Raw genomic sequence first — 54,056 nt, forward strand, 5'->3', positions numbered from 1 at the left:
GAGACGCCCGAACTGCTCGAGATCGGCAAGGGCCGTATCGTGCGCACGGGGCACAAGGTCGCGATCCTGTCGCTCGGCACGCGGCTGGGCGAGGCGCTGAGGGCAGCCGATGCGCTCGATGCGCGGGGTCTGTCCACCACGGTCGCCGACCTGCGCTTCGTCAAGCCGCTCGACGAGGCGCTGATCCGCCGCTTGCTGACCACGCATGAGGTGGCGGTGACGATCGAGGAGGGATCGATCGGCGGGCTCGGGGCTCATGTGCTGACCCTCGCCAGCGACACCGGGCTGGTCGATGCCGGGCTCAAGATCCGCACCATGCGCCTGCCCGATATCTTCCAGGACCAGGACAAGCCCGAAAAGCAATATGCCGAAGCAGGCCTCGATGCAGACGCCATCGTCGACACCGTCCTCAAGGCACTCCGACACAACTCAGGCGGCGTCGTCGAGGAAGCCAGGCGCGATGTCGTTTAAGCGGGTGCGAGCATCCTTCGCCATGCTGATCGGGTTCGGGGTTGCGGCAGCGGCGCCTGCGCCCAATGGAACGCTCACGATCCGGGTCGACAATGTCCGGAATTCGGCCGGCGTGGTCCATGTCGATATCTGCCCCCAGGCTCAGTTCCTGAAGGACGATTGCCCCTATGCCGGGGACGCGCCTGCCCATGCCGGTGTCACCCTGGTCACTGTCCACGGCCTGCCCGCCGGACGCTATGCGGCGCAGGTATTTCATGACGAAAACCGCAACAAGAAGGTCGATCGCGCGCTTTTCGGCATCCCGAAGGAAGGCGTGGGTTTTTCGAACGATGCCCGGATCAGCCTCGGGCCGCCGAAATGGGCCGACGCGGTATTCGCCTTCGATGGGCAGGAACAGGCGATCGGCCTGAGGATGCGCTATTTCCTGGGGGCTTCCGGGCCGGCAAAGGCGCGCTGAGCGGATGCGGTCGCCCATTCCCACCCTGGTTGCGATCAGTATCCGTCGTCCCTGGCAGACCCTGTTGCTGTCCGTGGTGCTGGCGGGCGTAGCCCTTCTTTTCACGGCCGCGCGGTTCGACATGACGACCGACACGGCGGCGCTGATCTCGCCCGATATCGATTGGCGCAAGCAGGAACGGGCGATGGAAGCCGCCTTTCCCCAACTGCGTGACGTGATGGTGGTGGTGGTCGACGGCCAGACACCCGAGCTGGCCGAGGATGCCGCAGCGAAGCTGACGGTCGCGCTGGGGGAGGACAAGGCGCATTTCAGGCTGGTGCGCCGGCCGGACGGCGGTGACTTCTTCGCGCGCGAAGGGCTGTTGTTCGGGTCGCGCGAGGATGTCCGTCAGGCGACCGCCGCCCTGATCGAGGCGCAGCCGATGCTTGGACCGCTCGCCGCCGATCCGTCGTTGCGCGGGGTGAACGGCGCGCTGTCGACGATGCTCGATGGAGTCGAGGCGAAGGCAGCGACGCTCGACCAGATCGACCGGCCGATGCGCGCGCTGGCCGAGGCGACCGAGCGGTCGCTCGACGGCAAACCCGCCTGGTTCTCGTGGCAGCAATTGTTCGCGACTGGGGCAGGGCCGCTCAGTCTGCCCAAGCGCCGCCTGATCCTGGCCCAGCCGGTGCTCGATCACAGCGCGCTGATGCCGGGCGAGGCGGCGAGCGACGCGGTCCATGCCGCTGCCGCAGCGCTGCAGCTCGATGCCGCGCACGGCGTATCGGTTCGCCTGACCGGCGAAGTGCCGCTCGCTGACGAGGAATTCGCGACCTTGCAGGAGAATATCGGCGCGGTCGGCATGGTGATGCTCGGGGCCATGCTGGTGACCCTGTGGTTCGCGACTCGATCGGTCAGGCTGGTCGCGGCCATTTTCGGTACGATCATCCTCGGGCTGGTCGTCACCCTTGCCGTGGGGCTGGCCGCGGTCGGGCGGCTCAACCTGATCTCGGTCGCCTTCATTCCCCTCTTCGTTGGGCTCGGCGTGGATTTCGGCATCCAGATCTGCGTGCGCTACAATGCCGAACGCGTGACGGGGCTTGCGCCCGCCGCGGCGCTGCAGGGAGCCGCGACCGCGCTCGGCGCGCCGCTATTGCTGGCGGCAGGCGCGGTGTTCCTCGGCTTCGGCGCTTTCCTGCCCACCGCCTATATCGGCATCGCCGAGCTGGGCGTGATCGCTGGCCTCGGCATGGTGATCGCGCTGTTGTTCAGCGTGACCTTGCTGCCCGCCCTGGTCCTGCTGCTGCGCCCCGGCGCGCCGCGCCGCGAGGTCGGCTTCGCGCAATTCGCCCCAGCCGATCGCTTCCTTGAACGGCGTCGCAAGGCAGTGCTCTGGGCGTTCGGCGCGTCGATGGTGGTGAGCATCGCGCTGCTCCCCTGGGTCGTCTTTGACTTCAACCCGCTCCATCTGCGCGATCCCAAGGCGCCTTCGATGCAGGCGCTGACTGATCTGACCCGCGACCCCGACCGCACGCCGAACACGATCGACGTGCTTGCACCCAACGCACAGGCCGCGGCGGGGCTGGTGAAGCGCCTGTCCGCGCTGCCCGAGGTGAAACAGGTGATCTCGGTCGACAGCTTCGTGCCCGAGGACCAACCTGCCAAGCTCGCCTTGATCCAGGACGCATCGGTACTGCTCGACCTGACGCTCAACCCATTCGACATCGCGCCACCGCCCGATGATGCTGCGCTGGTGACCTCGCTGCGCCAGGTATCGGGTCGTTTGAAGGCGATAGGCGGCGCGGGGCAGGGCGTGGCGGATGCGCGACGCCTTGGGGCGGCATTCGAGCGGCTGGCCTCGGCCACGCCGGCCAAGCGCGCCGAGGTGAACGCGATGCTCTCCCGCCCGCTGACGGTGATGCTCGATCAGGTCCGTGCCGCGCTCCAGGCCGAACCGGTCACGCGCGAGAGCCTGCCGGCCGACATGGTCCGCGACTGGATCGCCCCCGATGGCCGCGCGAGGCTTCAGGCCTTCCCCAAGGGCGACGGCAACGACAATCAGGTGATCAAACGTTTCCGGGCCGCGGTGGCGACGGTGACGCCGGCGATCTCGGGCCTGCCGGTCGCGACTCAGGCGGCCGCCTTCACCGTGGCCGGCGCGTTCGTGCAGGCCGGGGTGATCGCCTTCGTGCTGGTCAGCCTGTTGCTGCTCGCGGTGCTGCGCAACCTGCGCGAAGTGATGTTCACTTTGGCGCCGGTGATCCTGTCGATCTTCCTGACGCTCGCCACCTGCGTGCTGATCGGCCAGCCGATCAACTTCGCCAATATCATCGCCTTCCCGCTGCTGTTCGGCGTCGGCGTCGCCTTCCATATCTATTTCGTGATGGCGTGGCGGGGCGGCGCAACCGGGCTGCTCCAATCGAGCCTTGCCCGCGCGGTGCTATTCAGCGCGCTCGCCACGGGAACGGCGTTCGGCAGCCTGTGGCTGTCGCACCATCCGGGTACGGCGAGCATGGGCAAGATCCTGATGATCTCGCTCATCTGGACGCTGATCTGCGCGCTGGTGTTCGAACCGGCCCTGCTTGGCCCGCCAGCTGAGAAAGACGAGGCGGAACCGGTCCTGACCTGAAACCAGAGGCCTGGGATACGCGGGCTGGAAAAGCGATTCGCCAGCGTTAATGGTCGAATATTTTTCTTCCGCTGTTAAGTTGGATTTTGACGGCGAATTCTTCATCCATTTACAATGGCTTACCGCCGGTTTTCCCTGTTACGCATAACAGAGGAAAAATGGCGCGAAATGAGCGCGATTTTCCGCTGTTACCGGTCAAAAGGGCACGAAGAATCGTCCGACATTCAGCCGTCACGAGCGGTCCTTTGCAGTGTCTACGATATCAAAGAGCAGTTTTGAACCGTGCGCGCGCCTTGCGGACTTTTGAATTGAGCCTGACCAGGAGCAAGAGCGGGCGGGGTTCCGCTCAGGGCTGTGCCGGATCAGTGAGAGGATCGGCTTTGTCGGTCGCGGGAGCCGCGGTTTGCCCGGCAGGAACCGCCTCGACGGCCGGCGTGGGTTTTGCAGGATCGCTCAACGGGTCATCCAAGGGGCTTGCCGCGCCCGATGCCGGGTCGCTCAGCGGATCTTCGAGCGGGTTGACGCCCTGTGTCGTCGCGCCACGGCCGTGCAGTTCCTGGATCTCGGCCGCGCGGTTCTGGAGATAGACTGACCGCAGTGTAGCATAGGGGTCGACCGCGCCGTCGAGCAGCGCCTTCATGTCGGCATCCGATTCAGCGCGCTGGTCGAGCGCGCTGATCACGCCCTTGGGCACCTGATATTGCCAGCGGTCGAAGGGATTGCCGATCGCGACCGGCAGTACGAAGCCGTCGCCCTGGCCGCCGATCAGGTCACGGAGCGTGGTCGGGCCGACGAACGGGAGGAAAAGATAGGGCCCTGGCCCCACGCCATAATAGGCCAGCGTGTTGCCGAAGCCGTTGCTTCGGTGCGGCAGCTTGACCCCAGGCGTCCCGGCGACATCCACCAGGCCGCCAATGCCGATGGTCGAATTGGCCGCAAAGCGCACCAACGTCTTGATCGCCCGGCCCGGCTTGAGCTGGAGCAGGTCGTTCAGGAAGACGATCGGCTCGCCCAGATTGCTCAGGACGTTGCGGATGCCCGACCGCACCGGCTTGGGCACGACATGCTTGTAGCCCATCGCGACCGGCCGGATGAATTTCCGGTCGGTGCTCTGGAATGCCGAGAACATGCGTCGGTTGAAATTCTCCAGCGGATCGCCAGGCGTTCGGTCAAAACCCTTGATGGACTCTGGACCTGGCGTCGCCGGCGCTCTGGCCGCATCGATCAGCGGTGCGGGCAAAGGGTCCATCGAATAGTCTGGAGCGGCTGCAGCCGGCTCCGACCGAGGTGCAGGCGCCGCTTGCTGCGGCTCGGGCGCGGCCGAAACCTGCGCGATCGGCGCGGGCCGCGCCGCGGGCTCTTCCGGCGCCGCGCTTAGCAGCGCTACCGTCGGCAGGACGAAGCCGAGACTCAATTCCCGCCCTTGGCAGCCAGTTCGTCGAGATGGCGGATCAGCGCCTTTGCCCCGCCCGTCGCCAGCACTCGGGAAAAATCGGAGCGGCGGGTGGCAAGCTGGCTGATCGAATTGCGGTAATAGACGTCGATGATCTTCCAGCCGCCGCCGCTCGCGCGCAGGCGATAGGCGATCGGGATCGGCGCCTCGCCGGTCTGGGCCAGGCTGGTTTTCACCAGCTTGTCGGTTCCGCGGGTCTCGACCTTGGCGTCGATGGTGAATTTCTCGCCGGAGAAGGAATCGAAATTGGTGGCGTATTGGCCGATCACCATTCGCCGGAAGGCGGCGACCAGAGCGGTCTGATCCGCCGGCGCGATCCCGTTCCAGCCGGCGCCGACCGTCAGCCGGGTCATCAGCGGCACCTCATAAACCCGGTCGACGACCGGGCCGATCGCCGCCGTGCGGCCGCGCACGCCCATCGTTTTGCCGCCTTTCATGATCGAGACCAGGCCATCGCAAAGCGCCTGTACCGGGGCACGCGCCGGATCGTTGGCCTGGGCCAGGGCGGCGGGTGCCGGCACGATCAGCGCGGCGACGATGAGGGAGGGGATGAAAGGCGGGACAGGGGTTCGCATGTTCGGTTCGTTCCATTCTGCCCCGTGGCCCGTCTATCGGCGCCGCGCCGCAAAATCCACCCTCTGGCGTGCATCGCCCCGTCGAAACGGCCAGGTTCCTAACATCCGTGCCGCTTTTACACCTTTTTCTTCGGCTACCGCACCGCTATCTTCCTACCGCAACGGCGAAGGATATCGTCGACCGGGGGCTGGTGTGAAACTAGTACGGGGCTGGACACGGGTTTGATGACCGCCGAAAAAAGTGCTCCATTGCGGGTGATCCTCGCGAAGCCGAGGGGTTTCTGTGCGGGGGTGGTACGAGCTATCGACATTGTCGAACGCGCCCTCGATCTCCACGGGGCGCCGGTCTATGTCCGGCATGAGATCGTCCATAATCGCCATGTCGTGAACAAGCTGCGGAGCAAGGGCGCGATTTTCGTCGAGGATCTGGCGGAGATTCCGGCCGGCGCGCCGACCATTTTCAGCGCGCACGGAGTCGCCCGTTCGGTGCAGGACGAGGCGAAGCTGCGCGAATTGCCGGTGCTCGATGCGACCTGCCCGCTCGTCACCAAGGTCCATGTGCAGGGCCGGCGCTACGCCAAGGCCGGGCGCACGCTCGTGCTGATCGGCCATGCCGGTCACGCCGAGGTCGAGGGCACCATGGGGCAGGTCGATGCGCCGATCCATCTCGTGTCGACCGAGGCCGAGGTCGAGGCGCTGCCGCTCGAGATCGATACGCCGATCGCCTATGTCACCCAGACGACGCTCAGCGTCGACGATACCCGCAGTGTGATCGCGGCGCTCAACGAGCGTTTCAGCGATGTGCAGGGCCCGGACGTTTCGGACATCTGCTACGCCACGCAGAATCGCCAGACTGCCGTGCGCGATCTCGCGCGGGTCAGCGAGCTGCTGATCGTGGTCGGCGCGGAGAACAGCTCCAATTCCAGCCGGTTGCGCGAGATTGGCGTGGAAATGGGCCTGCCGAGTTATCTCGTGGCGGATGGCGATGGTGTGGATCCGGCATGGCTGAGCGGTATCGATGCGGTCGGCATCACCGCCGGCGCGTCGGCACCGGACGAACTTGTCGACGATGTGATCGCTGCCCTGGCTCGGCTCCGCCCGATCGAGGTCTCGCAGCTTGACGGCGTCGAGGAAAATATCGAGTTCAGCCTCCCGCCCGAGCTGAGAAATGTAATGCCGCGCGCCGCCGCGGCCGAATAGGACGATTCCATGAGCCTGCCTCTTTCCCCGCTCGTTCGCATCGGTGCGTACACCGTCAGGCAGCACATCAAGGGCGGCCGCTATCCGCTGGTGCTGATGCTCGAGCCGCTGCTGCGCTGCAATCTCGCCTGCCCGGGGTGCGGCAAGATCGACTATCCCGATGCGATCCTCAATCAGCGGCTGAGCTATGATCAGTGCATGGAGGCGATCGACGAATGCGGCGCGCCGGCGGTGTCGATCGCGGGCGGCGAGCCGCTGCTGCATCGCGACATGCCGAAGATCGTGAAGGGTTATATCGCGAAGAAGAAGTTCGTGATCCTGTGCACCAACGCGCTGCTGCTCAAGAAGAAGATCGACGATTACGCGCCGTCGCCCTTCTTCACCTGGTCGATCCACCTCGACGGCGACAAGGGCATGCATGACCACGCGGTCGATCAGGACGGCACCTATGAGGTGGCGATCGAGGCGATCGAGCTGGCCAAGGCGAAGGGCTTCCGAGTCCAGGTCAATTGCACGGTGTTCGACGGTGCCTCGTCCGAGCGCCTTGCCGCTTTCTTCGACGAGATGGAGAAGCGCGGCGTCGAGATCACGATCTCGCCCGGCTATGCCTATGAGCGCGCGGCGGACCAGGAGCATTTTCTCAACCGCACCCGCACCAAGCAGTTCTTCCGCGACGTGTTCGCGCGGGGCGATGGCGGCAAGAAGTGGACCTTCACCAACTCGCCGCTGTTCCTCGACTTCCTCGCCGGCAACCAGAGCTATGAATGCACCCCCTGGTCGATGCCGCTGCGCACCGTCTTCGGCTGGCAGAAGCCGTGTTACCTGGTCGGCGAAGGCTATGTGAAGAGCTTCAAGGAGCTGATGGAAGGCACCGAGTGGGACGATTACGGCGTCGGCAAGTACGAGAAGTGCGCCGATTGCATGGTCCATTGCGGCTTTGAAGGCACGGCTGCGACGGATTCGATCCGCCATCCGCTCAAGATGTTCGCGATCGGCCGCAAGGGCGTGCGCACGACCGGCCCGATGGCGCCGGATATCGATATCAGCAACCAGCGCCCGGCGCAGAACGTGCACTCATCGCATGTCGAGCGGGAACTCGAGATCATCCGCGCCGCCAACCCCAAGGCCGCCAAACACGTGGTTCAGGCCTCGTAATCCTCAGGGTCGGGAGGCAGGTGTTCGGGCGAGATGCGGTCGAAATGGCCCGCAGCGATCGCCGCGAACGTGCGCTCCAAGCTCTTGAAGGCGCGCCCGGCCTGATCGCCAGTGCGGATCAGGGAGGGTAGCTGGCGGGGTTGGCGGGCCAGCGACCACAGCACGGCGCGGAGCGCCATGCTTCCATCCGGTTTCATCCCGACCAGCGCGGCCGGGGGGAGGGTGGATCCGGCATCGTCCGAGATCACCCGCACCGCCACGAACGGCAGGTTCCTGCGGGCGGCGACCCGTCTGGCGACGTGGGTTTCCATATCGACCGCGATGGCGCCGGTGCGATCGGTGAGGGTCTGTTTTTCCGCGGCCGTCACCACGATGGTGTCGCTGCCGACAACGGCGCCGATCCGGGCATGCGGCAGGATAGCCTGAAGCCGTGCGACCAATCCACGATGACCGTCGATCACCACGTCTCCCGGCTGCAGCGCCGGGTCGAGGGCACCTGCCAGCCCGCTCGACACGACGATCCCGGGAAACATCGCCGTCATGTCGTCGAGCTCTGCGTCGAGCCGCGCAGCATCACCGCCGCCGACTACCACGAAAACATCCCGGCCTGGCCGGTCGATGATGCTCTCCTCGCGCTTCAGCCCGCAGGCGACGACCAGCGTCACATCCCGTACGCGACCTGACGCGTGTTGGAGCGCTTCAGGTTGCGATAGCGCGCCATCGCCCAGAGCGGGAAGTATTTCGGGTAACCGTGATAACGCAGATAGAAGACCCGCGGGAAACCGCCGCCGGTGTACATTTCCTGTCCCCAGAGCCCGTCCGCCTCCTGGTTCGCCGCGAGCCAGGCCACGCCGCGCGCGACGGTCGGCGAATCCACTTCGCCCGCCGCCATCAGCCCCAGCAGCGCCCAGGCGGTTTGCGATGCCGTCGAGGGGGCAGGGGTGTAGCCGGCATAATCGAGTGCATAGCTCTCGCAGTCCTCGCCCCAGCCGCCGTCCGCATTCTGGATCCGGGCGAGCCAGTCGGCGGCTTTCGCGACGATCGGTTCGTCCGGCGCAAAACCCGCCGCGTTGAGCGCGCACAGCACCGACCAGGTACCGTAGACATAGTTTACCCCCCAGCGCCCGAACCAGCTTCCGTCGGGCATCTGTTCCTTCGCCAGGAAATCGAGAGCGGCGCGCATGCGGTCGCTGTCGCGTGCCTCGCCGAGCTGCGCGAGCATCGAGACGCAGCGGGCGCTGACGTCCGAGGTCGGCGGATCGAGCAGGGCGCCATGATCGGCAAAGGGCAGGTTGTTGAGGTAATGATAGCTGTTGTCGGCATCGAACGCGCCCCAGCCGCCGTTGCGGCTTTGCAGGCCGACGGTCCATTCGACGCCGCGATCGATCGCCTCGCTGTCATTGCGTGCCTTGGCGCGGTCCATCGCCATCACCACCACGGCCGTGTCGTCGAGGTCGGGATAATGCGCGTTGTTGTACTGGAAGGCCCAGCCGCCCGGCCGAACGTCCGGCTTCTCGTCCGCCCAGTCGCCCTTCACGTCGAGCACCTGCAACGGCTTCAGCCAGTCGAGCCCGCGGCCGGCGCGTGCCTCGGCATCTTCGCCACCCGCTTCGAGCATCGCATGCGCGGCAAGCGCGGTATCCCAGACCGGCGAGACGCAGGGCTGGCAATAGGCCTCGTCCTCGCGGATCACGAGCAGCTTCTCGACCGACTGCCGCGCGATCGCCCGCGCCGGGTGATCCTCGGCATAGCCCAGGCAATCGAACATCATCACGCTGTTCGCCATCGCCGGATAGATCGCGCCGAGCCCGTCCTCGCCGTTCAGCCGCTCGATCACGAAATCCACGCAAGCCTTGATCGCGCGCGCGCGCAACTTCTTCGGCCACAATCCGTTGCCGGCCTTGAGTACGCGGTCGAGCGCGTTGAAGCCGTGAGTCCACAGCCATTTGGTGTCGGCCGCCTTGGTGCCGGGGCGGACCTTCTCGCCGGTATAAAGTTCGCCGACCCTTACCCCGAGCGCGTTGCGCGCGACGGGCTGGAGCGCGCCGAGCACGAGCAACGGCACCACCACGGTGCGCGCCCAATAAGACATCTTCGACAGATGGATCGGGAACCAGCGCGGCAGCAGGATCAGTTCCGGCGGCATGGTCGGCACGGTCGACCAGGGGCCCGCCGCAAACAAGGCAAGCTGGATGCGGGTGAAGACATTGACCGCCGCCGCGCCGCCCACCGCCAGTATCGCGGCGCGGGCTTTCGCCATGTGCGGCGCGTCGACCGGATCGCCGATCATCTTCAGTGCGTAATAGGCTTTTACCGAGGCGCTGACATCGAACGCACCGCCATGGAACAGTCCCCAGCCATGATGCTCCGCCGACTGGATGCGGCGCAGATAGGTGGCGATCTTCGCTTCGAGCGCGGCATCGACCGGCTCGCCGAGATAGTGGCGCAGCAGGATATATTCTGCCGGGATCGTCGCATCGGCCTCGAGTTCGAACACCCAATGGCCGTCGTCGCGTTGCAATTTCGCAAGCGCGTCGGTCGCGCGATCGACCGCCGCCTCGACCGTGGCGAGCGACGTCGCCGTTTCCCCGATCCCGGAAAAGCTCTGGTGCATGCCTCTTCCTATCGCCCAAGCGCGAGGCGCGCCACGGTTTCCCCGGACCGCAAGGCGCCCTCGATCGTGGCGGGGAGGCCGGTATCCGTCCAGTCGCCGGCAAGGAACAGGTTGCGCCAGCGCGTCGCGGCGGGCGGACGCTTGGCATTCTGCTCGGGTGTGGCGGCGAAGGTCGCGCGCTTCTCCTTGACGATCTGCCAGGCCGGCATCGGCGCATCCAGGCCTAGCGCGGCGCAGATATCGGTCCAAAAGGTGCGCGCGAGGGCCTCGCGGTCCATATCGACCAGCCGGTCGGCGGCGCTGACCGTGACCGAGAGACGATCGGGAAAGGCGAAGAGCCATTCCGCCGTCCCGCCGAACAGCCCAAGCATCGGCGGCGCGCCGGCCGGGGCGGGCAGGGCGAAATGCCCGTTGACGATGGCGCGGAATTCGTCGGGTGCCTGCAGCGCGGGCACCAGCGAGGTAGCGACCCAGGGTGGTACCGCCAGAATCACCGCTTCATCCGTGGCAACAGGTTCCATTCCGGCGCCCCAGTCGAGGCCGATTGCCAGGTCGCCATCGAACGCAATCCCGCGAAGCCGACGTCCAAGCACTACTGCGCTTCCCTGGTTCGCGAGCCAGGCAAGGGCAGGGTCGATAAAAGCCGCGCCAAGGCTGGGTTCCGCCATGCGGGGACGCATCGCACGACCACCTTTGGCGATCGTCTCGCGCAGGACAGCGGCGGCGAGTTTGGTCGAGGATTCGCCAGGCGCCGTGTTGAGCGCCGCGAGCAGCACCGGCTCGAGCAGATGTGACCAGGTCGGGCCGCTTGTGGCGATGCGCTGGTCGATCCGGCCCTCGCGGGTCGACAGCAGCTTCGCGAAAGGCAGATAGTCGCCGATCCGGCTGCCCGGCACGCGCCGGGCCGGCACCGCGACCCACCAGGGGATCGCGCCGTCATTGATCCGCACCGTCCAGCGTTTCGCGCTGGTCAGGTCGTGAAAGGTGAAATCCGCATGGTCCGGCCCGGCCAGCGCCGTCGTCACGCCCACTGCCGATCGAAAACGCTCGACCGCGGGATTGCCCGACAGGACGAGATGATTGCCATTGTCGATCGTCAGGCCGAGCTGCGGATCGTGATAGGAGCGGCAACGCCCGCCAGCCTGCGCCGCTGAATCCGAGATCGACACGGCGACGCCCGCCTTGCGTAACGCCACCGCGGCGGAAAGCCCCGCCAGACCGGCACCGGCAATCGTCGCCCGGGTGAAGCTCAACGCGTCAGCCACAGCCACACCACGGTCCAGAGCAGCGACAGCTTGGACACCTTCACCCGGTGGCGCGGCGGTTTCCAGCCGATCGCCTCGGTGCGCTGCAGCACCTTGGCATAGGCTGCCTCCATCAGGCGCGGCGCAATCAGATGCCCGCGCGGCCGAGTTGCGAGCACCGCGTGCGCGCGCCGGTAATGCTCGTGCGCCGTTGCCGCGAGCGAGCGGCAGGCGGAATCGATCCGGGGATCGGCGACGACGTCGAGAGGGGTAGTGAGGGGAATACCGGCTGCGGAGATCGCCTCAACCGGGAGGTAGACCCGCCCGATCTCCGCATCCTCATCGACGTCGCGCAGGATGTTGGTGAGCTGCAATGCGCGGCCGAGATGATAGGCGAGTTCGATCCCCGGGGCCTCGTCCATGCCGAAGATTCGCACCGACAGCCGCCCCACGGCGGAAGCGACACGATCGCAATAGAGATCGAGCTCGGCCATGGGCGGCCAGCGGATGTCGCGATCGACGTCCATTGCCATGCCGTCGATCACTGCCTCGAAATCGGCGCGGTCGAGGTCGAAGCGTTTCACGGCTTCGGCGACCAGCGCCGCCTGTCCCGGGGGCCCGCCCGCGTAAAGCGAATCGAGATCGGCGCGCCACGCGTCGAGTGCGTGCATCCGGCCCTCGCGATTGCCCTGCTGGTCGTCGGCGATATCGTCGACCAGCCGGCAAAAGCCGTAGATCGCGTACATCGCTTCGCGTTCGGCCTTGGGCAGCACGCGCATGCCCGCGTAGAAAGAACTGCCCGAAACCTGCTGCTGCAGGGCGGCGGGGGTAGCGTCCGGGTTCATGCCGCGCGCCGGAACAGGCTGCCGACCGCAGCGCCGGCGGCGAGGAAGCCGGCCTCCCAGGTCTTGTGATGCACTCGCTCGCTGAGCGGATCGCGCGTCTCCAGGCGCCCGCACAGGCTCACCGCGAGGCGCTGGATGATCGCGACCTCGGCAGCGAGGCGTCTGTCCGCGATCATGGTGGAGAAACCGGCGGACGTGTCGAGCAGCATTCGGGTCTTGCCTGCGAGGGAGGCGATCGCGGCGCGCAAGGCCGGCGTGGCGCGATCTGCCGCGAGGTCCTCGATCCGCGCGCCTGTCTCGGCGAAGGTCTCGGCGGGGATATAGACGCGGTCGAGCGTTCGGTAATCCTTCGCGCAATCCTGGAGATGATTGATCACCTGCAATGCCGCGCAGAGCGCGTCGGACGCAGGCCAGGTGGCACGATCCTCGCCATGCACGTCGAGCACATAGCGTCCGACCGGCATCGCCGACAGCCGGCAATAGCCGATCAGCCCTTCCCAATCCTCATACCGCGTGATGGTCACATCGCGCTCGAACGCATCGAGCAGGTCGTGCGCATGCATGGGATCGAGCCGGTGATCGGCCATGACCGAGCGTAGTGCGAGCGCCTCCGCCGCACCCTCCGCCTTGCCGTCGAGCCCGGCCCGCATTCGCCCGAGCTGCGCGAGCTTTTCTGCCGCCGGCAGCGTCTCGTGATCGGAGATGTCGTCCGCCACGCGGGCAAACCGGTAGAAGGCCATCACCGGGGCGCGGTGTTCCGGTTTGAGCAGGACCGAAGCGACGGGGAAATTCTCGTCGCGATGTCCCTTGCCCGAGGCGAGATCGGCGGCCTCCATCAGCGGCCCCCCGATGCCTGAGCGCGGCCTTTCCACATTCCACCACGTCCCCGCATATGCTGCCATGCCGATAGCAAGGTGCAGCCGGCGTAGAAAGCCGCGATCAGCGGCAGGGCAATGCCCCAGAGCGGAGAGCGGCGATAGAATCGCAGCATCGGCTGGAAGGAGATCGCCATCAGCGCCCAAGCGGTTGCGCCCGCGATTTGCGGCCAGCCGGTGCCGGCCAGCGCGAGGAACGGCGGTGCGCCATAAACCAGTGCAAGGCCGATCAAGGTGCCGGCCAGCAATAGCGGCGAATAGCCGAGCTGGGCATAGGCCGAGCGCGAGATCATCGCGGCGATTACTCCGGCATCGTCATAGGCGCGGATACTGCGCGAACGATGGGTGAGGCCAAGCCAGATCGGCCCCTGTTTCTTGAGTTGCGCGCCGAGCGTGCAATCGTCGATCAGCGCCGTGCGGATCGCGGCGATGCCGCCGGCCGCCGCCAGCGAATCGCGGCGCACCAGCATACAGCCGCCCGCCGCCGCGCCGGGGCCGGTCGGACGGTTCACCCGGCCAAAGGGATAGAGCATCTGGAAGAAGAAGACGAAGGCGGGGATCAGCGCGCGTTCGGCCAGGCTCGTGCAGCGCAGTTCCGCCATCAGCGAGACGAGCGTCAACCCGCCGGCCTCGCTGCGCGCGACCAGCGTGCGGAGCGTGTCGGGTTCGTGCGCGATATCGGCATCGGTCAGCCAGAGATAGCGCGGGGTTGAGCCGGCATGCTCGACGCCCTGCGCAACCGCCCAGAGCTTGCCGGTCCAGCCCACAGCGAGCGGCTGGCCGGTCAGCACTTCCAGCGCCTGCGGCCCCTGAGTCGCGCGGGCATTATCGGCGGTGCCGTCGCTGCTCGAATCATCGACCAGGATGATACGGAAACGGCCGGGATAGCCCTGCGCGCGCAGGCTGCCAATCGCTCGGCTGATCACCTCCGCCTCGTCACGGGCCGGGACAATCGCGACCACCTCAGGCCAATCGGTCGGGTCTTTTGGAACCTGGTGAGTGTCGCGTTCGCGGGCGAGCCAGAAGCCGCCATGCGCGAAGACCAGCCCGCTCCAGATGGCGAGGCTGAGGCCGCCGATGACGAAGGCGATCACCGGATCATCCCCGCATCCCTGAACCACGCGATCGCGTCAGCCACCGCCTCTTCCCAGGGCCGGGCGCGATAGCCGAATTCGGCTTCCGCCTTGGCCGAGGTGAAGAACATATGATGCTTCGCCATCTTCAACCCGTCGACCGTGAGGAACGGCTCCTTGCCGGTGATCCGCGCCAGCGCCTCATTGGCATAGGCCAGCGGGAAGAGTGGCGCGCGCGGCAGGCTGATCGTGGGCGGCCGGCGCTTCATGATCGCCGCGATGGCGGCGAGCATGTCGGCAAGCCGCACGTCCTGCCCGCCAAGGATATAGCGCTCGCCGATCCGGCCCTTCTCCAGCGCCTGCAGGTGGCCGGCGGCGACATCGTCGACATGGACGAGGTTGAGCCCGCTATCGAGATAGGCCGGCATCTTGCCGTTCGCTGCCTCGACGATGATCCGCCCGGTCGGCGTCGGCCGCACATCGCGCGGGCCGATCGGCGTTGAGGGATTGACGATCACCGCGGGCAGGCCGCGCTCCGCGACCATTTGTTCGACCAGCCGTTCGGCGACGACCTTGCTGCGTTTATAGGCGCCGACCGCCTGTTCGGGCGTGGCGGCGCGGGTCTCGTCGGCCGGGCCGGCGGGGTCGGGCTTCAGCGTGGCGACGCTGCTCGTATAGACCAGCCGCTCGACCCCGGCCGCCAGCGCCGCGCCCATCACCGCGCGCGTGCTGGCGAGGTTGTTGCGGACGATCTCTTCCGGATCGGGCGCCCAGATCCGGTAATCGGCAGCGACGTGGAACAGGTGGCGCACGTCGCGCATCGCGTCTGCCATCGCCGCCGGGTCGCGGGCATCGCCTTCGACGAGCGTTCCGGGAAAATCGACGAGATTGGCGCGGGGGCTGGTAGCGCGCACGAGACCACGCACTTGCCGCCCCTGTGCGGCGAGCGCCCGCGCCACTGCCGATCCGACAAAACCCGACACGCCGGTGACCAGCACCGCATCCGAACCCTGGCTCACCCCGCCTCCGCGCGTTTCGATCGCGCTCTACACAGGATGCGCGGGCGGCGATAGGGAGGTAGAATGGCGGGTGTGAATAGTCGGTCGACCTTCTTATTCCCTCTCCCCTTGTGGGAGAGGGAGGGAGGAGCGCAGCGACGGAAGGGTGAGGGGGACACTCGCGAGTGTTCCGAACCTCACTCCCCCTCATCCGGCGCTACGCGCCACCTTCTCCCACAAGGGGAGAAGGGTTTTGGGCCGTCGCCCAAATGCTAGCGTGTGCCGTCATCGGATGGATGTTGCTGGCGCTCGGTGCGATCGGCACTCTCTACATGATCGCCGCAACGATCGTGTTCCGGCGTTTCATGGCCGGACAAACGACACCCACCCCCCGCGCTGATGCCATAACCCTGCTCAAGCCGCTCCACGGCGCCGAGCCGCGCCTGTTCGAAAACCTGGCGAGCTTCCTCGACCAGGATCATGCCGGCCCGATCCAGCTTCTCTGCGGCGTCCAGCGCGCCGACGACCCCGCCATCGCCGTGGTGGAGGCGCTGCGCCTCCGATATTCGCATATCGCCATCGACCTCGTGATCGATCCTGCGAGCCACGGCGCGAATCGCAAGGTCTCGAACCTCGTCAACATGATAGCGAGGGCAGAACACCCGATCCTGGTGCTGAGCGACAGCGACATGGTCGCGACGCCCGATTACCTCTCTCGAGTCCTCGCCGCTCTCGACGCGCCGGATGTCGGGGCCGTGACCTGCCTCTATCTTGGCCGCGGCGATGCGGGTTTCTGGTCGCGGCTCGGCGCGGCGGGGCTCAGTTACCAGTTCCTGCCCGGCGCCGTGTTCGGCGTCGCGCTTGGTATGGCGCGCCCCTGCATGGGATCGACCATCGCGATCCGGCGTGAGACTCTCGACCGGATCGGCGGTTTTATCCGTTTCGCCGATGTGCTGGCCGACGATTATGCGATCGGCGAAGCAGTCCATGCACTTGGGCAGAAGGTGGCGGTACCGCCGATGCTGGTCACCCATGCCTCGGCCGAGCGCAGTTTCGCCGAGCTGTGGCGGCACGAACTGCGCTGGGGCGCGACGGTGCGCGGTGTCGTGCCGGGCGCCTATATCGGGTCGGTGATCGGCATGCCGTTTCCGCTCGCCCTGCTGGGTGCGGCGCTCGTTCCGGCGCACATGGTCGGCCTGGCTATCGCCCTGATGTCGCTCGTCGTCCGCGCCATTGTCGCCCGTGCCGTCGACCGCCGGACCGGTGCACCGGCCATGCCGTTATGGCTCTTGCCGGTGCGCGATTGCCTCAGCTTCGCGATATTCGTCGCAAGCTTCTTCGTCGCATCGGTTGATTGGCGCGGACAACGTCTTAGAATGGCAGATGACGGCCGCGTTTCGGCTGATCCGGAGATTCCCGCATGATGCGTACGCTGTTCCTTCAGGCTCCCTCGTTCGACGGTTACGACGGGGGGGCCGGCGCGCGTTATCAGATGAAGCGCGAGGTGAAGTCCTTCTGGTATCCGACCTGGCTGGCCCAGCCGGCGGCGATGGTCGAGGGCTCGAAGCTGATCGACGCCCCGGCGCACGACCAGAGCTGGGACGATATCAAGCACGAGTTCGACGAGCGCGACCTCGTCATCCTCCACACCTCGACGCCGAGCTTCGGCCAGGACATCCGCACCGCCGCGCTGATCAAGGAGCGTAACCCCAATATCCTGATCGGCTTCGTCGGCGCCAAGGTGGCTGTCGAGCCCGACAAGAGCCTCGCCGCATCGCCGCACATCGATTTCGTCGCGCGAGAAGAATATGATTTCACGATTGCCGAGATCGCCCAGGGCAACCCGCTCGCCACGGTCGACGGCATCACCTGGCGCGCGCCCGACGGCGCGTTCGTGCGCAACAAGGATCGCGCGATCATCGAGGACATGGATGTCCTCCCGATGGTCTCGCCGGTCTACAAGCGCGACCTCACCATCGAGAAATATTTCGGCGGCTATCTCCGCCACCCCTATGTCAGCTTCTATACCGGGCGCGGCTGCAAGAGCCGCTGCACCTTCTGCCTGTGGCCGCAGACGATCAGCGGCCATAATTACCGTTTCCGCTCGGTCCCCAAGGTGATCGAGGAGGTGCAGTATATCCTGACGGAGATCCCCGAGACCAAGGAGATCTTCTTCGACGACGATACGCTCACCGACAATCATGCGCGCGTCGAGGAGCTGGCGATCGCCCTCGGCCAGCTCGGCTTCGGCAAGCCGGGCTTCCCGGTATCGTGGAGCTGCAACGCCAAGGCCAATGTGCCGAAGAAGACGCTCGAGGTGCTGAAGGCCAATGGCTTGCGGCTGTTGCTCGTCGGCTATGAGAGCGGCAACCAGCAGATACTGCACAACATCAAGAAGGGCCTGCGCGTCGATGTCGCGCGGCAGTTCACCAAGGATTGCCACGAACTCGGCATCGTCATCCACGGCACCTTCATCCTCGGCCTGCCCGGCGAAACCGAGGAGACGATCGAGGAGACGATCAACTACGCCAAGGAGATCGATCCGCACACGATACAGGTGTCGCTCGCCGCGCCCTATCCGGGGACCTTCCTGTACAAGCAGGCGACCGAGAATGGCTGGTTCGACGGCACCGACCATCTGCTGACCGACGGCGGCAACCAGATCGCGCAGCTCAGCTATCCGCACCTGCCGGCGAGCGTGATCTTCGACAAGGTCGAGGAATTCTACAAACGCTTCTATTTCCGCCCGTCCAAGATCTGGTCGATCGTGTCGGAGATGCTGCGCGATTGGGACATGATGAAGCGCCGCCTGCGCGAGGGCGTGGAGTTCTTCGACTTTCTGCGCCGGCGGAAGGAAGCAGCCTGACCCGGGAAGGGAAGCGCCTGATCGTCACCGCCGACGATTTCGGCGCGGCGCTTGCGGTCAATGAGGCAGTCCAGGCCGCCCATCACGACGGCATCCTGACCGCTGCCAGCCTGATGGTTTCCGGTGACGCGGCAGCTGATGCCGTCGCGCGGGCCAGGACGATGCCGGGGCTTGGCGTCGGTCTGCACCTCGTCCTGGTCGAAGGCCGCCCGACCCTGCCGCCCGAGCAGGTGCCCGACCTGATCGATGCGACCGGTCGTTTCCGCACCGACATGGTCGGCGCGGGCGTCACCATCTTCGCGAAGTCCGCCGCACGACGTCAGCTGCTGGCCGAGGTCGAGGCGCAGTTCGCCGCCTTCGCCGCAACCGGTTTGCCACTCGACCACGTCAACGCGCACAAGCATTTTCACCTGCACCCGACGATCGCCTCGGCGATTCTGAAGGTCGGGCCGCGCTTCGGCATGAAATCGGTGCGTGCCCCGATCGAACCGCGCGACATTCTGGCGAAGATCGAGCCTGGCACCGGCGGCATGGACGTCGCGCGACTATGGGCGCTGCTCGTCCGGCGACGTATGCGGGCGGCGGGCATGGCCGTGCCTGATCAGGTGTTCGGTCTCGCCTGGTCGGGCGCGATGGACACTCGGCGCATATGCGGGCTGATCGCCCATCTCCCCGAGGGCCTGACCGAGATCTACACGCACCCGGCCACCGACGATCATTATCCGTCTCACGCCCCGGGTTATGCCTATCGCGACGAGCTTGTGGCTCTGACCGACCCCCTTGCGCGCGAGGCGATCTCGCGCGACAGCATCGCGCTGGGGAGCTTCACAGACTTCGCTTGAGATCCGCGCCATGAACATCGCCAACGGCTTCCAACACTTCGCCCAGCCCGAGCCGGTCCCCGCCGGCCCGATCCGCCTCGGCAGCCGCGAACATCGCGCGCTGTTCTGCCAGACCATGCTCGACACGCATGATCCCTATCGGCCCGCGTTGATCGACTGGCCCAAATTGGAGCCGGAGACGCGCGACAAGATCGTCTCCCTGCCGATCTGGGACATCGCCGTCGCGACCGAAGGGCGCGCGGGCATGAACGTGAAGACCTTTGGTGAGGCGATCGGCGATCCGCTGCTCAAAGCGGCGGTCGATATGAACGGCTTCGAGGAGAGCCGGCACAAGATCGTGCTCGCCGACATGGTGCAGGCCTATGGCATCGTCCTCGCGCCCGAGCCGGAATACAAGCGACCGCGCGATCCCGAATTCGCCTTCATGCGCACCGGTTATTCGGAATGCATCGACAGTTTCTTCGGCTTCGGCCTGTTCAAGCTCGCCAAGGATTCGGGCTTCTTCCCCGAGGAACTGGTCGACACGTTCGAGCCGGTGATGCGCGAGGAGGGGCGGCACATCCTGTTCTTCGTCAACTGGGTCGCCTGGTGGCGGCGCAATATGCCGTGGTGGCGCCGGCCGCTGTTCGAGGCCAAGGTGTTGATCGTCTGGATGTTCCTGATCGGCGAACGGATCAGCATGGCCAAGGGCATGGGCGACGATAACACCAAGGCGCAGGAGAACAATTTCACCCTCAATGGCTCGAAGGAGCTTGGGGTCGAGGTGACGTTTCCCGAGCTCGCCCGGATCTGCCTCGCCGAGAATGACCGGCGCCTGGCGGCGTATGACGAGCGGCTGATCCGCCCGCGATTCGTGCCGGCGATGATGCGTCTCGCGCTGCGCCTTGCGGGTGGGCGCAAGGGAGACACCGCCTGAACAATTTCGCACGCGCGGGCATGTTGCTCGCGACTCTGGCAGGGCTGGCCGCCGCGGTCTGGGTCTTCGGCTCGATCGGGTTCGGCAGCGTGCTGGCGGTCGCGGGACGGATCGGGATTGGGGGATTCCTGATCTTCTGCGCCATTTCGATCTCCACCTTCGCGATATTGGGGGCTGCCTGGCTGGCAGCGGCGCCGGGGGAACCGCTCGGCCGGATCGGCCGGTTCGCTTGGGCGCGGGCCGTGCGGGAGGCGGTATCGGACCTGCTGCCCTTTTCTCAGATCGGTGGCATCGTCATCGGTACGCGGACATTGACGACGGCCGGCATCCCGACGTCGCGGGTGTACGCGTCCCTTGTGGTCGATATGACGACCGAAATGGGCGCACAGCTCGTCTTCACCCTGTTCGGCCTGGCGATGATGATCACGCTGTTCGCGGCGGGCGAAAAGGCGGCGGCGCTGCGCCCGCTCATTCTCGGCGGTACGGGCGTCATGGTTGCTGTGATGGTGATGTTCTTCTTCGCCCAACGCCCGGTTCTCGGCCTGGCCGGACGCGTTGCCCAGCATTTCCTGCCCGGATCAGTCATCGCCATGACCGGGATCACCGATGCGTTGCGCGATACCTATACGCAACGCGGACGCGTTGCGCTGGCCTTTGCGCTCAACCTTGCCGGCTGGATCGCCAGCGCAGTCGGCGGCTGGGTCATATTGCGAATGATGGGCTCGGAAATATCGATCTGGTCGGCATTGTCGCTCGAGAGCCTGATCTTCACGCTCCGGAGCGTTGCGTTTGCCGTCCCGGGCGCGATCGGCGTGCAGGAGGCCGCCTATGCTCTGGCCGCTCCCTTGTTCGGCCTGGCGCCGGAAACTGCGCTGGCGCTATCCTTGGCCAAACGCGCGCGAGACCTGGCGATCGGATTGCCGACATTGATCATCTGGCAAATCGGCGAGGCGCGGGCGGTCGTGTTTGGGTCTCGAAAGCAATAACCGGCCTCGCGGTACCGTTGCCCAATGGCGCGGCAATCTTGGCGATTCGAAATGGTGCACCCCGCAGGAGAGAGTTCGAACCTATTCGAGACCCTCGCCGAGTGGGAAGCCGTCCTAAAGGACGTTCCCGAAGAATATCTCACACCTGACCCAGAGCTGCCAGAGCCCTTTGGTCCTTAGCGTGGCCCCGGCCTAACCCCCCGTTCAACCTCTTGTCGAGGCGCATACCTCGCACCGTATCCGGTGCGGGGTTTTGTCGCTTGTCGTCCCTGAATTCCATGTCACACCTGAAACCGAAGCGCCCCGCGCCGTTCTGCATACGGCTGTCGGAGGTCGAGCGCGCGCAGCTCAAGCACGACGCGGGCAACATACCGCTCGGTGCCTACGTCAAATCCGTTTTGTTCGATCAACGCGGGCATGCCCGCGCGGGCCGCCGTGTTGACCGTGACATGCTTGCGCAGCTTCTCGCCCGGAGCGGGCGCTCGCGTGTTGCAGAGAATTTGCAGGCGTTGGCCGATGCCGCCCGTTCGGGATCGCTCGCGATTACCCCGGATACGCAAGCGCAGATCAATGAGGCGGTGAACACCATCCAGTGCTTCTACCAGACGCTGTTGAAACTGATCCGGCCCCGGGGCCGCGAATGATCCTTAAAGGCTCGACGCGGGGCAATGCGCGGGCGCTGGGTCGCCACCTCCTCAACGAGCGGGACAACGATATCGTTGAAGTTCACGAAGTGAGCGGCTTTCTGAACAAGGATGTTCCGAACGCCATGCGCGAACTGGAAACCATAGCGCAAAGCTGCAAATCCAAACTCCCGATCTTCTCCGTTAGCCTCAGCGCCCCGCAGGGCTCGAATGCGGGCATCGCGGCATATGAAGACGCGATCCGTCAGATCGAAGAAGCCAACGGCCTTACCGGGCAACCTCGCATCATCATCTTTCACGAGAAGGAAGCGCGTCGTCATTGCCATGCGGCATGGTCCCGCATCGACCCCGAGACGATGACCGTCAAACCGCTCCCATACTTCAAGACCAAGCTCAACCAGATCGCCAAGGGCATCTATCTCGAACAGGGATGGGAATTGCCACCCGGCTTCATCGACAAGAAGAAGCGTGACCCGCGCACGTTCGACCTCGCCGAATGGCAGCAATGCAAACGCGTTGGGCGCGATCCGCGCGAACTCAAAATGCTGGCGCAGGAAAGCTGGGCCGTGTCCGGCAACGGCAAAGCGTTTGCCCGCGCCCTCGAACAGCGCGGGCTCTATCTCGCCAAGGGCGACAAGCGCGGTCATGTTGCCATGACCATCGAGGGCGAGATTTTCTCGGTTCCCAAGCTCTTGGACAAGCGCACCAAGGAGGTGCGCGAGCGGCTTGGCGATATCGAGAATTTGCGCAGCGTCGAAGCTACGCACGCGCATATAGCCGGGATCGTCCTTCCCAAGCTCAAGGGATTTATCGAACGCGCCGATGCCGACAGGGCCGAGGCGCTTGCGCCACTCGACCAGAAGCGCGGCGCAATGGGCTCTCAGCACAAGACCGAGCGGCAATTGATCGACGCTGGAATCCGCGCCCGCGCGGAGGCCGAGAACGCCCTACGCGCCTCCCGGCTGCGATCCGGTCTTGCTGGACTGTGGGACCGCTTGCGGGGTGAATATCAACGCGTCCGCACTGAGAACGAGCGCGAGGCATGGGAAGCGCTGGAACGCGACCGCAGGCAGCGTGCCGATCTTATGGCTGCGCAAATGCGCGAGCGGGCTGAACTCCAGCGTGAGATTGTCGCCGTGCGGCATGCTCATGCCGCCAAGGTTTTGGAGCTTCACCGCGATCTTGATCGGCAGCGCGAGATTCACGTTCCTGAACCGACAAAGATTCCGGTTCAGCGTGAGGATCATGTTTCCGAACGGGAAAAGGCCCCGGCGCAGAATTTGCGCGATGCCTTCATGAACGCTCAATCCCAGCAGCCGCAGATTGAACGCGCACCTGAGCAGCAGCGCCAGCCTGCGCCGCCTGTTGAACGCAATCGCGATTTCGGATTGGAGCCATAAAAAAGGCGGCCCGCAGGCCGCCTTTCTAAATCCGCACTTGGGTCTTTCAGTATCGCTTGAACCGCGTGCTTATCACTCCGACCCAGAACGTCGTGAAAATGATGAAGGACAAGAGCGCGAGATTTGCGAACGTCGCTGTTAGGACCGCGACAAGGCAAAACCAGAAGACCGATCCGATCCACGTCAGCACCGGACCCATGTCCGCGCTAGTGACCGCCCAATCCACCGACCATGCATAGAGCTTGGGGCTCGATACGAAGCTGATGGCGATTCCCGCCGTTATCGACAGCCATAGCGCCGCGCGGGGGATTGGGGCCGCTCCGCCGCTATTTCCTGATGTGTTTCCGTTGCCGAACATGCTTGACCTCCTGTCATTTGCATGTCCGGGGATAACCCGTTCCGGCGCTGCCACCGGGGGATACGCCTTTGGGATAGGCCCCCCACCGTTTGCATTTTGTTAACCATTTTTTCACGCACGCTCAGGTAGAATTGAGGTGGTTTCGCGACGGCAGAAGCGCGGGAACCATAGAGGGCAAATGGCGCTGGACGCCGAAACTGACAGGCTGAAATCAGCCATCCCCGATATGTATCGACCGCCGCGAAACGCGGGCGGTTTGCTCACCAATTATTTTTCGTCAGCAGTAGATTTGCTTCGCAAATCTACTGCCCTGCAGGGCAGCGAAATCGCCGACCGCGACCGCTTCAACCTTGGCATGGGGTTCTTGAACAAGGGGGATGCTAACCCCGAAGCGAGCCCGAGTTTCATCCTGCCCGGCGCATTGGCCGCCGCCCGCAAACTTCAAATCGCCCGGCACGAGGAAGAGCGTCACCGCGATGTGCGCGTTGCCCTCGAACAGTACCGTGCCGCACTTGCTGAGCGCCTCGCAGCCCTCGACGCCGAATTGGAAGCATTGAACCGGGAAATTGATGACATCGAGACTCGCCGCACCGAGATAGGGGCGTCCCTCGAAGCGCTCGATGAGGTTGAACGCCTCAAGCGATCGGGCAAGGACCCGAGCGATCCCGCCTATGCCTCATTGTTGCGCACCGCTGGTATCACCGCCGAAGAAGCAAAACGCGACGACTTGCTCGACGTGATCCAGCGCCATCGGCGCGACCTCGACCGTGAAGACGGCAAACTTGAAACGCTATGGAACGCGAAGGTGAAGCGCCGCGATCAGGTCGCACTCGAAAGGCTCGATGTGATCGGAGCGCAACAGGATATTGAAAGCGCTGATACGGATGAGGCGCGCATTCTTGCCGAACGCCGCGCCGCAACCGTGTTGGGGGCGCAGCAACTCGGCGAAGCTACGCTCCAGACGGACAGCAACCGCGCGAAGGTTATAGCTGCCGACGCGGTAACCGATGCCGAGGGATCAGACCGTCGCGCAGTCAGTGCCAATCTCAATCACAATTCTGTTGAGGCTAACAAGCGTGTTGTCATGGCAAGCGATACGAAAGAGTTTGCGCCTTAATCCCACATCCTTGCGGCAAATTCGCGCTCTTCAAGCCCCACGGCATCGAGATAGATTGCCGTGGTCGCGATGCTGCTGTGACCGAGCCACTTCTGAATCAGGTTCGGCGGCACCTTCTGCGCAGCCGCACGAATGCCCAGGCCGTGACGCAATCCCTTTGGGCAGGTCATGGGTCCGTGGATTTGCGCCAGCATCATCGCGTGCTTGACCCAGCGCCATGCCGTGGATCGGTGGGTCTTCCAAACACGGCCATCGGCGCGACCCGGAAGCGCCAGCAGCATTTGTATGAGTGCATCCGGCACCGGCATTGTGCGGTAGACGGTCTTGCGCCTTTTGAGCGTTCGAAAGACCAACACACCAGCCTCATTGTCGATGCGGTCGCGGGTAAGTTCGAGCGCTTCGGTCACGCGGCACCCCGTATGCGCCAGCGTGTAGAACAGCGCTTGTACTTCTGGCGCGCACCCATCGGCGACATTGAGGAAGCGCGCGCGTTCGGCGGCGCTCACATATTTGCGTCGCCCTGTGGAATCGCGCACCTGCCATTGGCCGAGTTGGATGAACGACATGAGTAAGGCTCTCCCGACCATGCGACAGTTTCTACAATAGGGTTGCGCCAATATTTTTCGTAGGCGCGGATTTCTGCGCGTTTTACCCAAACGCTAAAGTAGATCAGCGAAAGGGCCGCGAGTATAAGCCTATGATAATACAAGATTACGCTGCGACAAAATTGTAGATACGGTTGCATGGTCCTAGATTCTTCCCGCAGGGGCGGGAGGACTACATGCAATCACCTTTTCGCTTTTCCCAATGCGCCGCACTTGTCGTGGCGGCTGCCCTAGCGGCGCAGCCATCGACCGCACTGGCCCAAACGCGCGCCGCTTCCGCTGCCGACATCAATGTCCCGCTCAGCGATGCGCGAAAGGCTGGGCCGAACTCAGTTCGATTCTCGGCAGCGCAATTCACCAAGACGGCACCCGTTATTGTCATTTTCGGCGTGACGAAGGCGAATTGGTCCAAACTCCGCAGTGCGATCCAGCAGGCGGTGTTTGAAGGCTACGCCGTCGAAGGCATATTCGTTGGCCCGGACGACACGGTGCCTGCCCTCGAAATCTACGCAAAAGGCCATCATGTCACCAACCCGATCAACCCCAACACGATTTCCGGCCCCGAACTTACCCGCGTGATCCGCGATGTCGTGCGGGAATATTATCGGTGAGCGCCGAGCGCATTGACGCAACCGAACAGGCAAATGGCCTCGGCGTTGCGGCGGCAATCGTTTGCGGACTTGTCGGCTATGCCGTGAACGGCGTCCCCGGCGCTCTTGCCGCCGCGATAGCTGCCTACGGCGCGGCGCGCATCCTTGTGTTCCTGCTGCATACGCTCAAGGCGTTTCTCATATCCGGCTTCATCCTGCTGATCGGCGCAGCAGTACTTTCGGCCTATGTCGGGCGCATTGGCAGGGCGACCACACCCGGTCCCCATCCGATCTGGTTCAAGAACGATTGCGCCCGCGAAGTTCGCCTGTTCGTCAAATGGAACGACCCGAAGAACGGGTGGACGACAAACGGGTCGTGGCAAGTGAATCCCGGCCAGCACTTGTTCCTCGAATTGCAGGGCGACGCGCGGATTCTTACCGCATCACCCGAAATCTACTTTTACGCCTACGTCGCGGATAGCGATCTCGATTGGCGCGGGGACTATCCCGAAACATTTAAGGGCCGGACCCTACCCATGCGAAAGGCAGAGGTCACGGTCGATGGGACCACCAGCTACGACTTTGGCGTTAATTGCACCGCGCCGTAGTTCGGATATCTGACTTTCAGCTTTTTGGCCTCACCTCTTTCAGCGCTAACCATCAAGCGGCATCTCTACGGGAGCGTTGATCGAGCCGCGCCGCCAATCAACCCGGCTCGCTTCCGCCCCCGGATCAGGTCCGGGGTTGTGCAACTCCGCCCCGCTGGCGCGCATACGCGCGGGGTTTGATCGGCGGCTCCGACGGCCCGCTCCGAGTCCTCTCCCACGAAGCCGCGAATGGTCGCGGCGGAAAAAGGAGAAGATCATGACCACCACGCAATCGAACAGCAAACCAACCCACCGAATTTACAGCGTCACGGGCTCTGGCGATAGGAGTTACTGGACTCCGATTGGAGCAGCATGGCCGAACAAGGACGGTTTCGGCTTCTCGATTTCCTGCGATGCCGTGCCTCTCGCGGGCCGCATCGTGATGCGGGCGATCAAGCCCCGCGACGACGAGGGACAAGGGCGGCTCGTTTAGAGCCGCCCCAACCGAAACGGCGGCGCTTTCACGTCGCCGTTTCTCCATTACAAATTGTGACGGGCGACCAAATCCATCCGCTCAATGTGAAGTGCCGTCGATATCAGCCGCGCCCGGTCGCGCATCGGCTGAAGTACACGGCCCGGTATGTGAACCGAGCAATTCATCAGATCTCTCACGTTGCTGGCTGATCCATCCTCACCAAACGCCTCGCCGAAATCCGGAAGGTTCGCCAAATCGAAGGCTAGGCCACTACGGCGGTAGAAGGCTTTCCCGCCTGCCCGATCAAATCGCTCAATCGTGTCACAGACCCAATCGGGAATCTGCCGGCGCGGCTTGCCAAGATCGACAACCGCCTTGCCTGTACGCGTGATATAGAATCGGTCGGCGATTTCGCAGTCGCAGGGAAGGTAGATGCACCAACCATTCTCATTGTCGTTGGACGCGAAGGTCGCCTTTAGCTGGCGGAAGAAGCAGCGAGGGCAGTGTTTCGGCAACTTGGACATCTAGTCCTCCATCAAACGAGTTGATGGAGCCCGTCGGCTCCCGACGGGGGCGGAATGCCCTCGCCGACCGGGCCGTCGCCCAGCCCGATTCTGCTGCCCTAACGGCGCGTTGCTGTCGTCAGTGAGACTTTGGTGATTTTGGTGAGTATTTGGTGAGGGAACGTGTAGCCGGGGCAAATTGCCGGGCTGGAACGTCAAGGCGCTCTGGAGCGGCGAGGCCGCGCTCCGCCGACAGACTCGAATGACGCCATTTTCCTGACGCGCGTTTCAATACTGCAACTGCGGGCCTGAGGATTTGCCCCGGCTACAGGGAGCGTCAAACAGCGCCGAATCTTGTTGCACAATTGTCAGTTATGTAATATCATAACATTTGCCTCATAACATAACAAAAAATGGCATATGATCGAAACGTATGAAGTTGAAATCCGGCAAAATCCGGTAACCGGCGTAGTCGAATACGAGCGTTGGAAGTTGCGTGGTGAACTACATCGCGTTGGCGCACCTGCGCTTATTCACCGTGATGCTGATACCGGCGTAGCTTATGTTGAGCAGTGGTTTAATCATAACCGTACACATCGATCCGACGGCCCTGCCTTGACTTATCGTGATCCCAAAACAGGTAATACGACACTTGAAGACTTCTTCGTTAACGGTGAGCAATTAAGTGCGGAGAAGGACTTGCAGGACGCGCCGGGCCACACACCCTCACCCTAGCTATGCAATCCGATTGATGCGAGATTGCTGCGCGAGCAACCACAAGAGGGTTCTTCGTGTCGCAGGCGATGGAAAACGATGCTGGCGAATACCCGCGCGATGCTGACTATATAAAGAAAACCGAGTTTCGCCGCCGTGCCCTTGTTGAAGCCGTTTGGGAGGCGGCGGAGCTAGGCGATGGTAGCGGCCATTCATCGAAGCGACAGGAGTTTTTTAAACTGCTGAAGCGATTTTTTTCTCACTTTCATGTCGAACTGCCACCTGGAAAATCCGACCTCAGTAAGCTGAACCATATCCGAGTTCGCATACCCAAAGGTCAGTTTCAGAAGGGCGTGCTACCCCTTTTGGGATGGCTTTGGACACACGACCAAGAAGGCGGGAATACGCTCTATAAGAAAGTTGGACTGGGTGACGTTTACCGTCGACCTATCCCATTCGCGGATCGGCCAAGCATAAAACATGACAGGTTGATAGTCGACTCATCAGTCTCCAGCCTTTCACCGGATGTTCAGCAGTTGGTATTTGGGCGAGAGCGAGTTAGTCTTGAGAAGGTCAACAAAAATTTTCCTCCATCGTCGGATCTCGCCGAGTCAACAAAGAACGTATTAGAATATTTAGAGTATTCCGTAAATAACAAGAATATTCATTACAACTCATCTCGCGATAGTCGAGAGATTGTGCCACATGAAATATCGAAGGAAATTGACGGGATATGGCAGAATTTAACGAGTGCTCCTTGTTGGAATGTGTGGGGAGACTTTTTCTGTATATTGATATGCGCAGAGTGCCCAATTTCCGAAAATTTCTACACCCAGACTCATGGACGGGACTCTGGTCCGCCGCCTGTTTTTACGATCCCTAGTGAGATTCGGCAATGGATTAAAATATCTAATAGTAAATCGACGTCAGAATTTTCGATTTCGTCAGAGAGGGTTCGTAATCAATTTTTATATAAACTAGGCCAGAGGGCGATAATATATTTGCGTAGGATATCAGTCACGCTGGAGGATAATAGGCAATATTATTCAAATCATTGGGTTGAATATGCCCCAGCGTATCTGCTCAGAATTTTCGCGATATATAAACGTTCTCTGGCGCTAGAAGAGCATGATTTACTAGGAGAAGGCAACTATGCCCTTCGGAACTTGGAGGTGCATCGAGCTAAGGAAATGGAATTATTAGTCAAGCTGCTCTCAGACAGAGAATTTATCGTAAAGCGTCAAATAAGATACAATTCTAACGCCTTTTGCGCCAAAATGATGAAGGATTGGTTGTGGGCTGCTGAGCTATTCTCCCCTATGATATCGACGCGGGAGATACAAGAATTGCACTTGGGGCTGAGAGACCGTTTCGTTTTTTGGAGTAATTATCGGTGGTTTATTGGAGAGTCTGGCTCTCTTGAAGAAGCGTCATTTCTATGGCAGAAGATGTTTGAAACCGATCTCGAAGGAGATGAGAAAAAGTTCTATGCGGCCGTGGATACCATTCTTTTGGAAGATGTGAAACCAGATTTTGGGATACTAAATCAAAAATTTGGCTGCTGTTTCATTCCGGAGATAAGAAAAATTGTTCAATTGACTGATCATTGTACGATATCAATATGGAATTTAAAGGGAGAAATAGAATATCAGATTAATGGGCACCCGGCTGAGATTCTAGGTGGCCTCTGGGCTAACGATGTTCGATCTTTCTTTTCTTGGTCGGCGGACGGTGTCATTAGATGCTGGCGGAGCGAGGAGGATACGCATCGGATTTTTGGCAAGCACACGGGGACGGCCTTGGGCCTGATCTGGGCACCCGAGATTTTGACTCTATTTTCATGGGGGACGGATGGTAAAATCCGTCATTTCAACCCCGATGGAGAACAGTGGGGTGAAGCTGATTGCGATCTTTCTCAAACGGGGCAATTTGAGTACCAGGCAAACGCGGGCGTGCTGGTATCTAGGCAAAAAGATGTCTGTTGGTTTTGGCGCGTAGAAGCGGGCAAAGGGGCCGGCAAGCATGACGCTTGACAGCAAGATGCGCATTGGGCTGATGGCAAGATGTGCCTGAAAAGGCGGACGGCAAGATGTGCCTGAAAAGACGGACGGCAAGATGTGCGCGGGTAATACCCGTGCATCTTGGCAAGGAGCCGCTGCGCTCTCTCCGTTGCATCCTTTCCGCCTGTGGTGCTTCATCGGCATCGAGCCGGACCAGCACCATTCAAACGGGTGGCCGTTTGATCACCATTCAGGGAAGCGGCCCTGCTTCCCCGAAACCCCCAAGGCTAAAAGTGTGCCGTCGCGCGTTAGCTCACTTGCTGAGAGCGGCCCTCCAGCCACAAAGCAGTCGAGTCCAATATGTCGGCAATCCGCTGATGTTCTGCGCGCCGTTCAGTCGTAACGTCCCGCATCGGCTCCCCGCCATTCGCCTCGAAAAATCGGCATCGCCCGTTGTCGATATCTCGCGCCGCCTCCAATTCTCGATCCCGTTCGGCTCTGTGGCGCGCAATAACGTCATCAACGGAAATCATCATATCCTCCGTACATGTTGAGGCTCATCATGCGGCCTCGCGTTGGCTTGCTTCTTCTTTCCACCGCTGAATCTGCGAGTTCAGCGCATCATGGTTCGCCCAAAAGTTCACCGGGATGAACGCATCAACCCTCGACAGAAGTTCGCGCGTGTCGCTCTCAAATATGTGCAGTTCCCCGTTGCCGAGATAGTCGCTGACGAACCGGGTCAGTTCGGCAGCGTGCCTCGCCGCATTTGCTGACCCGTCATCGTTCGCAAGGATTCCGTCGTTCCAGTCGAAACGCAGGCGCTCCTGCTCAAAATCCAGTTCGAAAATGATTTTCACGAGATCGTCGGGCGACGCGTAGACAAGCTGGAGGCGGTTTTCGACTTGGGACGCATGAAACGGCTGCATCTTTTGGAGCGGCGCGTAAGGCTCGCGACGGCGAAGCTCGATGTCAATCAGGGGCAGATCGATCACCTCACCATCGGGCGGCGCAACTCTGTCCACGATGCTTTGCACGCGATCCGCACCAAGCAGGTTCTTGAACCCTTCAAGTTCGAAGAGGTGCTCCTTCCATACCGTGTGCCGCGTCTTAATTCCTATCTCTTCTTCGATAGCCAATTCAGCTAGCCCGATCATAATTGGGAGTTCGGATCGGATGTTGTCGCTTTCCTTAACATCGTCGGGATTTATAATTGCTCCAGTGCCAGCATGGGCAATTGCATGTCTGCGCGCCTTTCGTATGTGGTCAGCCACATTGAGCACCCCAGCGGCATTCAACGCCTTCAGCGCGTCCTGTGCATGAGGGTTGCGCAGTCTCCCAAGATTGGCGGTAATCCAATTGTCGCGCGCGGGATGCGGCGCAGGAATTGCGGCCTCCAACACTCGGTAGAAGGTTAGGAACGCGTAGGCCGGGTGATTTAGGCCACGCGCTTCGCGCATCAGGGCAATGGCTAATCTGCCCCTGTCATCGGTTGGCTCGGGCAGATAGGTGAGATTCAAATCTTGTGTGATCGTCAGGCCAGATGATTTCTGCCTGCCCATCGGCCTCGGCAAGTTTCCGCCCCCAAAGGAATCCACCATGATCCCGGCGCTCTCTGACCACGAAACCGCGCTAAGAAAACGCATCAACCTCGAACGCGCTTCTTCTCGGGACTCGGCGTGGCGCTTCGTCGCAACCGCAGGGTAGCTTTCACGCGTAACGGGCACCAGCCAGAACTCGGTCCCCAAATATGCAACCTTCTGGGCTTCCACGGGCCAGCTAATAGAGGTGTCCAGATTGGCGACGATCCAATCCGCCTGCTCGGCAAGTTCTCCGCGCAGGATGTCTTTCAGTTCCGGTATTTCAGCCATCATCGCCCGCCCATCGGCGCCGCTCCGCCGCTCTCAATCTCACGCCGCCAAGCTAAACCTCGCGGCTCGTTGGCGGCAATCGTTCCCACTTTGTTCGATGTATCACAGGTTTGCATCGGATAGCCATAGGATCGTTCCGCTGCACCAATCGGTGCCGACGCTTTCTCTAAGCCCCCAAACCACGCGCGACGCTGCCGTAGTTGGAAATCACGTCGAGGCGAACTTGTCGCGGCGACCCCTAACTAAGGAGCAGCCAATGACCATTATTGACTTCAAGCCCGGCCTGATCGGCGTTCCGCGCCCTCCCAGCGGGACGAGTGTCGGCGAGATCATCGTCGGCGTCATCGTCGTGATCGTCATTCTGGCGATCATCTTCTGAAATAGCAGCCGTCACAGCGGCACTTCATGGGCGGGCGGCGGGAGCAATCCCGTCGCCCGTTCCGGCATTCAAGGATACTCATATGCATTTCGACGCGGAAGAAATGCGCTTCGGTTCCGCCCGCTGGGCGAACGAGCGCGACTTCGAACGAGCGGGCCTGTTCGGCAGTGACGGACTGCCTATCGGCTTCTTTCTCAATCGGCACATGCGCCGCCGCCTGAAACTGAAATCGGACGGCCACTGGCTTGTGGTCGGTGGTGCGGGCAGCGGGAAGTTCAGGGACGTACTCGGGCCGTTGCTCATGCAACTCAACGGCGAGCGCGTTGTCGTCAACGACCCGCGTGGCGAAATCGCCGCCGTGACGCTCCACAATTTCGCCCGCTGGAAAGCCTTCGCCTACTGCTTCAACCCATGCGGGCTACACCCGCATATCCTGCCGCAGCATCGGCTCAACGTCCTCGACATTCTATGCCTGTCCGACCCGTTGCTCCATACGAATTGCACTTTCATAGCCGAAGCCCTGATCCCGCTGAGCGGGAGCCCGAGCGGTCAGCACTTCGAGATCACCGCCCGCCAATATCTCGTCGCCATTATGAAGGTTCTCGTTGAGGTTACCGGGCGTGCGAGCCTGCCCGATCTATACCGCGTGGCAAATGCGATCAGCGCCGACCCGGAATATCTCGCTGCCATTCTCGATGCGATGACGCGATCACGGTTCGATGACGTGCAGCGCATCGGCGGGGAGATTCCTGAAAAGAAACGTGACGCGCCCCGCGAGTTCAGCGGCATCGTCAGCACCCTTCATTCACACCTCGGATTCATGGCCGATCCGATGTTGCAAACGGCTCTTGAGGTGCCGGATTTCTCGCTCGCCGAGATCGTCAATCCCGCGCGAAGCGTCAGCGTCTTCCTCAACATCCCTATCGAGTATGTTGGGCTCTGGGCTCCGTTGCTCCGCGTGATTTTCATGGTCACGCGCCTCTACAAATCACAGGCCCCGGACTCGCCGAGCGTTACGCTCATCGTCGATGAGGCCGGACAACTAGGCCGATTTGAAGGGCTTATCGGTTGCTTCTCATACGGTCGCGGAATGGGTCTGCGCGTAATCGCCGTCTATCAGGACCTCGCGCAAATCTCGCGCGCGTTTGACCGCGAAGCGATCCAGAGCCTGATGGGAAGCGCCCAATATCGCTTGTTTCTGGGGACGCGCGATCCCGAGACGGCAAGCTTCATCGCGCGCATGTGCGGTAATCAGACCCTTCAATACGACGACAATCTCGCACGCGAGGCGGCGCGGCGTCACCAGTGGGAGGCCGCGCGGAACGTCATGAATGGTGGCGACCCGTTCGCATCAGCGTTCGACTTCTCACACTACGGCGAGGCTGCGCAAAATCGTAGCAAGATGCAACGCCCGCTGATTTCGCAGGACGAGGTACTCGCGCTGCCCGACCGCAACGCCATCGGATTCTTATCCGGCTGCGAGGTGCCGCCCTTGCTCATCGATAAGTTCCCCTACTGGGAGCAGCCGGATTTAAACGGTTACTGGCTTCCCAACCCGTACCATTCGAACGACGGTGACCGCGTGAAACTTGGCGGCTTCTGGGGCAAACGCTGGCACCAGGTCGTAACGGAGAGTGTCCGGGTGCACCTGTCTGAATACCCCCAGACCCAGACAGGCACCGTGCGATATGTCGCCGGTCACCGGCCTTGGTGACGGAAAGGAATGGCTATGTCCAGACACGTTCCCCTTGGCGCGGCACCGCCCGATATCTCTACGCGCGCGGAGTTTTTACAATTGTACGAACAACGCCGCGCGCCGCGCGCAACGCCGGAATATACGCCGGGCGGACCCATCACCCCGGCAGTGAACGCCATCGAAGCGCAACAGCAAGAAGCTCGCTTTCAGCATGTGCGCGCAAATCTCCAGCGCGCGGCTATCGGGTTCGAGACCGGGTTTGACAATGCAAGCAACGGCAATGTCCAGACCGTTGCCCAACAAGCGTCCGCGCAACAATCAGCCGCCGTTGCCAAAGATTGCAGCCAGTTCCGGGGCCGCAACGCCGGGACGTTGCAGCAGGATTTCGACCGTGAGCGTTAGGCATACGACTGTATTCTTAGGATAAAATTCCTTGCTTTCGGGCTTGCCCCTGTGATCTGATTAGCGCTGTTTCGCTCTCACTGCGTAACCAAGGCCCCGCCATTCGCGCGGGGCCTTTTCGTTTTGGGCAAACCCCCAAGATGCGCGGGCGATGGCGGTATTTCCCATCAACCTCTTACTCTGAACCGCCGCGCGAAGGCTCGGCGGAGAAACGTGTTTCCTATGCCCCTCGAATATGCCGACTTCGCCCACCATTATGCCGATAGCGGCCTGACAGAAGCTCAGCAGCGCGAGCATTTCTCTGTCCTCAGCGATGTTCTCGAATTCATCGCACGCTACTTTTGGCACGGGGCCGAAGCGGGCGAAAATCTCTTGGGGATAAGTTGGCTCGGCGATCCTCCGTCATCTGAATATGCCGTAGAATCAGAGAAGACCGTGACATCAATATTTGAAGAGGCTGCCAAGGGGGCGGCAGGAAGCGAATGCCTATGAAATCAGATCGTCAAAACGAGGGCATCATTTACTGCCGCGTCTCCGACCCGAAACAGGTCGAGGAAGGCCACGGCCTTGAGTCGCAGGAAGCTCTTTTGCGCGACTATATGGAGCGCAAAGGCGTCAAAGTCCTAGAGGTGTTCCGTGACGATCTTACCGGGAAAACCGCTAATCGCGATGGGCTCAACGATGCCGTGAGATTTCTGAAAAAGCGCAAGCCCGGCACGCGCGTCTTTGTTGACCACCTCAACCGTATCGCGCGGGGCATGCGTGCGCACCTCGCGATCCGTGATGCGATCTTTGGCGCAGGCGGCAAACTGGAATCTCCGGGACGCGTCTACAAGGATGACCCGGAAGAAGATGTCTTGGAAATGGTCGAGGCGACCATGAACGGCGAATTCCGCAGACAGAACGCCGAGCAGACGCGCAGGCGGATGCAGGGCTGCTTTCTGCGTGGCCAATGGGTCTTTCAAGTCCCGAAAGGCTATCGCTTTCGCCCGAAGCAAAGCAAAAAGGATAGCGCGGTTATTGAACTCGTTGAGCCTGTCGCGACCATCGTCAAGAATGCGCTGGAAGCCTTCGCCTGCGGTCAGTTGGCAACGCAGGCCGAAGTCGCGCGATACCTCCAAGATCAACCGGAGTACCCGCGCGATTCCACGGGGCGCGTTCGCGATGAATACGCCCATCGGATGCTCACCAATCCCTTTTACGCTGGATATATCGACAGGCCGATATGGGACGTGGCCCTGCGCCGCGCCACGCATCCGGCGCTCATCTCGATGGAAACTTACCAAAAGATTCAGAAGCGCCTTAAAGCCGGAGCGCGAGGAACCGTCCGCAAGGAACACAGCGAGGAATTTCCCTTGCGCGGCTTTGTCGTGTGCGGTTGCTGTCAAAAGCCGCTAACCGCCTATTGGGCCAAAGGCCGCGTTTCCCGCCATGCCTATTACCACTGCTTCAACAAGGGGTGCGAAGCTTACTCTCGCACGATCCGCCGCGAGGTTATCGAAGGGCAGTTTGACGATCTGTTGCGGTCGCTCACGCCAACGCCGTCCGCATATTCGCTGGTGTTGGATGGATTGCAGGCGCTGTGGCATCAAATGGCGGAAGGGGCAGAGGAGCGGACGAAATCTCTGAACACCGAAATCAGGCAGATCGAGCAGGATGTTCGCCAACTTCTGGACTACATCGTGAAGACGAAGGTGGAAGCGGTTCGCGAGGCCTACGAGCAGCGAATCCATGAGCACGAACTGCGCAAGGCCGAGCTGCGAGAAAAGCTTGCAAACTGCGGTCGCCCGCTCGGAAGCTTCGAAGATGCATTTAGAACCGCGAAGATTTTCCTCGCAAGTCCTTATAAACTATGGGCTTCTGGCCAATTGAAATTGCGGCAAATGGTACTGCAACTGGTCTTTGCTGACCGCTTGGAATACGTCCGTGAAAGCGGGTTTAGAACCGCCCTAACCACTTCACCTTTCAAGCTTTTTTGCAATCAAGGTGGGGTATTTGGGGGGATGGTGCCGGTTGCAGGAATCGAACCCGCGACCTTCGGTTTACAAAACCGCTGCTCTACCAGCTGAGCTAAACCGGCACGTGGCCGCCCAATGCGTCAGACGACGCCGAAGGTCCAGCCCTCTCGTTCCGCAATGTCAGCGGTCAGGCCTTGCGGATGCCAGAGATCTGCGCGGCCCGCATTGGCGCGCAGCCATGCGGCGGTGAGGATCGCGTCGGTCGCGTGGTCGGTATAGCGCGCGAGCGGGACGTGCGGCTTCGATCCCATGACGGCCAGCGCCGCATCCAGCGTTTCGCCATCGCGGAACTTGCTCAGGCCCTTGCGCTTGCCCGCCGCGCGGGCTGCGATCGAAGTGTAGATTTCGACGATCATAGCGCCCCTGTCCGGCACCGGATCGAACGGCCATATGGGAATTGCCGTGCCGAGATGGTGAAGCAATCGCATGCCTGCGAAGCTTGCCTTCGCCACCTGAGCCGCCCCGATCGCATCATAAAGGGAAGAGGGCTTGTGGCCGCCGCTCGCCTTGTAGTGCGCCTCGCTGCGGCGCAGATGGATGAAGCTTGCCTTCGGTCCGTCGGCCGCCCCGAGATAGAAATGCCGGCCTCGTCGATTTTCCAGGAAGGATGCGGCACCCAGATCCATATCGGGGCTGGCGGTATCGACATAAGCCCAGAAGGGGCGCGAGGTGAGCGGCGTATCCTCGCCCGGCAGATAGGCGCCGCGCTCGAGGATCGGCGGCGAGAAGCTGCAATCGAACCCCGTCAGCAACGGCTCGTCGGCGCGGGCGCGGAGCCATTCGAGGATCTCGGTGCGCGACCAGGCCTTGCCCGGCGGATCGATGATCACCGGCGCTGCGTCGCCAGCCTCGCATACCGCCAGCGCGATGCCGGGATGGGATTGGCCTTTGGCGCCCGACCAGTCGATCGCCGCGAAACGGGTGAAATGGTCAGGGGCGGTCGCCACCGCGCCTCTTCCGTTGAGCTCCGGACGCACGGTCCCACCAGGCGCGCTCGATCAGTGCGCGCAGGCGGTCGGGGTCCGCCGCTATCGATCGCACCAGCACGCAGGGCCAGCCCTCATATTGCGGCGTCTGCCAGAAACAGCCCGGGTCGGTCTCGATCAATACGCCGATCTCTTCACGCGTCGCGCGCAGCACGAAATCGCCCGGCGTCCGCCCCTCCGACACGATCTGTTTCCCGCGTACCTGCGGCGAGGTCGATCCCCGCGCACCGGTCCCCATCGACACACCCGGTAAGGTCAGGGCGAAAGCGACCGCCTCGTCCCAGGTGAAGCTCATGCCCTGGCTTTGCGTGGCTTCGATCGCGGCCGTGCGGCGCTCCAGTCGCGGGACCGCTCGATCATCGCATGGACTCGCTCTGGATCATTGCTGTCGTAACGCACCAGCACCCCGGGCCAGCCCTCATAATGCGGGGTCTGCCAGAAGGTGTCCGGATCGGTCTCCATCAGCATTTCCTTGGTGTCGATGTCGATCGCGAGCACGAAGGAATCCGCCTCCCGGCTGGGATGGAGAAAGGCGCGGCCGTTGGAGACGATCTTGACCGCCGGCTTGCCATAGCTGGTCGACATTTCCGTATCGGGCAGGCCGAGCGCGAATGCCGTGATGCTGTTCCAGTCGAGCCTCATCCGCCGCGCTCCTTCAACTCCTGCCAATAGGCCATCCGTTCCGCGATTCGTTTCTCCACGCCACGATCGGTCGGGATGTAGAAGGTCTGGGGGCTCATCTCCTCGGGCCAGTAGTTCGACCCGGAAAAGCCCTCCGACGTATCGTGATCGTAGGCGTAACCCTTGCCGTACCCGATATCCTTCATCAGCTTGGTCGGGGCGTTGAGGATGTTCTGCGGCGGCATCAGCGAGCCGGTTTCCTTCGCGCTGCGCCAGGCGGCCTTCTGCGCGGTATAGGCTGCGTTCGATTTGGGCGCGACCGCGCAATAGAGACAGGCCTGAGCGATCGCGAGTTCGCCCTCCGGCGATCCGAGGAACTCGTATGCGTCCTTGGCGGCGAGGCACTGCACCAGCGCATTGGGGTCGGCCAGCCCGATATCCTCGCTGGCGAAGCGCGTGATGCGGCGGAGCACGTAGAGCGGCTCCTCGCCCGCGGTCAGCATCCGCGCGAGATAATAAAGCGAGGCTTGCGGATCGGACCCTCGCATCGATTTATGCAGTGCGGAGATGAGGTTGTAATGCCCCTCGCGGTCCTTGTCATAGACCGCGACGCGCCGCTGCAGGAACGCCGACAGCCCGGCCGGATCGAGCGGCTCGGGCAGGTCGACCGAAAAGAGCGTCTCCGCCTGGTTGAGCAGGAAGCGCCCGTCGCCATCGGCACTGGCGATCATCGCGTCGCGCGCCTCCGCGGTGAGGGGCAGGGGGCGCCCCTCGATCTCCTCGCCCCGGTCGAGCAGCTTCTCCAGCGCGGCGCGGTCGAGCCGCTGCAGGATCAGCACCTGCGCGCGGCTGAGCAACGCGGCATTGAGTTCGAAGCTCGGATTCTCGGTCGTCGCGCCGACCAGGGTGACGGTACCGTCCTCCACATAGGGCAGGAAACCGTCCTGTTGCGCGCGGTTGAAACGGTGGATCTCGTCAACGAACAACAGGGTGCGCTTGCCGATCCGCGCATGCTCGCGCGCCTCGGCGAACGCTTTTTTCAGGTCGGCCACGCCGGAAAACACCGCCGAGATCGCCACGAACCGCAGGTCGACCGCATCCGCCAGCAGCCGTGCGATGGTGGTCTTGCCGGTGCCGGGCGGGCCCCACAGGATCATCGACGACAGCCGCCCCGCCGCGACCATCCGCCCGATCGCGCCCTCGGGGCCCGTCAGATGCTCCTGACCGACGACATCCTCGAGCCGCTGCGGGCGCAATCGGTCGGCGAGCGGCGCGTTCTCGGCGAGCGCCTCGCGGGCGGGGGGATCGAAGGTGGCGAAAAGGTCGGCCATGCCTGGAACATAGGGTGGACGGCCGGATGGTGCCACCCCGCCATCCCGCGCCGCGCCCCTCGAAAAATTCCCTCTTGCCAAAATCGATTCAAGATATATCTTAGACGCATCGTGATATACAAAAGGAAAGACGATACATGTTTCATCACCATATGCGTGGTCACCATTTCGGTCCCCGGGGCGGGCGCTTCACGCGCGGTCCCTTCTCCTTCCAATGGGAAGTGTTCGGGCAGGGCGAACGCGGCGGCCGCAGCCGCCGGATGTTCGACGGCAGCGAGCTTCGCCTCGTCCTGCTGAAGCTGCTCGAGGAGCAGCCACGCCACGGCTACGACCTGATCCGCGACATCGAGGAACGCACCGGCGGCGCCTATGCGCCGAGCCCCGGCGTAATCTACCCGACCTTGACCATGCTCGACGACATGGGCCTGATCGAGGAGCAGAAGTCCGAGGGCGCGAAGAAGCTCTACGAGATCACCAATAGCGGCAAGGCCCTGCTCACTGAGCGCGAGGAGGAGGTCGAGGCGCTGTTCGCCCGGCTCGAGTCTCTCGGATCGATGCGCGAGCGTACCAGCGGCGGACCGGTCCGCCGGGCCATGGGCAATCTCAAGGCGGTGCTCCAGCAGAAGCTCGGCGCGAGCGAGGTCGATAGCGACGTGCTGCACCAGGTCGCGGCACTGATCGACGAAGCCGCGCAGAAGATCGAGCGGCTGAAATAAGCGCATGACGCGCCTGCAACTCCTGCGCCGGCGGCTGGGCATCGACCCGGTCGCCGGCATGGATGAACGAACGACGAAAGGACCGCGCTCATGCACAGCGCAACCGCCAGCGTGCCCACGGCAAGCGGCAGCAAATATCTCCAGCAGCTCTGCAAGCACTGGCAGCACAACCTGACCGTGGAATTCACGCCGGAGCACGGTACCGTGGTCTTCCCGAAGGACGCGCGCGGCGCCGACTATCCCGGCGACGGGCTGGCAACCTTTGATGCCCACCCCGACGCGATCGACGTCAGGATCGACGCAACCTCGCCTGAGCAGCTCGAAGGCCTCAAGGGCGCTGTCGCACGCCATCTCGACCGCTTCGCCTTCCGCGAAGCGCCGCTGCCCTTCGACTGGAAGCACGCCAGCTAGAGTCGTTCCGACCAAACCTAACCGTCATGCCGGACTTGTTCCGGCATCCACGGTGCCGCACATCCATCGGCATGGTTTGCGGCGCCGTGGACCCCGGAACAAGTCCGGGGTGACGCGTCGATTTGGTCACACTCGACTATCAAATGGGCGCCCGGCAAATGGGCGCCTGGCCGCCCCGGCCGATGACGATCCGACTATTTCCCCCGCCGCTCCAGCACCGCCAGATAGGTGTCGAGCACCGCCTGGTTGATCGTTTCCCAGCGATAGCCCGCGGCCTTGGCATGTCCCGCCTCGCCGGCCGCGTGGCGGAAGGCGTCATCCTCGCAGAAGCGCTGCAACGCGTCGGCATAGCCCTGGATGTCGGTCGGATCGACGATCAACCCGGTGACGCCGTCATCGATCAGCCCGACCGCGCCCGATGCCCGTGCCGCGACCACCGGCACCTTCGCCGCCATCGCCTCGAGGGTGACGTTGCCGAAGGTCTCGGTCACGCTCGGGTTGAAGAACACGTCCATCGAGGCGACCGCGCGGCCCAGATCATCGCCCGACTGGAATCCGGCGAACACCGCGTCGGGGATCTCCTGCGCGAACCAGTCCCGCGCCGGGCCTTCGCCCACCACCAGCGTCTTGTGCCGCACGCCCCGCGCGTCGAGTGCGTGCATCGCCTCGGCAAACACGTCGAGGCCCTTTTCCTTCACCAGCCGGCCGAGGAAACCGACCGCGATCTCATCGTCCGCGATGCCGAGGCCGCGTCGCCATTCCATGTCGCGGCGGCCGGGATTGAACCGGTCGTGGTTCACCCCGCGCGACCAGCGCGAGATATGCGCCGTTACGCCCCAGTCGCGCAGGATCTCGCCCATCATCTGGCTCGGCGCGAGCACCTCGTCGACGCGCGAATAGAATTTGCGCTGGGCATTGATGATGATCGGCTCGAGGAAGCCGATGCCGTAATAGCGGACATAGGTCTCGAACCGCGTATGATAGGACGCGACCGAGGCGATGTGGTTCTTCTCGGCATAACGCACCGCGGCGTGGCCGAGCCAGTCGGGTGCCGAGACATGGATCAGGTTCGGCGCGAAGGCGTCGACATCAGCCCGCGTCTTCGCCGGCATGCCTCGGGCTAGCTTGTATTCCGCGCGGCCGGCGGGAAGCTTGAGCGAGGGCACGCTGACCAGGTCGCCGGTTGGGGCGAAGGCGGGGCGGCGGCTGGTCGGGGAATAGACGCGCACCGTCGCCCCCTGTTTCAGCAAATGGCCGACGAGAAGATTGAGCGCCTGGTTCGCGCCGTCGCGTGTATAATTATAGTTGCCGCTGAACAGCGCGACGCGGAGGTCTTTCGCTTGCATTGCGGGCGCATATACCTGCCGGAGCGAAACGCCAATCTCTGCGCTGGGCAGGCCAGGTTAAATTCCGTTCATGCAGGGAGGTGAATCGCGGCTTCGGGCCCCCTACGTTCAGGCGCGAAGGAGACCTACATGACCGATCTGTCCGATTTCCCGATCACCAAACGCTGGCCTGCGCAGCATCCCGACCGCATCCAGCTCTATTCGCTGCCGACGCCGAACGGCGTGAAGGTGTCGATCATGCTCGAGGAAACCGGGCTGCCCTATGAGCCGCATCTCGTCGATTTCGCCACCAACGATCAGAAATCGCCCGAATTCGTCTCGCTCAACCCGAACGGCAAGATACCGGCGATGATCGATCCCGACGGGCCGGGCGGCAAACCGCTTGGCCTGTTCGAAAGCGGCGCGATCCTGCTCTATCTCGCCGGCAAGACGGGCAAGTTCATCCCCTCCAATCCCACCGGCCGCTGGGAGGCGACCCAGTGGGTGATGTTCCAGATGGGAGGCGTCGGGCCGATGTTCGGCCAACTCGGCTTCTTCAACAAATTCGCCGGCAAGGCCTGGGAGGACAAGCGCCCGCTCGGTCGCTACGTCGACGAATCGAAGCGCCTGCTCGGTGTGATGGACGGTGCGCTGGCCGGCAAGGACTGGTTCCTCGGCGACGACTATACCATCGCGGACATTTCGATGCTCGGCTGGGTGCGCAATCTGATCGGCTTCTACGAGGCACGCGAGCTGGTCGGCTTCGACGACTTCAAGAATGTCGCCGCCTGGCTCGAGCGCGGCCTTGCGCGGCCAGCGGTACAGCGCGGCCTCACCATCCCCGCAAAACCGGCCTGATCGACGCCCAAGCCTGACCCATCGCGTCACCCCGGACTTGCTTCCGGGGTCCCCCGTCCCGCACATTCATCGGCCTTGAGGCTGGTGGAACGGTGGATGCCGGAACTAGTCCGGCATGACGAGGTGAAGGTGCGGGAAAAGTTTGTTCCCCTCTCGTTCCTCTTCCGCTAAGGCATCGCACATGGCGAAACCTCAGAAACGCTATGTCTGCCAGGCCTGCGGATCGGTCGCGAACCGCTGGGCGGGCCAGTGCGCCGATTGTGCGGAATGGAATACGCTGGTCGAGGAGGTCGGCGGCACCGTCACGCCGTTCCAGGCCAAGCATAACCTCCAGTCGGGCGGCCGCTCGGTGACGATGGTCGGCCTCGACGCCGATATCGCGCTGCCCGAACGCATGGAGAGCGGTATCGCCGAACTCGATCGCGCGCTCGGCGGCGGCTTCGTCGAAGGATCGGCGACCCTGATCGGCGGCGATCCGGGCATCGGCAAATCGACCCTGCTGCTCCAGGCGGCGGCCAAGATGGCGCTGGCCGGGCTGCCCGTCGCCTATGTCTCTGGCGAGGAGGCAGCCGATCAGGTGAGGTTGCGCGCCCGCCGCCTCGGGCTCGGCAACGCGCCGGTGCAGCTCGCTGCGGCGACCTCCACCCGGGATATCCTGACGACGCTGGGGCAGGGCAAGGCACCCGCGCTGCTGGTGATCGATTCGATCCAGACCATGCATTCGGACCTGATCGAGGGCGCCCCCGGCACGGTCAGCCAGGTCCGCGCCTCGGCGCAGGAACTGATCCGCTTTGCCAAGGAACGCGGCACGGCCGTGGTGCTGGTCGGCCATGTCACCAAGGACGGCAGCATCGCCGGCCCGCGCGTGCTCGAACATATGGTCGACACGGTGCTCAGCTTCGAAGGCGAGCGGAGCCACCAATACCGCATCCTCCGTGCGATCAAGAACCGCTTCGGCGGCACTGACGAGATCGGCGTGTTCGCGATGGTGGCGGAAGGGCTGGCCGAGATTTCCAACCCGAGCGCTCTGTTCCTGACGCAGCGCGACGAGGGCGTGACTGGCACGACCGTCTTCCCCGCGCTCGAGGGTACGCGCCCCGTGCTGGTCGAGATCCAGGCGCTGGTCGTCCGCCTCGCCAGCGGCGCCACGCCGCGGCGTGCGGTGGTCGGCTGGGATTCGGGCCGGCTGGCGATGGTGCTCGCCGTTCTGGAGGCGCGGTGCGGCCTCAGCTTCTCGTCCTGCGAAGTCTATCTCAACATTGCCGGCGGCTACCGCGTGCAGGATCCGGCAGCCGATCTGGCGGTGGCCGCGGCGCTCGTCTCCGCGCTGTCCGAGCGCCCGGTGCCGCCGGACGCCGTCGCCTTTGGCGAGATCGCATTGTCGGGTGAGATCAGGCCCGTCGCGCACGGCGCGCTACGGCTCAAGGAATCGGGCAAGCTCGGGTTCGAGCGCGCCCTGGTGCCGGCGGCGATCACCAACGAGAAGACACCGCTCAAGCTGTCGGGATTCCGCACGCTCGGTCAGTTCGTTGACCATATGCTGGGGCGCGGCTAGCGGTCGCGTCAAGCGCTCCCCACCTTCCGTTCGTGTCGAGTAGGGGTCGAGCTTGTCGAGAACCCGTATCGAGACACATGTTCCTCGATACGCCATCTCGGCGGGCTCGATGGCACTCGGAACGAACGGTGGGTAACAAGGCTGAGATATGGGACTGACCGCACTCGACATCCTCGTACTGATCGCGGTCGGCGGGGCCGCCATCCTCGGCCTGATGCGCGGCTTCGTGACCGAGATACTCTCGCTGTTCGCCTGGGTCGCGATCGTCTTCGCGCTCAAGCTGTTCCACAGCCCGCTCACCCAGGCGCTGTCGGGATCGGTCGGCACGGTCACCGGCGCTGCGGTGCTGTCCTTCGCGATCATCGCGGGCATCACCTATTTCGCCGGACGCGCGGTCGCCAACGCGCTGGGATCGCGCACCCGCGATTCGATCATGGGCCCGGTCGATCGCGCGCTCGGCTTCGGCTTCGGGGCGGTGAAGGGCCTGATCCTCGCCAGCCTCGGCTTCCTGCTCGTCGCGCTGATGACCGATACGGTGCGCGGCGGCCCGACTCACCGCCCCGAATGGTTGACCTCGGCCCGGACCTATCCGCTGCTCAACACGACCAGCGCGAGCATCGCCGATTTCGTCGACCGCCGGCGCAAGGGCAAACCCGTGTTCGGCGCCGCGGACAACGCCACCGAAGCCGCGAATGTCAGCGAGGCTCGGCCATGAACGCCCCGCTCTACAATGCCGAAATCCTGCGCCTCGCCGCGACCATCCCGCATCACGATCGGTTGACCGATCCGATGGGCAGCTCGGAAAAGCGTTCGCCCGTCTGCGGCAGCCGCGTGACCGTCGACGTGAATGTCGACGATCAGGGACGGGTGAGCGAGGTCGGCCTCATGGTGCGTGCCTGTGCTCTCGGCCAGGCGTCCTCATCGCTGATGGGCGCCAGCGTGATCGGTAAATCGCCTGAGGAACTTGCCATTGCGCGCGATGCGCTGACGGCATGGCTGGCAGGCGAGGGGCCCTTGCCCGACTGGCCCGGCTTCGAACTGTTCACCCCTGCGCTGCCGCACAGCGCCCGCCATGCCTCGATCCGCCTGGCGTTCGAGGCCGCCGCCGAGGCTGCCGAGATAGCGCGCGCGCGGCTCGACGCATGAGTGAATCCCTGCTCTTCGATGCGGTGATCCTGCTCGGCTTCGGGCTCGTCTTCGTGCTGATCTTCCGGCGGTTCGGGCTCGGCGCGACTCTGGGCTATCTCGTCGCCGGCGCCTTGGTCGGGCCGCAGGCGCTCGGTCTCGTCGGCGGTGCCGAATCGAAGATCGGCGTCGCCGAACTCGGCATCACACTCCTCCTGTTCATCGTCGGGCTCGAGCTCAATCCACAACGGCTCTGGCAGCTGAAGAAGGAGATTTTCGGGCTCGGCCTGATGCAGGTCGTGCTGTGCGGTATGGCGGTATCGCTGGTGGTGTGGCTGATCACGCAATCCTCGCTCGCCGCCGCGCTGGCGCTTGGCCTGCCGCTTGCTCTGTCCTCGACCGCGCAGGTGCTGCCAATGCTGCAATCGGCCGGCCGCTTGCGCACTCCGTTCGGCGAGCGCGCCTTCTCGATCCTGCTGTTCCAGGACCTGTCGATCGTCCCGCTGATCACCATCGTCGCGGTGATGTCACGCAACCCGGCCGACGCCGCGGGGCCGCCGGGCTGGCAGCTCTTCCTCTACACCGTCATCGCAGTCGCCGGGTTGGTGCTGCTCGGGCGCTATGCGCTGCGTCCCTTGTTCCGCATCATCGGCAATATGGGCGAGCGCGAGATGTTCGTATTTGCCGGCCTGTTCACCGTCATCGCCGCAGCGGCGATCATGGAGGCGCTGCACCTGTCGACCGCGCTCGGCGCGTTCGTCGCGGGCGTCATGCTCGCGGACAGCCCGTACCGGCACGAGCTCGAGGCGGACGTCGAGCCGTTCCGTTCGATCCTGCTCGGCCTGTTCTTCCTCGCGGTCGGCATGATGCTCGATCTCCACGCCATCGCCGAACGGCCGTTCTTCGTGGTCGGCATGGCGCTGGCGCTGATCGTCACCAAGCTGGTGATCATCATGGGCATCGGCCTGCTCTTCAAGATGACCTGGCGTGGCGCGCTCGCGCTCGGCCTGCTGCTCAGCCAGGGCGGCGAGTTCGGCTTCGTGCTGTTCGCCCAGGCGCAGAACGCGATGCTGATCGCGCCCGAGGCGGCCAGCCTGTTCGGCGCGGTCGTCACGCTTTCCATGGCGACCACGCCGTTCCTGATGAAGGCGACCCAGCGCATTCGCACCGAGCCGGAGACTGACGGTGGCACGCGCGAAGGGCCGATGTCGGACGGGGCGAACGCGCTGATCGTGGGTTATGGGCGCTTCGGGCAGACAGTCGGCCAGATGCTGATCGCGCAGGGCGTACCGGTCACCCTGATCGACACCGATATCGAGATGATCGACGTGGCCGGCAGTTTCGGTGCGAAGGTCTATTATGGCGATGGCACCAGGCTGGACATGCTGCGCCAGGCGGGCGGCGGCGATGCGGAGCTGATCCTGTTCTGCACCGATGGCGATCAGATAACGTCTGAGATGGTCGAGGCAGTGCACGAGGCCTTCCCCAAAGCGGCGATCTTCGTGCGCGCCTATGACCGGCGCTCGCTGATCAAGCTCAAGGGCGCGCCGGTGCGCGGCGTGGTGCGCGAAGTGCTCGAATCGGCGATCAAGATGGCGCGCATGGCGCTGTCGAGCCTTGGCGTCGAGGATGAGGAGATCGCCCGCACCGAGGACATGTATCGCGCCCGCGACAAGGAGCGGCTCAAGGCTCAGGTCGAGGCAGGCGACGTTCGCGCCGCGGTAGACAAGGTCATCACCCAGCCATTGCGCGGCACGGAAGACGCCGGATGAAGAACCGGTCGCTCGCCGCGCGGATCGGTTTCGCCCTGGCGGGCTGGAAGACCGCATGGGTGCGTGAGCGGAGTTTCCGGACCCAGGCATGGTGCGCGCTGCTCGCCTTTGTCGCCCTGTTCATGCTGCAGCCGCCGCCGATCTGGTGGGCTTTCGTCGTGCTCGTCTGCGCCTTGGTGCTCGCGCTCGAGCTGATCAACAGCGCGCTCGAGGCGCTGATCGACCTGCTCCATCCGGAGGTGCACCCCGAGATCAAGGTCATCAAGGACATGCTGGCCGGCGCCGTGCTGGCGATCAGCTGCGCGGCATTGTTCGGGGCGGTCGCTTTGGGAGCCGCCTTTGTCTGGGCGCAATTGCTCTCGCTGGAGAGTTGAAGGAACCGTCATGAACCCGATCGCCCTCCTTGCCGCGCTGTCCGGCGCACTTGCCGTCGCGGCCGGCGCGTTCGGCGCCCATGGCGCGAGCGGGGCGGCGGCCGACTGGCTCAAGACCGGCGCGCAATATCAACTGCTCCACGCCATCGCCGCGCTCGCGATATTGCGGCTCGACGCCAAGGGCCCGGCAATCCTGTTCCTCGCCGGTGGGGCGCTCTTCGCGGGCACGCTCTACCTGATGGCGCTCGGCCTGCCGCGCTGGCTCGGCGCGATCACCCCGATTGGTGGCGTGCTGTTGATTGCGGGCTGGCTGTGGCTCGCCTGGCTGGGTGCCCGCAGGGCCTAGATCGGCGCACATCGCCGGCATTGCGTGGCATTTCCGGCTCATTCACTATCCCAATGGATAGTGAACTTGCTCAGCCTTTCTTCTCATGTCATCCTGTCGATCGATCGGCACATGTCGACGACCCGAGGAGAGGACACCATGAAGAAAGCCATTTTCCTGGCGGCGGCCGCTTGTGCCGTCTGTTTGACCGTCCCCGCGTCGGCGGGGCCGAACCTGCCGACCAAGCCGATCGAGCAGAAATATTATGCCGATGGCGCCTGGACGGTTGCCCAGAGCTTCACGCCCGCCGGTTGCGACTCAAAGGGCAATGCCTGCGACATCTTCTACCCCGCCAGTCTCGGCGCGAACGGCGTCCGTCATCCGATCATCGTCTGGGCCAACGGATCGGGCACCACGCCGATCCCGGCTACCACCTATGCCTATCTGCTCCGCCATCTCGCCTCATGGGGCTTCGTCGTCATCGCGACGCGCGACGGCACGACAGGCACGGGCCAGACGGTGATCGACAGCGCCAACTATATCAAGGCGCGCGACACCGACAGCGGCAGCATCTTCTACGGCAAGCTCGATACCACCCGGATCGGCGCGATGGGCCATTCGCAGGGCGCCTCGGGCGCGGTCAACGCGATGCTGAAATCGGGCGGCGCGATCCGCACCGCGGTGACCTTCCATCTGCCGCGGCAGTCCTGGTGCAACCCCGCCAGCAATTGCCTGCTGACGAGCGACCTTGCGGCGGCGGCGAGTGGATCGATCCTCTATGTCAGCGGTTCGACCGATGTGCTGATCTCGCCCGACACCCAGCTCATCCCACCGGGCCAGCTCAACTCGCTGACCGCCTATTACAACGCCACGCCCGCGCCGCTGCTCAAGGCCAAGGGGCTCATCAAGGGCACCGCGCACAACGACGTGCAGGGCAATCCGACCTGCGCCGGCGCCGCCTTTCCGTGCAGCAACGGCGTCCATGGCTATCTCGGTTATGCGACCGCCTGGATGATGTGGCAGCTGATGGGCGCGGCCGACGGCCGCCAGGCCTTTGTCGCTTCGGGCGGCGAGATCTTCACCGAGACGACCAACTGGCAGGGCGTGGCGAGCAACATCCCCTGATCCCGCACTTTCGCTTTGACGGGGTTGCCGATACGCTGCGGCAACCCCCGAAAGGACCAAGTGACGGCATCATCATCGACCAAAGCGCCGGACGGGCCCTCGATCCGCCAGCAACGGCTACAGAATACCGGCAAGGCGATCCTGGCCAGCGCGGTCGACCACTTCTCGCGGCGCGGTTTCGAAGGCGCATCGCTACGCGACATCGCGCAGGATGCCGGCGTCCGGCACGGCATGATCCGCCATATCTACCAGACCAAGGAAGAGCTGTGGCGCCAGGCGATCGCCTTCCTGTTCGATCGCATGGAACGCGAGATGCCGGCCTCCTTGTCGGTGTCAGAGCCCAAAGGCGGCGTGGCCGGCTTCAAGGCCTTTATCCGCTGGTATGTCGGCTATTGCGCCCGGCACCCGGAACATGCCCGGCTGATGGTGCAGCTCTCGATCCTCGAAGGCCCCGAACTGGAATGGACGGCCGAACGCTATATCGGCCAGGGCTATCGCTGGTACCAGCCGGTCATCGAGCGGCTGCGCGAGAGCGGCAAGCTGCCCGATGTCGATCCGCTGTCGCTATCGCTGATGCTCACCGCCGCCTGCCAGATGCCCTATCTGCTCGCGCCCGAGATCCGCGCGGTGGCGGGTCGCGACGTCCATGCGCCGGCTGAGATCGAGGCGCATGCGGAGGCGGTGATCCGGGTGTTCCTGCGGGACTGATGCCCTGCGGCCTAGCGCCGCGCTTCGGGGGCGCAACGCGCGGCATGCTCGCGTTCTTCGCTTGAAAGAATGCCGTCGCCGTCGCTGTCGATGCAGGGAAAGGCAGCCAGCCTGACTTCCAGCATCTCGTCATGTGTCAGATAGCCGTCGCCATTGCCATCCTCGGCGCGGAAATCGGCGGCGATGTCGTTTCTCAGGCGATCGATCTCCTTCGGCACGACCGGCAGCCGCGCCAGCGCGCGCTCGCCCATGGCCGTCCATTCGGCACGGCTGAAGCGCCCGTCGCGATCGGTATCGGACGCGCGGATGACTGCGGTCATCGCCGCATCGCATCCTGCCCGGGTCGAGCAGGACGGCGCCTCTTGAGCGGCCAAAGCCAGCGCCAGGAGCATCTGGCCGCTAACCGGCCTGGCCAGCGTCGAGGAACGCGGCAACATCCTTCAGGTCGACCGATTTGTCGAGGAAGGTCTGGCCGATCCCGCGCGCGAGCAGGAAGGGCAGGGTGCCCGCGTCCATCTTCTTGTCGTGGAGCATGTGCCCGACCAGCGTATCGCCACCGGCCTGAATGCCAGCCGCGGCGACACCGTCCGGCAGGCCGACCGCGCGGAGATGCGCCGCCACGCGTTCGGCATCCTGGCCCGGCGCCAATCCCTTTGCCGCCGAATAGCCGAACGCCAGCGCCATGCCCGCCCCGATCGCCTCGCCGTGGAGCAGCCGGTCCGAGAAACCAGCCTCGGCCTCGAGCGCATGGCCGAAGGTATGGCCGAGATTGAGCAGCGCGCGCACGCCGCTCGTCTCGCGCTCGTCGGCCGCGACGATGCGCGCCTTGGCCGCGACCGAATGGGCGATGGCATGGGCGCGCGCCGCCGGGTCGCCCGCGAGCAACGCCGCCGCATTGGCCTCGCACCATTCGAAAAAGGCGATATCGTCGATCAGCCCATATTTCACCACCTCGGCATAGCCCGCGCGGACCTGGCGCAGCGGCAGCGTGTCGAGCACCCGCGGATCGATCAGCACGATGGCCGGCTGGTGGAAGGCGCCGATCAGGTTCTTGCCCGCACGCGCGTTGATCGCGGTCTTGCCGCCGACCGAGGAATCGACCTGCGCCAGCAGGGTGGTCGGGATCTGCACGAAGCCGCAGCCGCGCTTCACGACCGCGGTGGCGAAACCGACCAGGTCGCCGATCACGCCGCCGCCCAGCGCGATCACATGGTCGCCGCGCTCGACGCCCAGATCGAGCAGCCGGTCGGTCAGCTGCTCGAGCGTCGCCCAGCTTTTCGATCCCTCGCCTGGCGCCAGCACGATCGCCTCGCTCGCGACGCCCGCCGCGGTGAGCGAGGCCTGCAACGTCGCCAGGTGCGGCAGGACGTTCTCGTCGGTCACGATCGCCATGGTCCGCCCGCGCGACAGCGGAGCGAGGCGCTCTCCCGCCCGTGCCAGCAACCCATCCTCGATCACCACCTCATAGCTGCGCGCGCCGAGGGAAACGGTGATGCTGGTCATAAGCGCAGGGCTTTCAGGATCGAGTTCACGGTCGATTCGTGCGGCGCGTGATGGCTGGGCACACGGATATGGGCGAGCGCGTAGATCGGATTGCGGATCTTGGCCAGTTCGTCGAGCACCTGCCGCGGATCGCGATCGCGCAGCAACGGGCGGGTGTCGCGGCGGCCCACCCGGTCGGCCAGCACGGCGGGATTCGCGTCGAGCCAGATCGACAGCGCCTGTTTCAGGATCAGGTCGCGGGTGTCGTCGTTGATGAATGCGCCGCCGCCGGTCGCGATCACCTTGGGCGTGCCGTCGATCAGCCGGGCGATCACCCGGCGCTCGCCGTCGCGGAAATGCGCTTCGCCGAATCGCTCGAAGATATCGGCGATCGACATGCCGGCGGCCGCCTCTATCTCCGAATCGGCATCGACGAAGGGCAGGCGCAGGCGCGCCGCCAGGCGCCGGCCGACGGTGGATTTGCCGGCACCCATCAGCCCGACGAGCACGATCGGCAGGCCGGTCCAGTCCGGGATGGGGGGGCGCCTTTGCAACATGGAAGCGGGGGCTATACAGCGAGCCCGCGTCTCGGGCAAAAGGCCGCGCGCAGTAGAATTTCTCACGTCTGTGTTAACGCGTCTGTACAAGGTTCGCTCATGTCCCGTCCGCTGATAGCGCTTATCGTCATCCTGGTCGTCGTGGTCGGGGGCCTGTTCGTCCTGGCCGGGCGTACGAACGAGAAGCCGCTGACCCGCGTCGAGAAGGTAGTCCCGCTTGCGAATCTCTCGAACTAGCGTCGCGCTCGGCGCGATTGCCGCGGTACTTGTCGGCGTGGGGCTTCCCGCGCTGGGCCCCGCTACAGGCCAGGACAAGCCCGAATCGCTGCTGCCGCCCGGCTTCGGCGATCCCGTCGCGGCGCCTGCGCCGACGCCTGCACCTGCGCCATCGGGGCCGGCCTCGCCGCGTCCCGCGCCGACGGAGACCACGCCGGCGGATGGCGTTCTGCCCACTCCCACTGCATCGGCCACGCCGGGGGTTCCCGTCCCGGTCGATCCGGCCGTGCTCGCGAAGTACGACATGCCGGACTATGCGCGCCGCTCGCTGGCGTCGGTCGGTCCGGTCGGTCCCGATGGCGGCGGCCTGGGTCCACGCGCGTTCGGCAATGCCGATGGTCATTATCTCGAAGCGCTGATGCGCCGTCTCGACGTGCCGGTCGCGTCGCGCTGGCTGTCGATCGCGCTGCGGCGCGCTCTGGTCTCGCGGGTCGATACGCCGCGCGGCATCAACGGCGCGGATTTCGCCGCCGAGCGCGCCTGGCTGTTGCTGCGCATGGGCGAATCGGTCGCGGCACGCGGCGTGGTGCAGAGCGTCGACGGCGACAATTATACGCCCAAGCTCTACGAGATCGCGATGCAGGCCGCGCTGGCGACCGGCGATCCCGGCGCCTTGTGCCCGGTCGTCGAAGGCGGCGCGCTGCTCCGCCGCGAGCGCGGCTGGGTCGTGGCGCAGGCGATCTGCGCCGGCCTCGCCGGCGAACCGCGCAAGGCCCAGTCGCTGATCGCCTCGGCGCGCAATTCGGGCCTCGCCGGCGGAATCGACCTGCTCCTCGCCCAGAAGATTGCCGGTACCGGCGCGCGCGGCCAGCAGGCGGTGACGATCGAATGGGACAATGTCGATCGCCTGACCGCATGGCGCTACGGCCTCGCCACCGCGGCGGCGGTCGAGATACCCGAACCGCTGTTCGCCACCGTGCTCCCCAACGTCCAGGCGTGGCGGGCCCAGTCGCCGGCGCTTACCGCCCGCGTACGCGCGGCGCCCGCCGAGCAGGCGGCGGTACGCGGTGTGTTCTCGAACGCGGCACTGGTCGACCTGTACGGCGCGATCGATGCCGAGGACGATCAGTCGCTCGCCGAAAGTGGCATCGCCCGCGATTTGCGCAGCGCCTATTCAGCCGCCGATATGCAAGGCAGGCTCGACGCGCTGAAGCAGCTCTGGGACGAACCCAAGACCCCGGACGCACGGTTCGCCCGCCTGATCCTCACCGCGCGCGCCGCGGCGCGCATTCCCGCCGGTACCCAGGGCGCCGACGCCGACCGGATCGTCGCCTCGATGCTGACCGCCGGGATCGACCGCGGCGCGATGCGCTGGCAGGCGAGCGTGCCAGCCGGCGGCGATGCCTGGGCGATGCTCGCGCTCGCCGATCCGGCGCCGGCCTCATCCACCTGGTCCGACGTCAACCGCTATTCGGGCGCGAACGATTCGAGCGGCCTGAAGAAGCGTCTGTTCTTTGCCGGCATGGCCGGGCTCGGCCGCCTGTCGGCCGATGATGTCGAGCGCGGCGCGCGTTCGCTCGACGTGCAGATCGGCCTCGACAATGCCTGGACCCGCGCGCTCGCGCGCGCCGCGCAGGGGCGCGAGCCCGGCACGGTGCTGGTGCTGGCCGCCATCGGTATGCAGACCCGGTTGTGGCAGGGGGTGCCGCCCGAGGCGCTCTACCATATCGTCACCGCACTCCGGGCGGTCGGCCTGCAGGCGGAGGCACGGATGATCGCCGCCGAGGCCCTGGCGCGGCTTTGACCGGCGCGCCCGGCCCGGGCAACGACCGAGCGCTGATCGAGCGCTTCCTCGAGATGATGGCCGCCGAGGCGGGGGCCGCGAAGAACACCATCGCCGCCTATCGCAGCGACCTGGCGCTCGCCTCGGACTTCCTGGCGGGTGGCCTAGCCGCGGCCTCGGCCGACGATCTTGCCCGTCTCGGCGGCCAGTGGCTCGAACTTTCCCGGTCGAGCGTGGCGCGCAAATCCGCCG

The 54,056-nt window shown here is 63.9% G+C and carries 57 protein-coding genes, 1 tRNA gene and 1 pseudogene (1 of these 59 running past the window's edge); 37 read left to right on the top strand and 22 right to left on the bottom strand.

The features are described 5' to 3' along the window. From AC1RT8_RS00005 to hpnN, 3 genes are all read left to right on the top strand, one after another. The coding region (locus tag AC1RT8_RS00005) for a transketolase C-terminal domain-containing protein (RefSeq protein WP_493072793.1) at positions 1–471 on the top strand (471 nt) is incomplete at its 5' end. Continuing rightward, the gene (locus AC1RT8_RS00010) at positions 461–928 is read left to right on the top strand and encodes a DUF2141 domain-containing protein (protein ID WP_493072796.1); all 468 of its coding nucleotides are present in this window, start codon (positions 461–463) and stop codon (positions 926–928) included. The genes AC1RT8_RS00005 and AC1RT8_RS00010, both read left to right, overlap by 11 nt. Before the next feature lie 4 nt (positions 929–932). Beyond that, the gene (gene hpnN / locus AC1RT8_RS00015) at positions 933–3,536 is read left to right on the top strand and encodes a hopanoid transporter HpnN (RefSeq protein WP_493072799.1); all 2,604 of its coding nucleotides are present in this window, start codon (positions 933–935) and stop codon (positions 3,534–3,536) included. A gap of 346 nt (positions 3,537–3,882) precedes the next feature. Here hpnN and AC1RT8_RS00020 read toward each other — a convergent pair whose 3' ends face one another. Further along, on the bottom strand, positions 3,883–4,950 hold the full coding sequence (locus AC1RT8_RS00020) for an MlaA family lipoprotein (protein ID WP_493072801.1): 1,068 nt from the start codon (positions 4,948–4,950) through the stop codon (positions 3,883–3,885). After that, complete coding sequence (locus AC1RT8_RS00025; RefSeq protein ID WP_493072804.1) at positions 4,947–5,564, bottom strand: ABC transporter substrate-binding protein; 618 nt, start codon at positions 5,562–5,564, stop codon at positions 4,947–4,949. Before AC1RT8_RS00025 ends, AC1RT8_RS00020 begins: the two co-directional genes overlap by 4 nt. A 225-nt stretch (positions 5,565–5,789) precedes the next feature. On the opposite strand from AC1RT8_RS00025, the gene ispH reads away from it, so the two are divergent. Next, on the top strand, positions 5,790–6,764 hold the full coding sequence (gene ispH / locus AC1RT8_RS00030) for a 4-hydroxy-3-methylbut-2-enyl diphosphate reductase (protein ID WP_493072808.1): 975 nt from the start codon (positions 5,790–5,792) through the stop codon (positions 6,762–6,764). A 9-nt stretch (positions 6,765–6,773) separates the two neighbouring features. Continuing rightward, positions 6,774–7,919, top strand: coding sequence for an adenosyl-hopene transferase HpnH (gene hpnH, locus AC1RT8_RS00035; RefSeq protein ID WP_493072812.1), 1,146 nt, complete (start codon positions 6,774–6,776; stop codon positions 7,917–7,919). Here hpnH and AC1RT8_RS00040 read toward each other — a convergent pair. Genes AC1RT8_RS00040 through hpnA form a run of 7 tightly spaced genes read right to left on the bottom strand, consistent with a single transcriptional unit; the run spans position 7,907 to position 15,589 of the window. Next, entirely contained in the window at positions 7,907–8,584 is a 678-nt protein-coding gene (locus AC1RT8_RS00040; protein WP_493072815.1) for a phosphorylase family protein, read from the bottom strand. The genes hpnH and AC1RT8_RS00040 overlap by 13 nt on opposite strands. Further along, positions 8,581–10,533, bottom strand: coding sequence for a squalene--hopene cyclase (shc, locus tag AC1RT8_RS00045; RefSeq protein WP_493072817.1), 1,953 nt, complete (start codon positions 10,531–10,533; stop codon positions 8,581–8,583). The genes AC1RT8_RS00040 and shc overlap by 4 nt, the downstream gene beginning before the upstream one ends. An 8-nt stretch (positions 10,534–10,541) precedes the next feature. Beyond that, positions 10,542–11,804 carry a hydroxysqualene dehydroxylase HpnE gene (gene hpnE, locus AC1RT8_RS00050; protein WP_493072818.1) on the bottom strand — a complete coding sequence of 421 codons (1,263 nt, stop codon included), beginning with the start codon at positions 11,802–11,804 and terminating at the stop codon, positions 10,542–10,544. Beyond that, positions 11,783–12,622 (bottom strand): presqualene diphosphate synthase HpnD, encoded by an 840-nt coding sequence (gene hpnD / locus AC1RT8_RS00055; RefSeq protein WP_493072821.1) that lies wholly within the window; start codon positions 12,620–12,622, stop codon positions 11,783–11,785. The genes hpnE and hpnD overlap by 22 nt, the downstream gene beginning before the upstream one ends. Then, on the bottom strand, positions 12,619–13,458 hold the full coding sequence (gene hpnC / locus AC1RT8_RS00060; protein ID WP_493072822.1) for a squalene synthase HpnC: 840 nt from the start codon (positions 13,456–13,458) through the stop codon (positions 12,619–12,621). Before hpnC ends, hpnD begins: the two co-directional genes overlap by 4 nt. Continuing rightward, positions 13,458–14,591 carry a glycosyltransferase gene (locus tag AC1RT8_RS00065; protein ID WP_493072827.1) on the bottom strand — a complete coding sequence of 378 codons (1,134 nt, stop codon included), beginning with the start codon at positions 14,589–14,591 and terminating at the stop codon, positions 13,458–13,460. The genes hpnC and AC1RT8_RS00065 overlap by 1 nt, the downstream gene beginning before the upstream one ends. Then, the gene (hpnA, locus tag AC1RT8_RS00070; RefSeq protein ID WP_493072831.1) at positions 14,588–15,589 is read right to left on the bottom strand and encodes a hopanoid-associated sugar epimerase; all 1,002 of its coding nucleotides are present in this window, start codon (positions 15,587–15,589) and stop codon (positions 14,588–14,590) included. The genes AC1RT8_RS00065 and hpnA overlap by 4 nt, the downstream gene beginning before the upstream one ends. Before the next feature lie 248 nt (positions 15,590–15,837). Here hpnA and hpnI point away from each other — a divergent pair, with 248 nt between their 5' ends. The 7 genes from hpnI (at position 15,838) to AC1RT8_RS00105 (ending at position 23,222) form a co-directional block, all read left to right on the top strand. Continuing rightward, complete coding sequence (gene hpnI, locus AC1RT8_RS00075) at positions 15,838–16,992, top strand: bacteriohopanetetrol glucosamine biosynthesis glycosyltransferase HpnI (protein ID WP_493072834.1); 1,155 nt, start codon at positions 15,838–15,840, stop codon at positions 16,990–16,992. Then, positions 16,989–18,434 carry a hopanoid biosynthesis associated radical SAM protein HpnJ gene (gene hpnJ / locus AC1RT8_RS00080; protein ID WP_493072836.1) on the top strand — a complete coding sequence of 482 codons (1,446 nt, stop codon included), beginning with the start codon at positions 16,989–16,991 and terminating at the stop codon, positions 18,432–18,434. Before hpnI ends, hpnJ begins: the two co-directional genes overlap by 4 nt. After that, positions 18,431–19,276 (top strand): hopanoid biosynthesis-associated protein HpnK, encoded by an 846-nt coding sequence (hpnK, locus tag AC1RT8_RS00085; protein WP_493074651.1) that lies wholly within the window; start codon positions 18,431–18,433, stop codon positions 19,274–19,276. The genes hpnJ and hpnK overlap by 4 nt, the downstream gene beginning before the upstream one ends. Before the next feature lie 10 nt (positions 19,277–19,286). Next, positions 19,287–20,192 carry a ferritin-like domain-containing protein gene (locus AC1RT8_RS00090; RefSeq protein WP_493072840.1) on the top strand — a complete coding sequence of 302 codons (906 nt, stop codon included), beginning with the start codon at positions 19,287–19,289 and terminating at the stop codon, positions 20,190–20,192. A gap of 20 nt (positions 20,193–20,212) precedes the next feature. Continuing rightward, positions 20,213–21,178: a lysylphosphatidylglycerol synthase domain-containing protein gene (locus AC1RT8_RS00095; protein ID WP_493072842.1), complete on the top strand. Its 966-nt coding sequence runs from the start codon at positions 20,213–20,215 to the stop codon at positions 21,176–21,178. Between the two features lie 278 nt (positions 21,179–21,456). Next, entirely contained in the window at positions 21,457–21,822 is a 366-nt protein-coding gene (locus tag AC1RT8_RS00100) for a hypothetical protein (protein ID WP_493072847.1), read from the top strand. Beyond that, a complete protein-coding gene (locus AC1RT8_RS00105; RefSeq protein ID WP_493072853.1) occupies positions 21,819–23,222 on the top strand; it encodes a relaxase/mobilization nuclease domain-containing protein in 1,404 nt (467 codons plus the stop codon). Before AC1RT8_RS00100 ends, AC1RT8_RS00105 begins: the two co-directional genes overlap by 4 nt. A gap of 46 nt (positions 23,223–23,268) precedes the next feature. Here the strand turns inward: AC1RT8_RS00105 and AC1RT8_RS00110 are convergent, their stop codons facing one another. Further along, entirely contained in the window at positions 23,269–23,580 is a 312-nt protein-coding gene (locus tag AC1RT8_RS00110; RefSeq protein ID WP_493072858.1) for a hypothetical protein, read from the bottom strand. A gap of 178 nt (positions 23,581–23,758) precedes the next feature. Here AC1RT8_RS00110 and AC1RT8_RS00115 point away from each other — a divergent pair, with 178 nt between their 5' ends. Beyond that, entirely contained in the window at positions 23,759–24,697 is a 939-nt protein-coding gene (locus AC1RT8_RS00115) for a hypothetical protein (RefSeq protein ID WP_493072862.1), read from the top strand. On the opposite strand, the gene AC1RT8_RS00120 is transcribed toward AC1RT8_RS00115, so the two are convergent. Next, entirely contained in the window at positions 24,694–25,263 is a 570-nt protein-coding gene (locus AC1RT8_RS00120; RefSeq protein WP_493072865.1) for a tyrosine-type recombinase/integrase, read from the bottom strand. The genes AC1RT8_RS00115 and AC1RT8_RS00120 overlap by 4 nt on opposite strands. Positions 25,264–25,478: 215 nt before the next feature. On the opposite strand from AC1RT8_RS00120, the gene AC1RT8_RS00125 reads away from it, so the two are divergent. The 3 genes from AC1RT8_RS00125 (at position 25,479) to AC1RT8_RS00135 (ending at position 26,972) form a co-directional block, all read left to right on the top strand. Beyond that, positions 25,479–25,913: a hypothetical protein gene (locus tag AC1RT8_RS00125; RefSeq protein WP_493072867.1), complete on the top strand. Its 435-nt coding sequence runs from the start codon at positions 25,479–25,481 to the stop codon at positions 25,911–25,913. Continuing rightward, positions 25,910–26,500, top strand: a complete 591-nt coding sequence (locus tag AC1RT8_RS00130) for a hypothetical protein (RefSeq protein ID WP_493072869.1) — start codon at positions 25,910–25,912, stop codon at positions 26,498–26,500. Before AC1RT8_RS00125 ends, AC1RT8_RS00130 begins: the two co-directional genes overlap by 4 nt. Positions 26,501–26,756: 256 nt before the next feature. After that, on the top strand, positions 26,757–26,972 hold the full coding sequence (locus AC1RT8_RS00135) for a hypothetical protein (protein WP_493072871.1): 216 nt from the start codon (positions 26,757–26,759) through the stop codon (positions 26,970–26,972). A gap of 47 nt (positions 26,973–27,019) precedes the next feature. On the opposite strand, the gene AC1RT8_RS00140 is transcribed toward AC1RT8_RS00135, so the two are convergent. Continuing rightward, a complete protein-coding gene (locus AC1RT8_RS00140; protein ID WP_493072873.1) occupies positions 27,020–27,478 on the bottom strand; it encodes a hypothetical protein in 459 nt (152 codons plus the stop codon). A 399-nt stretch (positions 27,479–27,877) separates the two neighbouring features. Here AC1RT8_RS00140 and AC1RT8_RS00145 point away from each other — a divergent pair, with 399 nt between their 5' ends. Continuing rightward, entirely contained in the window at positions 27,878–28,192 is a 315-nt protein-coding gene (locus AC1RT8_RS00145; RefSeq protein WP_493072875.1) for a hypothetical protein, read from the top strand. A gap of 56 nt (positions 28,193–28,248) precedes the next feature. Then, positions 28,249–30,204: a WD40 repeat domain-containing protein gene (locus AC1RT8_RS00150; RefSeq protein ID WP_493072877.1), complete on the top strand. Its 1,956-nt coding sequence runs from the start codon at positions 28,249–28,251 to the stop codon at positions 30,202–30,204. A gap of 527 nt (positions 30,205–30,731) precedes the next feature. Here AC1RT8_RS00150 and mauJ read toward each other — a convergent pair. Then, complete coding sequence (gene mauJ / locus AC1RT8_RS00155; RefSeq protein ID WP_493072880.1) at positions 30,732–32,039, bottom strand: methylamine utilization protein MauJ; 1,308 nt, start codon at positions 32,037–32,039, stop codon at positions 30,732–30,734. Between the two features lie 256 nt (positions 32,040–32,295). Between mauJ and AC1RT8_RS00160 the strand changes: the two genes are divergently transcribed. From AC1RT8_RS00160 to AC1RT8_RS00180, 5 genes and pseudogenes are all read left to right on the top strand, one after another. After that, on the top strand, positions 32,296–32,418 hold the full coding sequence (locus AC1RT8_RS00160; protein ID WP_493072882.1) for a hypothetical protein: 123 nt from the start codon (positions 32,296–32,298) through the stop codon (positions 32,416–32,418). 82 nt (positions 32,419–32,500) lie between these two features. Further along, positions 32,501–34,132: a type IV secretory system conjugative DNA transfer family protein gene (locus tag AC1RT8_RS00165; RefSeq protein ID WP_493072885.1), complete on the top strand. Its 1,632-nt coding sequence runs from the start codon at positions 32,501–32,503 to the stop codon at positions 34,130–34,132. A 15-nt stretch (positions 34,133–34,147) separates the two neighbouring features. Continuing rightward, on the top strand, positions 34,148–34,516 hold the full coding sequence (locus AC1RT8_RS00170) for a hypothetical protein (RefSeq protein WP_493072888.1): 369 nt from the start codon (positions 34,148–34,150) through the stop codon (positions 34,514–34,516). Between the two features lie 222 nt (positions 34,517–34,738). Continuing rightward, positions 34,739–35,008: a hypothetical protein gene (locus AC1RT8_RS00175; protein ID WP_493072892.1), complete on the top strand. Its 270-nt coding sequence runs from the start codon at positions 34,739–34,741 to the stop codon at positions 35,006–35,008. Next, positions 35,005–35,979: pseudogene (locus tag AC1RT8_RS00180) on the top strand (recombinase family protein); the annotation flags it as partial. The gene AC1RT8_RS00175 and the pseudogene AC1RT8_RS00180, both read left to right, overlap by 4 nt. A gap of 541 nt (positions 35,980–36,520) precedes the next feature. Here AC1RT8_RS00180 and AC1RT8_RS00185 read toward each other — a convergent pair. The 5 genes from AC1RT8_RS00185 to AC1RT8_RS00205 all read right to left on the bottom strand — a co-directional run bounded on the left by AC1RT8_RS00185 (position 36,521) and on the right by AC1RT8_RS00205 (position 39,472). Next, positions 36,521–36,596: transfer RNA gene (locus tag AC1RT8_RS00185), tRNA-Thr, on the bottom strand. An 18-nt stretch (positions 36,597–36,614) separates the two neighbouring features. Continuing rightward, positions 36,615–37,481 (bottom strand): hypothetical protein, encoded by an 867-nt coding sequence (locus AC1RT8_RS00190; RefSeq protein WP_493072894.1) that lies wholly within the window; start codon positions 37,479–37,481, stop codon positions 36,615–36,617. Then, positions 37,465–37,815 (bottom strand): hypothetical protein, encoded by a 351-nt coding sequence (locus tag AC1RT8_RS00195; protein ID WP_493072896.1) that lies wholly within the window; start codon positions 37,813–37,815, stop codon positions 37,465–37,467. The genes AC1RT8_RS00190 and AC1RT8_RS00195 overlap by 17 nt, the downstream gene beginning before the upstream one ends. Then, entirely contained in the window at positions 37,812–38,162 is a 351-nt protein-coding gene (locus AC1RT8_RS00200; protein ID WP_493072898.1) for an MmcQ/YjbR family DNA-binding protein, read from the bottom strand. Before AC1RT8_RS00200 ends, AC1RT8_RS00195 begins: the two co-directional genes overlap by 4 nt. Further along, the gene (locus AC1RT8_RS00205; protein WP_493072900.1) at positions 38,159–39,472 is read right to left on the bottom strand and encodes a replication-associated recombination protein A; all 1,314 of its coding nucleotides are present in this window, start codon (positions 39,470–39,472) and stop codon (positions 38,159–38,161) included. The genes AC1RT8_RS00200 and AC1RT8_RS00205 overlap by 4 nt, the downstream gene beginning before the upstream one ends. 137 nt (positions 39,473–39,609) lie before the next feature. On the opposite strand from AC1RT8_RS00205, the gene AC1RT8_RS00210 reads away from it, so the two are divergent. Further along, entirely contained in the window at positions 39,610–40,188 is a 579-nt protein-coding gene (locus AC1RT8_RS00210) for a PadR family transcriptional regulator (RefSeq protein WP_493072902.1), read from the top strand. Positions 40,189–40,278: 90 nt separating this feature from the next. Then, on the top strand, positions 40,279–40,599 hold the full coding sequence (locus AC1RT8_RS00215; protein WP_493072904.1) for a DUF2218 domain-containing protein: 321 nt from the start codon (positions 40,279–40,281) through the stop codon (positions 40,597–40,599). 194 nt (positions 40,600–40,793) lie between these two features. Here the strand turns inward: AC1RT8_RS00215 and AC1RT8_RS00220 are convergent, their stop codons facing one another. Further along, the gene (locus AC1RT8_RS00220; RefSeq protein ID WP_493072907.1) at positions 40,794–41,945 is read right to left on the bottom strand and encodes a glycosyltransferase family 4 protein; all 1,152 of its coding nucleotides are present in this window, start codon (positions 41,943–41,945) and stop codon (positions 40,794–40,796) included. A 129-nt stretch (positions 41,946–42,074) separates the two neighbouring features. Here AC1RT8_RS00220 and AC1RT8_RS00225 point away from each other — a divergent pair, with 129 nt between their 5' ends. The 9 genes from AC1RT8_RS00225 (at position 42,075) to AC1RT8_RS00265 (ending at position 49,766) form a co-directional block, all read left to right on the top strand. Continuing rightward, the gene (locus tag AC1RT8_RS00225; RefSeq protein ID WP_493072910.1) at positions 42,075–42,782 is read left to right on the top strand and encodes a glutathione S-transferase family protein; all 708 of its coding nucleotides are present in this window, start codon (positions 42,075–42,077) and stop codon (positions 42,780–42,782) included. A 181-nt stretch (positions 42,783–42,963) separates the two neighbouring features. After that, positions 42,964–44,337: a DNA repair protein RadA gene (gene radA, locus AC1RT8_RS00230; protein ID WP_493072913.1), complete on the top strand. Its 1,374-nt coding sequence runs from the start codon at positions 42,964–42,966 to the stop codon at positions 44,335–44,337. A 148-nt stretch (positions 44,338–44,485) separates the two neighbouring features. Beyond that, positions 44,486–45,052, top strand: coding sequence for a CvpA family protein (locus AC1RT8_RS00235; protein WP_493072917.1), 567 nt, complete (start codon positions 44,486–44,488; stop codon positions 45,050–45,052). Then, positions 45,049–45,483: an iron-sulfur cluster assembly scaffold protein gene (locus AC1RT8_RS00240; RefSeq protein WP_493072918.1), complete on the top strand. Its 435-nt coding sequence runs from the start codon at positions 45,049–45,051 to the stop codon at positions 45,481–45,483. Before AC1RT8_RS00235 ends, AC1RT8_RS00240 begins: the two co-directional genes overlap by 4 nt. Then, positions 45,480–47,234, top strand: a complete 1,755-nt coding sequence (locus AC1RT8_RS00245; protein ID WP_493072919.1) for a cation:proton antiporter domain-containing protein — start codon at positions 45,480–45,482, stop codon at positions 47,232–47,234. Before AC1RT8_RS00240 ends, AC1RT8_RS00245 begins: the two co-directional genes overlap by 4 nt. Then, a complete protein-coding gene (locus AC1RT8_RS00250; protein WP_493072921.1) occupies positions 47,231–47,608 on the top strand; it encodes a diacylglycerol kinase in 378 nt (125 codons plus the stop codon). Before AC1RT8_RS00245 ends, AC1RT8_RS00250 begins: the two co-directional genes overlap by 4 nt. Positions 47,609–47,618: 10 nt before the next feature. Next, the gene (locus AC1RT8_RS00255; protein ID WP_493072923.1) at positions 47,619–47,954 is read left to right on the top strand and encodes a DUF423 domain-containing protein; all 336 of its coding nucleotides are present in this window, start codon (positions 47,619–47,621) and stop codon (positions 47,952–47,954) included. A 138-nt stretch (positions 47,955–48,092) separates the two neighbouring features. Next, positions 48,093–49,058: a poly(ethylene terephthalate) hydrolase family protein gene (locus AC1RT8_RS00260; protein WP_493072926.1), complete on the top strand. Its 966-nt coding sequence runs from the start codon at positions 48,093–48,095 to the stop codon at positions 49,056–49,058. Positions 49,059–49,118: 60 nt separating this feature from the next. Further along, a complete protein-coding gene (locus AC1RT8_RS00265; RefSeq protein ID WP_493072930.1) occupies positions 49,119–49,766 on the top strand; it encodes a TetR/AcrR family transcriptional regulator in 648 nt (215 codons plus the stop codon). Positions 49,767–49,777: 11 nt separating this feature from the next. Here the strand turns inward: AC1RT8_RS00265 and AC1RT8_RS00270 are convergent, their stop codons facing one another. From AC1RT8_RS00270 to AC1RT8_RS00280, 3 genes are all read right to left on the bottom strand, one after another. Then, positions 49,778–50,086, bottom strand: a complete 309-nt coding sequence (locus AC1RT8_RS00270) for an EF-hand domain-containing protein (protein ID WP_493072933.1) — start codon at positions 50,084–50,086, stop codon at positions 49,778–49,780. Between the two features lie 79 nt (positions 50,087–50,165). Then, on the bottom strand, positions 50,166–51,269 hold the full coding sequence (gene aroB / locus AC1RT8_RS00275) for a 3-dehydroquinate synthase (RefSeq protein ID WP_493072935.1): 1,104 nt from the start codon (positions 51,267–51,269) through the stop codon (positions 50,166–50,168). Next, positions 51,266–51,805 (bottom strand): shikimate kinase, encoded by a 540-nt coding sequence (locus AC1RT8_RS00280; RefSeq protein ID WP_493072938.1) that lies wholly within the window; start codon positions 51,803–51,805, stop codon positions 51,266–51,268. The genes aroB and AC1RT8_RS00280 overlap by 4 nt, the downstream gene beginning before the upstream one ends. Positions 51,806–51,904: 99 nt before the next feature. On the opposite strand from AC1RT8_RS00280, the gene AC1RT8_RS00285 reads away from it, so the two are divergent. The 3 genes in view from AC1RT8_RS00285 to AC1RT8_RS00295 are tightly spaced (at most 37 nt apart) and all read left to right on the top strand, a layout consistent with a single transcriptional unit that may run on beyond the window. Beyond that, on the top strand, positions 51,905–52,042 hold the full coding sequence (locus AC1RT8_RS00285) for a hypothetical protein (RefSeq protein WP_372853378.1): 138 nt from the start codon (positions 51,905–51,907) through the stop codon (positions 52,040–52,042). A gap of 37 nt (positions 52,043–52,079) precedes the next feature. Further along, positions 52,080–53,825 carry a hypothetical protein gene (locus tag AC1RT8_RS00290; protein ID WP_493072944.1) on the top strand — a complete coding sequence of 582 codons (1,746 nt, stop codon included), beginning with the start codon at positions 52,080–52,082 and terminating at the stop codon, positions 53,823–53,825. Then, a protein-coding gene (locus AC1RT8_RS00295) for a tyrosine-type recombinase/integrase (protein ID WP_493072947.1) crosses the window boundary here: on the top strand, positions 53,822–54,056 show its beginning. 683 nt of this gene lie beyond the right edge of the window; 235 of the gene's 918 nt are visible here — the first part of the coding sequence; it begins with the start codon at positions 53,822–53,824; its stop codon lies off the right edge, out of view. Before AC1RT8_RS00290 ends, AC1RT8_RS00295 begins: the two co-directional genes overlap by 4 nt.

The sequence above is a fragment of the Sphingomonas sp. GW821-FHT10F11 genome (genome assembly GCF_058809095.1).

Excerpts from the sequence above, each read along its gene's own strand:
- AC1RT8_RS00010 (WP_493072796.1), top strand. The coding sequence starts at position 461 with ATGTCGTTTAAGCGGGTGCGAGCATCCTTCGCCATGCTGATCGGGTTC.
- hpnN (WP_493072799.1), top strand. The coding sequence starts at position 933 with ATGCGGTCGCCCATTCCCACCCTGGTTGCGATCAGTATCCGTCGTCCC.
- AC1RT8_RS00025 (WP_493072804.1), bottom strand. The coding sequence starts at position 5,564 with ATGCGAACCCCTGTCCCGCCTTTCATCCCCTCCCTCATCGTCGCCGCG.
- ispH (WP_493072808.1), top strand. The coding sequence starts at position 5,790 with ATGACCGCCGAAAAAAGTGCTCCATTGCGGGTGATCCTCGCGAAGCCG.
- hpnH (WP_493072812.1), top strand. The coding sequence starts at position 6,774 with ATGAGCCTGCCTCTTTCCCCGCTCGTTCGCATCGGTGCGTACACCGTC.
- shc (WP_493072817.1), bottom strand. The coding sequence starts at position 10,533 with ATGCACCAGAGCTTTTCCGGGATCGGGGAAACGGCGACGTCGCTCGCC.
- hpnD (WP_493072821.1), bottom strand. The coding sequence starts at position 12,622 with ATGAACCCGGACGCTACCCCCGCCGCCCTGCAGCAGCAGGTTTCGGGC.
- hpnC (WP_493072822.1), bottom strand. The coding sequence starts at position 13,458 with ATGGAGGCCGCCGATCTCGCCTCGGGCAAGGGACATCGCGACGAGAAT.
- hpnI (WP_493072834.1), top strand. The coding sequence starts at position 15,838 with ATGCTAGCGTGTGCCGTCATCGGATGGATGTTGCTGGCGCTCGGTGCG.
- hpnJ (WP_493072836.1), top strand. The coding sequence starts at position 16,989 with ATGATGCGTACGCTGTTCCTTCAGGCTCCCTCGTTCGACGGTTACGAC.
- AC1RT8_RS00090 (WP_493072840.1), top strand. The coding sequence starts at position 19,287 with ATGAACATCGCCAACGGCTTCCAACACTTCGCCCAGCCCGAGCCGGTC.
- AC1RT8_RS00095 (WP_493072842.1), top strand. The coding sequence starts at position 20,213 with ATGTTGCTCGCGACTCTGGCAGGGCTGGCCGCCGCGGTCTGGGTCTTC.
- AC1RT8_RS00100 (WP_493072847.1), top strand. The coding sequence starts at position 21,457 with ATGTCACACCTGAAACCGAAGCGCCCCGCGCCGTTCTGCATACGGCTG.
- AC1RT8_RS00105 (WP_493072853.1), top strand. The coding sequence starts at position 21,819 with ATGATCCTTAAAGGCTCGACGCGGGGCAATGCGCGGGCGCTGGGTCGC.
- AC1RT8_RS00110 (WP_493072858.1), bottom strand. The coding sequence starts at position 23,580 with ATGTTCGGCAACGGAAACACATCAGGAAATAGCGGCGGAGCGGCCCCA.
- AC1RT8_RS00115 (WP_493072862.1), top strand. The coding sequence starts at position 23,759 with ATGGCGCTGGACGCCGAAACTGACAGGCTGAAATCAGCCATCCCCGAT.
- AC1RT8_RS00120 (WP_493072865.1), bottom strand. The coding sequence starts at position 25,263 with ATGTCGTTCATCCAACTCGGCCAATGGCAGGTGCGCGATTCCACAGGG.
- AC1RT8_RS00125 (WP_493072867.1), top strand. The coding sequence starts at position 25,479 with ATGCAATCACCTTTTCGCTTTTCCCAATGCGCCGCACTTGTCGTGGCG.
- AC1RT8_RS00135 (WP_493072871.1), top strand. The coding sequence starts at position 26,757 with ATGACCACCACGCAATCGAACAGCAAACCAACCCACCGAATTTACAGC.
- AC1RT8_RS00140 (WP_493072873.1), bottom strand. The coding sequence starts at position 27,478 with ATGTCCAAGTTGCCGAAACACTGCCCTCGCTGCTTCTTCCGCCAGCTA.
- AC1RT8_RS00145 (WP_493072875.1), top strand. The coding sequence starts at position 27,878 with ATGATCGAAACGTATGAAGTTGAAATCCGGCAAAATCCGGTAACCGGC.
- mauJ (WP_493072880.1), bottom strand. The coding sequence starts at position 32,039 with ATGGCTGAAATACCGGAACTGAAAGACATCCTGCGCGGAGAACTTGCC.
- AC1RT8_RS00160 (WP_493072882.1), top strand. The coding sequence starts at position 32,296 with ATGACCATTATTGACTTCAAGCCCGGCCTGATCGGCGTTCCGCGCCCT.
- AC1RT8_RS00165 (WP_493072885.1), top strand. The coding sequence starts at position 32,501 with ATGCATTTCGACGCGGAAGAAATGCGCTTCGGTTCCGCCCGCTGGGCG.
- AC1RT8_RS00170 (WP_493072888.1), top strand. The coding sequence starts at position 34,148 with ATGTCCAGACACGTTCCCCTTGGCGCGGCACCGCCCGATATCTCTACG.
- AC1RT8_RS00175 (WP_493072892.1), top strand. The coding sequence starts at position 34,739 with ATGCCCCTCGAATATGCCGACTTCGCCCACCATTATGCCGATAGCGGC.
- AC1RT8_RS00195 (WP_493072896.1), bottom strand. The coding sequence starts at position 37,815 with ATGAGCTTCACCTGGGACGAGGCGGTCGCTTTCGCCCTGACCTTACCG.
- AC1RT8_RS00200 (WP_493072898.1), bottom strand. The coding sequence starts at position 38,162 with ATGAGGCTCGACTGGAACAGCATCACGGCATTCGCGCTCGGCCTGCCC.
- AC1RT8_RS00205 (WP_493072900.1), bottom strand. The coding sequence starts at position 39,472 with ATGGCCGACCTTTTCGCCACCTTCGATCCCCCCGCCCGCGAGGCGCTC.
- AC1RT8_RS00210 (WP_493072902.1), top strand. The coding sequence starts at position 39,610 with ATGTTTCATCACCATATGCGTGGTCACCATTTCGGTCCCCGGGGCGGG.
- AC1RT8_RS00215 (WP_493072904.1), top strand. The coding sequence starts at position 40,279 with ATGCACAGCGCAACCGCCAGCGTGCCCACGGCAAGCGGCAGCAAATAT.
- AC1RT8_RS00220 (WP_493072907.1), bottom strand. The coding sequence starts at position 41,945 with ATGCAAGCGAAAGACCTCCGCGTCGCGCTGTTCAGCGGCAACTATAAT.
- AC1RT8_RS00225 (WP_493072910.1), top strand. The coding sequence starts at position 42,075 with ATGACCGATCTGTCCGATTTCCCGATCACCAAACGCTGGCCTGCGCAG.
- radA (WP_493072913.1), top strand. The coding sequence starts at position 42,964 with ATGGCGAAACCTCAGAAACGCTATGTCTGCCAGGCCTGCGGATCGGTC.
- AC1RT8_RS00235 (WP_493072917.1), top strand. The coding sequence starts at position 44,486 with ATGGGACTGACCGCACTCGACATCCTCGTACTGATCGCGGTCGGCGGG.
- AC1RT8_RS00240 (WP_493072918.1), top strand. The coding sequence starts at position 45,049 with ATGAACGCCCCGCTCTACAATGCCGAAATCCTGCGCCTCGCCGCGACC.
- AC1RT8_RS00245 (WP_493072919.1), top strand. The coding sequence starts at position 45,480 with ATGAGTGAATCCCTGCTCTTCGATGCGGTGATCCTGCTCGGCTTCGGG.
- AC1RT8_RS00250 (WP_493072921.1), top strand. The coding sequence starts at position 47,231 with ATGAAGAACCGGTCGCTCGCCGCGCGGATCGGTTTCGCCCTGGCGGGC.
- AC1RT8_RS00255 (WP_493072923.1), top strand. The coding sequence starts at position 47,619 with ATGAACCCGATCGCCCTCCTTGCCGCGCTGTCCGGCGCACTTGCCGTC.
- AC1RT8_RS00260 (WP_493072926.1), top strand. The coding sequence starts at position 48,093 with ATGAAGAAAGCCATTTTCCTGGCGGCGGCCGCTTGTGCCGTCTGTTTG.
- AC1RT8_RS00270 (WP_493072933.1), bottom strand. The coding sequence starts at position 50,086 with ATGACCGCAGTCATCCGCGCGTCCGATACCGATCGCGACGGGCGCTTC.
- aroB (WP_493072935.1), bottom strand. The coding sequence starts at position 51,269 with ATGACCAGCATCACCGTTTCCCTCGGCGCGCGCAGCTATGAGGTGGTG.
- AC1RT8_RS00280 (WP_493072938.1), bottom strand. The coding sequence starts at position 51,805 with ATGTTGCAAAGGCGCCCCCCCATCCCGGACTGGACCGGCCTGCCGATC.
- AC1RT8_RS00285 (WP_372853378.1), top strand. The coding sequence starts at position 51,905 with ATGTCCCGTCCGCTGATAGCGCTTATCGTCATCCTGGTCGTCGTGGTC.